At 53.2% G+C, this 53,368-nt stretch carries 53 protein-coding genes; 1 reads left to right on the top strand and 52 read right to left on the bottom strand.

What is annotated here, in order from left to right:
- Positions 1 to 221: 221 nt before the first annotated feature.
- The 45 genes from ACI3UA_RS07350 to ACI3UA_RS07130 all read right to left on the bottom strand — a co-directional run bounded on the left by ACI3UA_RS07350 (position 222) and on the right by ACI3UA_RS07130 (position 46,240).
- Positions 222 to 704, bottom strand: a complete 483-nt coding sequence (locus ACI3UA_RS07350; RefSeq protein WP_439724165.1) for a regulatory protein RecX — start codon at positions 702 to 704, stop codon at positions 222 to 224.
- Positions 697 to 1,743 (bottom strand): recombinase RecA, encoded by a 1,047-nt coding sequence (gene recA / locus ACI3UA_RS07345; protein ID WP_439724164.1) that lies wholly within the window; start codon positions 1,741 to 1,743, stop codon positions 697 to 699. Before recA ends, ACI3UA_RS07350 begins: the two co-directional genes overlap by 8 nt.
- A gap of 210 nt (positions 1,744 to 1,953) precedes the next feature.
- Positions 1,954 to 5,142 (bottom strand): efflux RND transporter permease subunit, encoded by a 3,189-nt coding sequence (locus tag ACI3UA_RS07340; RefSeq protein ID WP_439724163.1) that lies wholly within the window; start codon positions 5,140 to 5,142, stop codon positions 1,954 to 1,956.
- 12 nt (positions 5,143 to 5,154) lie between these two features.
- Positions 5,155 to 6,327: an efflux RND transporter periplasmic adaptor subunit gene (locus ACI3UA_RS07335; protein WP_439724162.1), complete on the bottom strand. Its 1,173-nt coding sequence runs from the start codon at positions 6,325 to 6,327 to the stop codon at positions 5,155 to 5,157.
- 164 nt (positions 6,328 to 6,491) lie between these two features.
- Complete coding sequence (locus tag ACI3UA_RS07330) at positions 6,492 to 7,301, bottom strand: MBL fold metallo-hydrolase (RefSeq protein ID WP_439724161.1); 810 nt, start codon at positions 7,299 to 7,301, stop codon at positions 6,492 to 6,494.
- Positions 7,302 to 7,372: 71 nt separating this feature from the next.
- Positions 7,373 to 8,119, bottom strand: a complete 747-nt coding sequence (gene rnc, locus ACI3UA_RS07325) for a ribonuclease III (protein ID WP_439724160.1) — start codon at positions 8,117 to 8,119, stop codon at positions 7,373 to 7,375.
- 46 nt (positions 8,120 to 8,165) lie between these two features.
- Positions 8,166 to 9,410: a beta-ketoacyl-ACP synthase II gene (gene fabF, locus ACI3UA_RS07320; protein WP_439724159.1), complete on the bottom strand. Its 1,245-nt coding sequence runs from the start codon at positions 9,408 to 9,410 to the stop codon at positions 8,166 to 8,168.
- 20 nt (positions 9,411 to 9,430) lie between these two features.
- A complete protein-coding gene (locus ACI3UA_RS07315; protein ID WP_439724158.1) occupies positions 9,431 to 10,372 on the bottom strand; it encodes an NAD(P)H-dependent flavin oxidoreductase in 942 nt (313 codons plus the stop codon).
- Positions 10,373 to 10,462: 90 nt separating this feature from the next.
- Complete coding sequence (locus tag ACI3UA_RS07310; RefSeq protein WP_154404964.1) at positions 10,463 to 10,693, bottom strand: acyl carrier protein; 231 nt, start codon at positions 10,691 to 10,693, stop codon at positions 10,463 to 10,465.
- Between the two features lie 40 nt (positions 10,694 to 10,733).
- Positions 10,734 to 11,477 (bottom strand): 3-oxoacyl-[acyl-carrier-protein] reductase, encoded by a 744-nt coding sequence (gene fabG / locus ACI3UA_RS07305; protein WP_439724157.1) that lies wholly within the window; start codon positions 11,475 to 11,477, stop codon positions 10,734 to 10,736.
- A gap of 1 nt (position 11,478) precedes the next feature.
- Positions 11,479 to 12,420 carry an ACP S-malonyltransferase gene (fabD, locus tag ACI3UA_RS07300; protein ID WP_439724156.1) on the bottom strand — a complete coding sequence of 314 codons (942 nt, stop codon included), beginning with the start codon at positions 12,418 to 12,420 and terminating at the stop codon, positions 11,479 to 11,481.
- Positions 12,421 to 12,507: 87 nt separating this feature from the next.
- Positions 12,508 to 13,455, bottom strand: coding sequence for an enoyl-[acyl-carrier-protein] reductase FabK (gene fabK / locus ACI3UA_RS07295; protein WP_439724155.1), 948 nt, complete (start codon positions 13,453 to 13,455; stop codon positions 12,508 to 12,510).
- Position 13,456: 1 nt separating this feature from the next.
- Positions 13,457 to 14,461 carry a beta-ketoacyl-ACP synthase III gene (locus tag ACI3UA_RS07290; RefSeq protein WP_439724154.1) on the bottom strand — a complete coding sequence of 335 codons (1,005 nt, stop codon included), beginning with the start codon at positions 14,459 to 14,461 and terminating at the stop codon, positions 13,457 to 13,459.
- The gene (gene plsX / locus ACI3UA_RS07285) at positions 14,442 to 15,470 is read right to left on the bottom strand and encodes a phosphate acyltransferase PlsX (protein WP_439724153.1); all 1,029 of its coding nucleotides are present in this window, start codon (positions 15,468 to 15,470) and stop codon (positions 14,442 to 14,444) included. Before plsX ends, ACI3UA_RS07290 begins: the two co-directional genes overlap by 20 nt.
- Before the next feature lie 11 nt (positions 15,471 to 15,481).
- A complete protein-coding gene (gene fapR, locus ACI3UA_RS07280; RefSeq protein ID WP_439724152.1) occupies positions 15,482 to 16,045 on the bottom strand; it encodes a transcription factor FapR in 564 nt (187 codons plus the stop codon).
- A gap of 311 nt (positions 16,046 to 16,356) precedes the next feature.
- On the bottom strand, positions 16,357 to 16,536 hold the full coding sequence (gene rpmF, locus ACI3UA_RS07275) for a 50S ribosomal protein L32 (protein ID WP_154404952.1): 180 nt from the start codon (positions 16,534 to 16,536) through the stop codon (positions 16,357 to 16,359).
- Positions 16,537 to 16,559: 23 nt separating this feature from the next.
- Positions 16,560 to 17,093, bottom strand: a complete 534-nt coding sequence (locus ACI3UA_RS07270) for a YceD family protein (RefSeq protein WP_439724151.1) — start codon at positions 17,091 to 17,093, stop codon at positions 16,560 to 16,562.
- Positions 17,094 to 17,223: 130 nt separating this feature from the next.
- The gene (locus ACI3UA_RS07265; RefSeq protein WP_439724150.1) at positions 17,224 to 18,933 is read right to left on the bottom strand and encodes a proline--tRNA ligase; all 1,710 of its coding nucleotides are present in this window, start codon (positions 18,931 to 18,933) and stop codon (positions 17,224 to 17,226) included.
- A 2-nt stretch (positions 18,934 to 18,935) separates the two neighbouring features.
- Entirely contained in the window at positions 18,936 to 20,003 is a 1,068-nt protein-coding gene (gene ispG / locus ACI3UA_RS07260; RefSeq protein ID WP_439724149.1) for a flavodoxin-dependent (E)-4-hydroxy-3-methylbut-2-enyl-diphosphate synthase, read from the bottom strand.
- A gap of 11 nt (positions 20,004 to 20,014) precedes the next feature.
- A complete protein-coding gene (rseP, locus tag ACI3UA_RS07255) occupies positions 20,015 to 21,151 on the bottom strand; it encodes an RIP metalloprotease RseP (RefSeq protein WP_439724148.1) in 1,137 nt (378 codons plus the stop codon).
- Between the two features lie 4 nt (positions 21,152 to 21,155).
- On the bottom strand, positions 21,156 to 22,310 hold the full coding sequence (locus ACI3UA_RS07250; protein WP_439724147.1) for a 1-deoxy-D-xylulose-5-phosphate reductoisomerase: 1,155 nt from the start codon (positions 22,308 to 22,310) through the stop codon (positions 21,156 to 21,158).
- Between the two features lie 6 nt (positions 22,311 to 22,316).
- Positions 22,317 to 23,147 carry a phosphatidate cytidylyltransferase gene (locus ACI3UA_RS07245; RefSeq protein ID WP_439724146.1) on the bottom strand — a complete coding sequence of 277 codons (831 nt, stop codon included), beginning with the start codon at positions 23,145 to 23,147 and terminating at the stop codon, positions 22,317 to 22,319.
- Between the two features lie 40 nt (positions 23,148 to 23,187).
- The gene (locus tag ACI3UA_RS07240) at positions 23,188 to 23,973 is read right to left on the bottom strand and encodes an isoprenyl transferase (RefSeq protein WP_439724145.1); all 786 of its coding nucleotides are present in this window, start codon (positions 23,971 to 23,973) and stop codon (positions 23,188 to 23,190) included.
- 117 nt (positions 23,974 to 24,090) lie between these two features.
- Positions 24,091 to 24,261 (bottom strand): DUF362 domain-containing protein, encoded by a 171-nt coding sequence (locus ACI3UA_RS07235; protein WP_439724144.1) that lies wholly within the window; start codon positions 24,259 to 24,261, stop codon positions 24,091 to 24,093.
- Positions 24,242 to 24,487, bottom strand: a complete 246-nt coding sequence (locus tag ACI3UA_RS07230; RefSeq protein ID WP_439724143.1) for a PASTA domain-containing protein — start codon at positions 24,485 to 24,487, stop codon at positions 24,242 to 24,244. Before ACI3UA_RS07230 ends, ACI3UA_RS07235 begins: the two co-directional genes overlap by 20 nt.
- Positions 24,488 to 24,526: 39 nt before the next feature.
- Positions 24,527 to 25,087, bottom strand: a complete 561-nt coding sequence (gene frr, locus ACI3UA_RS07225) for a ribosome recycling factor (RefSeq protein ID WP_439724167.1) — start codon at positions 25,085 to 25,087, stop codon at positions 24,527 to 24,529.
- Positions 25,087 to 25,809 (bottom strand): UMP kinase, encoded by a 723-nt coding sequence (gene pyrH, locus ACI3UA_RS07220; RefSeq protein WP_439724142.1) that lies wholly within the window; start codon positions 25,807 to 25,809, stop codon positions 25,087 to 25,089. The genes frr and pyrH overlap by 1 nt, the downstream gene beginning before the upstream one ends.
- 108 nt (positions 25,810 to 25,917) lie before the next feature.
- On the bottom strand, positions 25,918 to 26,784 hold the full coding sequence (tsf, locus tag ACI3UA_RS07215) for a translation elongation factor Ts (protein WP_439724141.1): 867 nt from the start codon (positions 26,782 to 26,784) through the stop codon (positions 25,918 to 25,920).
- Between the two features lie 102 nt (positions 26,785 to 26,886).
- Positions 26,887 to 27,603, bottom strand: coding sequence for a 30S ribosomal protein S2 (gene rpsB / locus ACI3UA_RS07210; RefSeq protein WP_439724140.1), 717 nt, complete (start codon positions 27,601 to 27,603; stop codon positions 26,887 to 26,889).
- A gap of 172 nt (positions 27,604 to 27,775) precedes the next feature.
- Complete coding sequence (locus ACI3UA_RS07205; RefSeq protein ID WP_439724139.1) at positions 27,776 to 28,231, bottom strand: single-stranded DNA-binding protein; 456 nt, start codon at positions 28,229 to 28,231, stop codon at positions 27,776 to 27,778.
- Between the two features lie 183 nt (positions 28,232 to 28,414).
- Positions 28,415 to 29,488 (bottom strand): GGDEF domain-containing protein, encoded by a 1,074-nt coding sequence (locus tag ACI3UA_RS07200; protein ID WP_439724138.1) that lies wholly within the window; start codon positions 29,486 to 29,488, stop codon positions 28,415 to 28,417.
- Positions 29,489 to 29,661: 173 nt separating this feature from the next.
- Positions 29,662 to 31,467 (bottom strand): aspartate--tRNA ligase, encoded by a 1,806-nt coding sequence (gene aspS, locus ACI3UA_RS07195; RefSeq protein ID WP_439724137.1) that lies wholly within the window; start codon positions 31,465 to 31,467, stop codon positions 29,662 to 29,664.
- 106 nt (positions 31,468 to 31,573) lie between these two features.
- The gene (gene hisS, locus ACI3UA_RS07190; protein WP_439724136.1) at positions 31,574 to 32,827 is read right to left on the bottom strand and encodes a histidine--tRNA ligase; all 1,254 of its coding nucleotides are present in this window, start codon (positions 32,825 to 32,827) and stop codon (positions 31,574 to 31,576) included.
- 102 nt (positions 32,828 to 32,929) lie between these two features.
- The gene (gene hemZ / locus ACI3UA_RS07185) at positions 32,930 to 34,522 is read right to left on the bottom strand and encodes a coproporphyrinogen dehydrogenase HemZ (protein WP_439724135.1); all 1,593 of its coding nucleotides are present in this window, start codon (positions 34,520 to 34,522) and stop codon (positions 32,930 to 32,932) included.
- Positions 34,512 to 34,976, bottom strand: coding sequence for a Fur family transcriptional regulator (locus ACI3UA_RS07180; RefSeq protein ID WP_439724134.1), 465 nt, complete (start codon positions 34,974 to 34,976; stop codon positions 34,512 to 34,514). The genes hemZ and ACI3UA_RS07180 overlap by 11 nt, the downstream gene beginning before the upstream one ends.
- A gap of 117 nt (positions 34,977 to 35,093) precedes the next feature.
- Positions 35,094 to 35,726, bottom strand: coding sequence for an MBL fold metallo-hydrolase (locus ACI3UA_RS07175; RefSeq protein ID WP_439724133.1), 633 nt, complete (start codon positions 35,724 to 35,726; stop codon positions 35,094 to 35,096).
- 72 nt (positions 35,727 to 35,798) lie between these two features.
- Positions 35,799 to 38,096 carry a RelA/SpoT family protein gene (locus ACI3UA_RS07170; RefSeq protein WP_439724132.1) on the bottom strand — a complete coding sequence of 766 codons (2,298 nt, stop codon included), beginning with the start codon at positions 38,094 to 38,096 and terminating at the stop codon, positions 35,799 to 35,801.
- A 54-nt stretch (positions 38,097 to 38,150) separates the two neighbouring features.
- Complete coding sequence (gene recJ, locus ACI3UA_RS07165; protein ID WP_439724131.1) at positions 38,151 to 40,130, bottom strand: single-stranded-DNA-specific exonuclease RecJ; 1,980 nt, start codon at positions 40,128 to 40,130, stop codon at positions 38,151 to 38,153.
- A gap of 222 nt (positions 40,131 to 40,352) precedes the next feature.
- The gene (locus ACI3UA_RS07160; protein WP_154406550.1) at positions 40,353 to 40,853 is read right to left on the bottom strand and encodes a cob(I)yrinic acid a,c-diamide adenosyltransferase; all 501 of its coding nucleotides are present in this window, start codon (positions 40,851 to 40,853) and stop codon (positions 40,353 to 40,355) included.
- Between the two features lie 18 nt (positions 40,854 to 40,871).
- Entirely contained in the window at positions 40,872 to 41,288 is a 417-nt protein-coding gene (ndk, locus tag ACI3UA_RS07155; protein ID WP_439724130.1) for a nucleoside-diphosphate kinase, read from the bottom strand.
- A gap of 106 nt (positions 41,289 to 41,394) precedes the next feature.
- Entirely contained in the window at positions 41,395 to 41,916 is a 522-nt protein-coding gene (locus ACI3UA_RS07150) for a gamma carbonic anhydrase family protein (protein WP_439724129.1), read from the bottom strand.
- Positions 41,917 to 42,073: 157 nt separating this feature from the next.
- Positions 42,074 to 43,333: an HD domain-containing protein gene (locus tag ACI3UA_RS07145; RefSeq protein ID WP_439724128.1), complete on the bottom strand. Its 1,260-nt coding sequence runs from the start codon at positions 43,331 to 43,333 to the stop codon at positions 42,074 to 42,076.
- Between the two features lie 178 nt (positions 43,334 to 43,511).
- Entirely contained in the window at positions 43,512 to 44,426 is a 915-nt protein-coding gene (gene thrB, locus ACI3UA_RS07140) for a homoserine kinase (RefSeq protein ID WP_439724127.1), read from the bottom strand.
- 16 nt (positions 44,427 to 44,442) lie between these two features.
- A complete protein-coding gene (locus ACI3UA_RS07135) occupies positions 44,443 to 45,732 on the bottom strand; it encodes a homoserine dehydrogenase (protein ID WP_439724126.1) in 1,290 nt (429 codons plus the stop codon).
- A 52-nt stretch (positions 45,733 to 45,784) separates the two neighbouring features.
- The gene (locus ACI3UA_RS07130) at positions 45,785 to 46,240 is read right to left on the bottom strand and encodes an ACT domain-containing protein (protein WP_439724125.1); all 456 of its coding nucleotides are present in this window, start codon (positions 46,238 to 46,240) and stop codon (positions 45,785 to 45,787) included.
- 153 nt (positions 46,241 to 46,393) lie between these two features.
- On the opposite strand from ACI3UA_RS07130, the gene ACI3UA_RS07125 reads away from it, so the two are divergent.
- Entirely contained in the window at positions 46,394 to 47,260 is an 867-nt protein-coding gene (locus ACI3UA_RS07125; RefSeq protein WP_439724124.1) for a shikimate dehydrogenase, read from the top strand.
- 131 nt (positions 47,261 to 47,391) lie between these two features.
- On the opposite strand, the gene ACI3UA_RS07120 is transcribed toward ACI3UA_RS07125, so the two are convergent.
- From ACI3UA_RS07120 to ylqF, 7 genes are all read right to left on the bottom strand, one after another.
- Positions 47,392 to 47,661 (bottom strand): YdbC family protein, encoded by a 270-nt coding sequence (locus tag ACI3UA_RS07120; protein ID WP_439724123.1) that lies wholly within the window; start codon positions 47,659 to 47,661, stop codon positions 47,392 to 47,394.
- Between the two features lie 154 nt (positions 47,662 to 47,815).
- Entirely contained in the window at positions 47,816 to 48,376 is a 561-nt protein-coding gene (locus ACI3UA_RS07115; protein ID WP_439724122.1) for a UbiX family flavin prenyltransferase, read from the bottom strand.
- 21 nt (positions 48,377 to 48,397) lie between these two features.
- Entirely contained in the window at positions 48,398 to 48,757 is a 360-nt protein-coding gene (locus tag ACI3UA_RS07110; RefSeq protein WP_439724121.1) for a YraN family protein, read from the bottom strand.
- A gap of 5 nt (positions 48,758 to 48,762) precedes the next feature.
- Positions 48,763 to 49,092, bottom strand: coding sequence for an EscU/YscU/HrcU family type III secretion system export apparatus switch protein (locus ACI3UA_RS07105; protein ID WP_439724166.1), 330 nt, complete (start codon positions 49,090 to 49,092; stop codon positions 48,763 to 48,765).
- 15 nt (positions 49,093 to 49,107) lie between these two features.
- Positions 49,108 to 51,210: a hypothetical protein gene (locus tag ACI3UA_RS07100; protein ID WP_439724120.1), complete on the bottom strand. Its 2,103-nt coding sequence runs from the start codon at positions 51,208 to 51,210 to the stop codon at positions 49,108 to 49,110.
- A gap of 26 nt (positions 51,211 to 51,236) precedes the next feature.
- Positions 51,237 to 52,019 (bottom strand): ribonuclease HII, encoded by a 783-nt coding sequence (locus ACI3UA_RS07095; RefSeq protein WP_439724119.1) that lies wholly within the window; start codon positions 52,017 to 52,019, stop codon positions 51,237 to 51,239.
- 38 nt (positions 52,020 to 52,057) lie between these two features.
- Entirely contained in the window at positions 52,058 to 52,987 is a 930-nt protein-coding gene (gene ylqF, locus ACI3UA_RS07090) for a ribosome biogenesis GTPase YlqF (protein ID WP_439724118.1), read from the bottom strand.
- Positions 52,988 to 53,368: the final 381 nt, after the last annotated feature.

The following is a 53,368-nucleotide window of genomic DNA, read 5'->3' as shown; positions in this document are numbered from 1 at the left end:
ACAATAATCATTTCATTTGTCACTATTTATGCTCCTCCTCAATCCACACAAATCACTCATGGGTTATCTATTTGCACAAAGCACTCACAGGTTGCCTGCTTGCACAAACCACTCACAGAAAATTACCAACAGGCTATATACTTGCACAAATCATGTCACGCAGTGCTTTCCTGCTCACCCAAAGCAAGCACAAGCAAAGCCTGAAATACCAACCCATTATATCATACATCCTCATCCCATTCCAGCCGCAAATCCTCTACGGCATTTTGCGCCGTATCGTAGGCAAAGCCCTTCATGCAAAGGTGCTGGAACATCTTCCCGGGCTCCGCGCCCACCTTGAACCTGCGCCGCAAGACCTTGATGGCAGACGCATACTCACGCTCACCCGTATCATCAGGAATACATCCCCTTATCATATCGCGGTCATATCCCTGCTGCTGCAGCTTTGCCACAATCTGCCTTACGCTGTAACTGCTGTCATTGTATAGAAAATCAAAGCGCCTGCGACAGCCGTCCTCCTCCTGAATAAACCTTTTGGATTGCAGCCAGTCAACGGTTTCGGTCACTTCTTCCTCACTGTAGCCCTTCCGGAAGAGCTTTTCTGACAGCCTGCGGATGCTCTGGTCACTGCGGGCCAGAAGCTCCACCGCCTTTGCCCGGCAGGAAGGCTGTGCCCCGGCAGAAGGCTTTGAGGGCCTACTCATCAGCAACCTTGCCCTTCTTGGCAGGAGAAGTCAGGCGCTGGATAACATCAGTGCTTTTCAGCATTTCATACAGCTTCGTTTCAATCTCCTCCATCAGCTCAGGCTGACTGCGGAGAATCTCCTTGACCGTGTCCTTGCCCTGTCCTAAGCGGTTGCCATTGTAGGAATACCAGGAGCCGCTCTTGTTCAGAATATCCAGATCCGCCGCAATGTCTATCACACTGCTTTCCTTGGATACACCCTCGCCATACATGATATCAAATTCAGCCACCTTGAAAGGAGGAGCTACCTTGTTCTTTACCACCTTGACCTTTGTGCGGTTGCCGAGGATGGTCGTCCCCTGCTTCACAACATCAAACTTTCTTACATCAAGGCGCACAGAAGAATAGAACTTCAAGGCACGGCCGCCGGTGGTAGTTTCCGGATTTCCGTACATGGTTCCCACCTTCTCACGAATCTGGTTGATGAAAATGGCCGTGGTCTGGGACTTGCTGATAATACCCGTCAGCTTGCGCATGGCCTGGCTCATGAGCCGCGCCAAAAGGCCAACATGGGCATCACCCATATCCCCCTCAATCTCCGCACGCGGCACCAGAGCCGCCACAGAGTCCACCACAATAATATCAATAGCACCGCTCCGTACCAGCGCTTCTACAATCTCCAGCGCCTGCTCACCGGTATCCGGCTGTGAAATCAGCAGATTGTCGATATCCACGCCCAGATTCTTGGCATAGACAGGATCCAGCGCATGCTCCGCATCTATAAATGCCGCCACGCCCCCCTGCCGCTGTGCCTCGGCAATCATGTGCAGGGTAACAGTGGTCTTACCGGAGGACTCAGGACCGTATATCTCAATGATGCGCCCTCTCGGTATGCCGCCTACGCCAAGCGCAATATCCAGCGGCAGAATGCCTGTAGAAATAACCTCCACATTCATGTTGGCCGCCGCATCGCCAAGACGCATAATCGCCCCCTTGCCGTAGTCCTTTTCAATCTGTTTCATGGCATTTTTTAAAGATTCTTCTTTTTCCTGATCCATATCTCAAATCTCCTTATCGACAGTAAATTTCTTTTTCTATTATAACAAACAAGGGTTTTTTACGCAATAGAAAAATCGAATATTTTTCACTTTTTGTTCTGTATTAATTATATATCTAAATATAGAATTAATATTAATGCACAGACAGAAAAAGACAGGACAGCCATGCGCCGCCCTGTCAAAATAAGATTCACGCTATTAACTTTGAAATTACATGTAATCAGTAGAGGTCTTCTTCTTTTCTGTCTTTCTGATGCCCAAAGTCTTGGAAATATACTCCGTCATGACATAGAAAGCAGGAATAATGAAGATGGCAATACCGGTTGCAAAGAGCATACCGCCTACTACTGCCACGCCCATACCGTTACGGGCCGCCGCACCGGCACCTGTTGCCATAGCCAGCGGCAGACAGCCGATGATAAAGGCGAAGGAGGTCATGAGAATAGGACGCAGACGCAAGCCTGCCGCCTCAATTGCCGCTTTCAGAGGGTTCATGCCGGCATCTACACGTATCTTGGCAAACTCCACAATCAGTATGGCGTTCTTGGCCGCCAGACCGATGATCATGATAACGCCAATCTGCATGTATACGCTGTTCTGCAATCCGGCATTCGGCGTACCGTCCAGAGCCTGTACGATTGACAGGAAATACTCGGAGAACAATGCACCAAAGATACCTACAGGCACGGACAAGAGAACCGCAAACGGCACGCTCCAGCTCTCATAGAGAGCTGCAAGGCACAGGAATACAAACACAAATGCCAGCGCCAGCACCTGACCGGTAGAGCTGCTGGTCTTCTGCTCCTCGCGGGCCTGACCGGACCACTCAATACCGAAGCCGTCCGGAGCTGTCTCCCTGACGATTTCCTCAATGGCAGCCATCGCCTCACCGGAGGAATAGCCGCTTCCGGCATTACCCTGAATACTGATGGAACGGGCTGCATTAAAGCGGCTGACGTTGCTGACACCTGTAGTCTCACGCGGCTTCAGCAAGGAATCCAGCGGCACATTGGCACCTGTATTACTGCGCACATACATAAAGCGCATATTTTCCACATTGCTACGGAAGGTTCCATCCGCCTGCACAACTACCTTGTAGGTACGGCCGAACTCGTTGAAGTCATTGACCTGATTACCGCCGTAGAATACCTGCATGGCAGTGAACACATCAGAAATGCTGACGCCCATAGCCTTGACCTTTTCCCTGTCAATGTCATACTCATAAACCGGGGAATTGATGGAATAGGTGGAGCGCACGCCCTGCAGCTCAGGACGCTGGTTAGCCGCGGCCAGAATCTTCTTGGTAATCTGGTCCAGCTCCTCGTCAGTATGGCCGGACAAATCCTGCAGCTCCATCTGCCAGCCGCCGACAGTACCAAGGCCTGGCAAAGCCGGCATGTTGAAGGCAATAACCCGCGCCTCCGGTGCAACCACAGCACCTACGCCGAAGGTCTTCATAACGATGGCGTCAATCTGGGTTTCCGCAGTCGTTCTATCAGCCCAAGGCTTCAGCCCTACGAACATGGCACCTGCACTGGACTTGCCGCTGAATGCCATGATGTCAAAGCCAGGAATACCCATAACGCCATCAATGCCATCCACCTGCAGCATGGCAGGTATCAGCTTGTTGATAACCTTCTCCGTCTGGTTCAGGGAAGCACCCTCCGGCAGATTTACTGCCACCGCATAATAGCCCTGATCCTCATTCGGCACGAAGGTGGACGGCACAATCTTGTACAAAAGCCCCGTCAGGCCGCAGACAATCACAATAAATACCAGGGCAACCTTGATGTGGCCGATAAACCAGCCAACCACACCCTGATAGCCAAGACGCATCCTGTTAAATGCCTCGTTGAACTTAGCAAAGAAACGGCCAAGTACCCCATCGCTCTCATTTTTCTCATGAGGCTTCAGGATAGTGGCGCAGAGGGCAGGCGTCAGGGTCAGCGCCACGAAAGCCGACAATGCCATAGAAATAGCGATTGTCAGGGCAAACTGACGATACAGAACGCCCATCATGCCGCCCAGGAAGGCCACCGGCACAAATACCGCCGCCAGCACGAAGGCAATAGCCACAACAGGCCCCTGCACCTCGTCCATGGCGCGCTCGGTGGCGTCCACAGGATTAAGCCCCTTCTCCATGTGGGCCTCAACATTCTCGATAACGACTATCGCATCATCTACTACCAGACCGATTGCCAGTACCATGGCAAACAGGGTCAGTGTATTGATGGAGAAGCCCAGGAACGTAAAGGCAATAAACGTACCAATCAGGGATACCGGCACTGCCAGCAGAGGAATGAGAGTTGCCCGCCAATTCTGCAGGAAGACAAATACAACCAGCACAACCAGCGCCAGCGCCTCAATGAAGGTATGCACAACCTCATTGATGGAAGCACCGATAAACTTGGTACTGTCCACAATCTCCTTGATTTCCAAATCCGGCGGGAAGTCCTTCTTGGCATTCTCCAGAATTTTCTTTACCTCTGCCACAGTAGTCATGGCGTTGGCATCACTGGTGAGCTGGATACCAAAGCCCACTGCATCCATGCTGTTGTAGTTAGGCACGAAGTTATAATCCTCAGCACCTGTCTCTACGCGGGCTATATCCTTGATGCGCACATACTGGCCGTCAGTAGTCGCCTTCAGGATGATGTTGCCAAATTCCTCGGCACTGGTCAGACGTCCCTCAATCTTGCCGGTTGCCTGCTTTTCCTGATTGTCGGCCACAGGCGCGGCACCTACCGTACCTGCCGGTGCCTGCACATTCTGCTCATTGATAGCTGCCATGATGTCAGCAGCCGTAATATTCATTTCTGCCATCTTGGCAGGATTTACCCAGATACGCATGGCATGGTCAGCACCAAATACCATTACGTCACCTACGCCGTCTACGCGCTTAATCTGGTCCAGCAGATAAATATCCGCATAGTTCTTCATCCACGGACGGTCATAGGTCTTATTCGGGGAATACATCGCCATCATCAAAGCCATATCGTTGGATGACTTGCTGGTGGTTACACCCATGCTCTTTACGGAATCAGGCAGGCTGGCATTGGCAATAGCTACATTGTTCTGTACCTTTACCGCATCCATATCGCCATCAGTGCCCAGATTGAACACTACGCTCAGGCTGTACCTGCCGCTGTCAGAGGCGGTGGAGGACATGTAGTCCATGCCCTGGGTACCGTTTACCTGCTGCTCTATAACCTGCGCCACCGTATCATTTACAGTTTTCGCATTGGCACCTACATAGGTGGTGCTGACGGAAATCGTCGGCGGCGAAATCTGCGGATACTGTGCAATCGGCAGCTGAAAAGCTGCCAGCACGCCGATAATGACAATCAGAAGGGAAATCACGATTGCAAATATCGGTCTATGTATAAAAAACTTAGCCAAGTGGACGCCCCCTTATAAATTGCTCGTAGTGAGGGAGAAGCCCATATCCTCCGGCTTTACCTCGGTGATAGCCAGCTCCATGCCCTCGGTCAGGGAAGTCAGACCTTCTACAATCACCTGCTCGTTGCCGGTCAGGCCTTTTTCAACAATGCAATAGCTGCCAACCTTGGTGCCCAGCTCAATATTCTGTGCCTTGGATTTGCCATCCTCGCCTACAATCATCACGAAGGACTTGCCCAGAAGCTGCTGAACGGCACGCTCAGGCACCAGCTTGGCCCCCTTCAGCGTATCACCTGTCAGCTTGGCGCGGGCGAACATGCCCGGAACCAGAATACCGTCAGGATTTTCAAACTGCGCCTTGATAATCAGGGAACCGGAATTATCCTGCATAGCGCGGTCAACCTCTACGATACTGCCCTCCACAGGATAAACGGAACCATCACTCAGGGAAATCTGCACGGTCTTGCTAGGCAGAGCCTGGCCAGGAACCACGGAAGCCCCCACGTACTTCAGATACTCACCCTCGCTGATACTGAACTGAACAAAAATCGGATTGCTGGAACCGATGGTCACCAGCGTAGTATTGCCTGCGGCAGCATAGGTGCCGATAGCAACATCATCAACAGCCAGCTTGCCGCTCATAGGCGCGTACACCACAGTATCATCCAGATTCTGCTGTGCCTGCTGAACGAGAGCCGCCATGGCGTTTACATTGGCCTGATAGGCCGCCACCTGGGCGCGCTGGGTAGTAACTACCTGCTCGGAAACAGCCGCTGCTGCCAGAAGCTGCTCATTGCGCTGCAAATCAATCAGGGCATTGTTGTAGGTTGCCTGCGCCTGTGCCAGATTGGCCTGCGCCTGCAGCAGGGCAGCCTGATAATTGCGGTCATCAATCTTGTACAGTGCCTGACCGGCAGACACATACTGACCGCCCTTGATGTACTTTGCCGTAACATTGCCGGATACCCGTGCCTGAACCTTTACCTCGTCCTTACCCTTGACGGAGCCTGCATACTCCAGGGTCAGAGGCGTATCCTGCACCAGCACATTCATAGCCTTTACCTGTACGCCGCCGGACGTCCGCTGAGCCTTCTGTCCGTCACTGCTCACGAACATCACACCGGCAACTATAGCGATAACAGCAATCACTGCTGCTACTGCCAGCTTTCCTTTTTTAGATAACAACTCTACCTACCTCCTAAAATTCCCATACAAAATCAAAGCATGCTAAAATGTAAACTATACTGCTATATGATACATTTGCTATAAGAAATTGTCAATATAAACAGACATTACCCCGAGCATGCTACAGTATAAACCTTTATTATGAAAAATATCTAAAAACAGTATTATATGGCGATTATTTCCAAATCATCAGGCACAAATACATTTCCCGCAAAATAGCTCCTGCACTCTGCCGTATACTTCTCCTTGCGGTCAGCAATGGTCTTGTCCTCCGTATGGTAGAGCACCACATTCCTTGCCCCCAGCTGCTGTGCCAGCTCCCCGGCCTCCTTGGCCGTGCTGTGATGCTTCTCATAAGGCTTGAACACATCCCTGTCATCGTACCGGCAGAAGGCCTCCGACAGCAGCCAGTCCGCTCCCTCGGCATACTGGCGGCACTTTGGATTGTACGGCTCGTCTCCCAGGCAGGTCAGCACCTGTCCATCATCCCTGAAAACAAGACGGTAGCCGAACTGCTTTGCCTTGGTAGAAAAAATATCAAAAGCCGTCAGGGTCATCTGCGGCAGCTCCACGTTTTCCCCATCCTTCACCTCATGAATGAGAATGTCTTTCCCCACGTTGGCCAGGTCCTTCTTTTTCAGCATCATGCCGCACATCTTTTCCAGCATATCCCTGACTACGTCATGGCAGTAAATGTGCAGCTGCCCCTGATACTTGCCTGCATTTAGCATGGAGGCGATTTTCCTTATTATCCATATCACGCCCAAAACATGATCTGTATGCCCATGGGTCACAAACATATGATGCAGCTTCTGATAGTCAGCCCCTGCCAGCTCCATCTGCCGCAATATGCCGTTGCCGCCGCCGGCATCAGTCATAAAAATCTCCCCGTCCGGCAGCTCAAGCAAAAAGCAGGTGTTGAAAATCTTCGTCACCATGGCATTGCCGGTTCCCAGCATAATCAGTTTTTTCATGCAACTCATCTCCCGTATTCTCTCTTTTAAACTTACCAGCTACATGACAATTATAACAAAAAAAGAGGCACTCATGCCTCTTTTTTGTCACGATTATTCAAAATCTCTAAAGCTCGGCGGGCTGCCTGTTGCTCAGCCGCCTTTTTACTTGGACCCTTACCTGTTCCTAAAACTTCGTCATTAAGCTTCACAGCAAACTCAAACACCTTGGCATGGTCGGGGCCTGTCGCGCTAATAAGCTCGTAGCCGACATGGCTGTCCGCCCTGCGCTGTACCAGCTCCTGCAGCATGGTCTTGTAGTCCCTTACCCTGGTACTGCCATCCTCAACCCTGCGCAGATGCTCCTCCAGCTGCCTGATGACATAGCTCTGGGCCTTTTCCCAGCCCTGATCCATGTAAATGGCACCGATAACGGACTCAAAGGCATCCTCCAGAATGGAGGAACGCCTGCGCCCGCCTGATGTCTGCTCTCCATGTCCTAACAACAGGTAATCTCCCAAATGCAGCTCCGCGGCCCGGCTGGAAAGACTAGCCTCACAGACCACCGCTGCCCTGGCTTTTGTCAGATCACCCTCAGGAAGTCCAGGAAAATGATTGAAGAGATAGGTGCTGATAGCAAGCTCCAGCACCGCATCTCCCAAGAATTCCAAGCGCTCATTATGCTCTACCTTCACCCGAGACTCGTTGGCGTAGGAGGTATGCGTCAATGCCTGATGCAGCCAGCCGATATGGCGGAAGTTCACGCCCAGCCTCCTGGACAGTTCCTCCAGCCTGCGGCGGCGCTCAGCCGTAACACGATCATTTACACGATCACTCATAACAAAACACTTCAACTCTAATTCATTTCCTATCTGTTCAATTGTCTTACTTAACGTACTTCTTCAGCACAAGGCAGGCATTGTGGCCGCCAAAACCGAAGTTGTTGGAAATAGCCGCACGGACAGTCTTCGCCTTTGCCTTGTTCGGCACATAATCAAGGTCCAGACCCTCCTCAACGTTCTCATAGTTGATGGTAGGCGGCAGCATATCGTTCTCCACGGCCAGGGCAGTGGCGATAGCCTCAACGCCACCGGCAGCACCCAGCAGATGGCCGGTCATGGACTTGATGGAGCTTACGGAAACATTCTTTGCTTCCTCGCCCCAGACGGTCTTGATGGCCTCGGTCTCGCCACGGTCATTCATCTGGGTAGAAGTGCCATGGGCGTTCACATAATCCACCTCGGCAGGAGTAAGACCTGCATCCTTCAGGGCCAGCGCCATGCACTTTGCCTGCAGCTCACCATGCGGAGCCGGGCTGGTAATGTGGTACGCATCGGAGTTAGCACCATAGCCTACAACCTCGGCGTAGATATGGGCGCCGCGCTTCTCGGCATGCTCCAGGGTCTCCAGCACGACAATGCCGGCACCCTCGCCCATAACAAAACCGCTGCGGGTTGCATCAAACGGACGGGAAGCCTTCTGCGGATTGTCGTTGCTGTCGCTGCACAGTGCCTTCATAGCACAGAAGCCGGCCACAGCAGCAGGGGAAATGCTGGCCTCTGTACCGCCGGCCAGCATAACATCAGCATCACCGCGCTGCAGCACGCGGAAAGCATCGCCGATGTTGTTGGTACCTGTAGCACAGGCAGTAACGGCGCAGTTGCTCGGTCCCTTCAAGCCAAAGGCAATGGATACATGGCCGGCAGCCATGTTGCCGATCATCATCGGGATGAAGAACGGGCTGATACGGGAAGGACCCTTGTCAAAGAGCTTCTCGTACTGGCCGTGCATGGTCTCAATGCCGCCAATGCCGCTGCCTACATAGGTGCCAATCCTCTCACAATCCTCATTCTCCAGATCCAGTCCGGCATCCTCGATAGCCATCTTTGCGGCAGCCATGGCAAACTGGGCATAGCGGTCAATGCGCTTTGACTCCTTCTTGTCCATGTAATCAGCCGGATCAAAATCCTTTACCTCGCCGGCAACCTGTGCCTTGTACTCAGTTGCATCAAAGCGGCTAATCTTATCAATACCATTCTTGCCGGACAGCATAGCGTCCCAGAACGCTTCCTTGCCGATACCTACAGGGCTTACAACGCCCATACCGGTAATAACAACACGATTAGACAAAAATAACACCTCACAATACTTTAGATAGCAGCAACCTCTGCTTTAATCTGCTGGAATATCTCCTCAACAGTCAAAATTTTCTCGATAGTAGGCAGGTACTCGCCGGTAAATACCAGGCCCGTTTCCACGTCACCCTGCTGTGCACGGCTCAGTGCACGGATAATACAGAAATTATGCTTGCATGCCTTCAGGCAGTTATCACATTTGTTTGGCGGCACAGGACCCTCCATGATGCGCTCTGCCCACGGATTGCGGACAGCACGCCCCGGCAGTCCCACCGGACTGTGGATAACCACCACATCCTCCGGCTTTGCCTTCAAATAAAATTCTTTCAGGGCAGGGGCGCTGTTTGCCTCTGCACTGGCGGCGAAACGTGAGCCCATCTGAACCCCGCTTACGCCCATGTTTATTAAATCAGCAATGTCCTGGCCATGCAGTACGCCGCCTGCCGCAATAACAGGGATGTCAACAGCGGCCACGATATCCGGAATGATGTCCCTGATGGACTGGTCAGTTCCCAGATGACCGCCTGCTTCCTTGCCTTCTACGACAATAGCGGCCGCGCCAAGACGCTGAGAAATTTTCGCTAATTTTACAGATGATACAATCGGAACCACCGGAGTACCGGATTCCTTGCCCAACGCAAAGATGTCACGGGAAAAGCCTGCACCTGCAACCACCAGGTCAATACCCTCATCAATAGCAGTGTTTACCATCTCCGCAAATTTCTTTGCCGCAAACATGATATTGATGCCAATAATGCCCTTGGAAAATGCTCTGGCCATCCTGATTTCATAACGCAGCTCCTCCGGAGACATGCCGGAAGCCGCAATCAGGCCGATGCCGCCCTGATTTGCCACAGCTGCTGCCAAAGCACCGGTAGACAAGCGAATAGCCATGCCACCCTGCACAATTGGAACCTTCGCAACTTTAGTACCAATCTTCAGTTCAGGAAGCTTCAAATCTACTCCTCCATTCATAGGCCCGCCTTACCCCTGTCAGAAAATCCCGCGAAATGGCTTCACGGGACTTTCCTAAAGGTAAGACACTAATTATTTGTTCTGGTCAATGTAGGAAACAACGTCCTGAACGGTCTTAATCTTCTCTGCAGCCTCATCAGGAATCTCGATGCCGAACTCCTCCTCAAAGGCCATGATGAGCTCTACGATATCCAGGGAGTCAGCACCCAGGTCATCGATAAAAGTGGACTCGATGGAAACCTCGTCAGCCTCAACACCCAACTGATCAACTACGATATCTCTTACTTTCTCAAAAGTAGACATGTATGTTTCACCTCCTCTTACGGTTCTCTATATATCCATGTTACATGACCATGCCACCATCAACGTTGATGACCTGACCGGTAACATAAGATGCACTATCAGAAACAAGGAACAGCACTGCATTGGCAACATCATCAGGCTGGCCGGCCCTGCCCATAGGGATGCCGGTCATCATAGCCTCCTTGACCTTGTCGGACAATACAGCCGTCATATCGGTTTCAATAAAGCCCGGCGCTACCATGTTTACGGTAATCCCGCGGCTGGCCAGCTCCTTGGCCATGGACTTGGAAAAGCCCAGAAGCCCTGCTTTGGCTGCAGCATAATTCGCCTGACTGATATTGCCGGTCAGACCAACTACAGAAGTCATATTTACAATACGCCCAAAACGCTTCTTCATCATAGGCTTGGTAACAGCCTTTGTACAGTAATACGCACTCTTGAGATTGGTGTTGATAACAGCATCCCAATCCTCTTCCTTCATACGCATCAGCAGGTTGTCCCTGGTAATGCCGGCATTGTTCACGAGAATATCAACACCGCCGAAGGTTTCCACCACGGTCTTTACCATCTCATCAACAGCCTCGCCGTCAGAAACATCGGCCTTGACGATAATGGCCCTGCCCCCTGCCGCCTCAATCATGGACTTTACTTCCTCGGCAGCAGCGGTATTGCCTGCGTAGTTAATGGCAACAGCGGCACCCTCCTGGGCAAGTCTCAGGGCGATCGCCCTGCCAATGCCGCGGGACGCACCTGTCACCAGTGCAGTTTTACCCTCTAAAAGCATATTAACGAACCTCCTTGAAATAGTCAAGAGATTTTTCTAAAGATTCTACATCCTCTACGTTTAAGCTCTTAATCGTCTTGTCAATCCTGCGGTTGAAGCCGCACAGGGTCTTGCCAGGGCCTGCCTCCAGCAGGGTATCGGCACCGAACTCCTTCATCGTTGCCACGCAGTCCTCCCACAGTACAGGGCTGGCCGCCTGTGCCACCAGGCTTGCCTTGATGTCCTCGGCTTTAGTCAGCACCTTGGCATTGACGTTTGCCACGACAGGAATTTTGGCATCGGACAGGGTAACCTTGTCCAGCTCCACAGCCAGCTTCTCTGCCGCCGGCTTCATCAGGGTGCTGTGGAAAGGCGCGCTTACCGGCAGGATAACAGCCTTCTTGGCACCTGCCGCCTTCAGTTCCTCTACAGCCAGCTCCACGCCTCGGGTAGCACCTGCGATAACGATCTGCCCAGGGCAGTTGAAGTTTACCGCCTGTACAGGGCTCTCAGCGGAAACGGACTGGCATATCTCTACAATCTTGTCCCGGTCAACGCCGATAATGGCCGCCATGCCGCCCTCGCCTACAGGTACAGCCTCCTGCATATACGCACCGCGCTTATGTACCAGCGCAACAGCATCCTGGAATTTCAGCACGCCCGCCGCAACGAGGGCAGAATACTCACCCAGGCTATGGCCGCCGGTAATCTCCGGCTGTACGCCATTTTCCTTCAAAATCTCGTTGGCAATGCAGCTGATGGTCAGGATAGCCGGCTGGGTATTGGCTGTCAGCTTTAAGTCCTCCTCAGGCCCCTCAAAGCACATCTTCATGATGGAATAGCCAAGAGCCTCATCGGCCTCCTTGAACATTTTCTTTGCAACATCGTAGTTGTCAAAAAAATCCTTGCCCATACCAACCTTCTGCGCACCCTGCCCCGGGAATACAAAAGCTAATTTACTCATTTTTACCTCTTTCTTTTAAAACACAATCTCTATGCCCCCGCAGCCGTAGCCGCAGGCAGCCCTTCCATAAATTGCTTAAAATACAGATTATTTCAGAGTATTATGAACACGCTCGCCAGCAGCGGCAATACCGCCTACCAGCTCTTCGATAATAGTAGCAACAGGTTTGATTTCGTGGAACATGCCGCAGATCTGGCCGATCATGACGGAGCCGTTCTCCACATCGCCCTTATGGGTTGCCATGTTCAGCCTGCCTGCACCAAACTTCTCCAGTTCCTCCACAGAGGCCTGATTTGTCTCAAGCTCTGCATATTCACGGGTCATCTTGTTGGCCAGGACGCGAACAGGGTGGCCGGTAGAGCGGCCCGTAACGACAGTGGAGCGATCCTTAGCCTTCAATACGAGATTCTTGTAGTTCGGATGGGCAATGCACTCCTCGGAAACCACGAAGCGGGACCCCATCTGCACGCCGGAAGCGCCCAATGCAAAGGCCGCCAGAATGCCGCGGGAATCACCGATACCGCCTGCAGCAATAACAGGAACATCCACAGCATCCACCACCTGTGGCACCAGTGCCATGGTGGTAATATCACCGATATGGCCGCCGGACTCGGTGCCCTCGGCAATAACGGCGTCAACGCCGGAGCGCACCAGGCGCTTTGCCAGTGCTACGGAAGCCACCACAGGAATAACCTTGGAGCCGACCTCCTTCAATGCCGGCAGATACTCGGCAGGATTGCCCGCACCGGTGGTAACAACCGGCACGCGTTCCTCAACAACCACCTGCATTACCTCTTTTACAAAAGGAGACATCAGCATGATGTTCACGCCAAACGGCTTGTCAGTCCAACGCTTTGCCTTCTGAATCTCCGCACGGAGCAGATCAGGCGGCATATGCCCGGCGCCAATAATGCCAAGACCACCTGCGTTGGATACGGCGGAGGCCAGCTCGGCCGTGCCAATCCATGCCATACCACCCTGGAAAATTGGATACTTGATATTCAATAATTTACAAATTGGATTTTCCTCAAACATGTTAATCCTCCTTAGACCATCTGATAATGCAGGACGCCCATGTAAGGCCCGCACCGAAGCCAGACAGTGCTATGATATCTCCCTTTTTAAACCGCTTGTCGGCAGATGCCTCAGCCAAGGCAATCGGAATGCATGCCGCAGACATATTGCCATACTTCTGGATGTTGACAATTACCTTGTCCATCGGCATGGACAGGCGCTTCGCGGCAGACTCTATGATACGGATATTGGCCTGATGCGGCACCAGCCAGTCAATCTCCTCCTGGGACATGCCAATCCTATCCAGGGAATTCTTGACAGTCTTGCCCATTGCCTTGACGGCAAACTTGAACACTTCCTTGCCGTTCATGTGGATGAGATTCAGACGCTGGTCTATGGATTCCTTGCTGACAGGCATCAGGCTGCCGCTGGAAGGAATCTGTATCGCATCGCCGCCGGAACCATCACTGCCAAGGTCAAAGCTGAGTATCCCATAACCATCCTCAACCTGTCCCAGCACAGCCGCACCGGCACCGTCACCAAACAACACGCATGTATTGCGATCTTCCCAGTTGATGTACTTGGAAAGAGTTTCTGCACCAATTACCAGTGCCTTCTTGTAGACACCGGTTTCAATAAACTGGGCCGCTACGCTGGCCGCGTAGGCAAACCCGGAGCAGGCCGCAGACAAATCAAAGGCCGCAGCATGCTTTGCCCCCAGACGATTTTGAAGCATACAGGCAGTAGAAGGAATAATCCTGTCAGACGTCAGGGTAGCAACGATAATCAGATCCAGCTCCTCAGCGGATGTACCGGCGTCAGCCAGTGCATTCTCAGCAGCCTTCATGGCCAGGTCGGACATAGGAACCCCGTCCTCAGCGATACGGCGCTCCCTGATACCTGTTCTTTCAACAATCCACTCATCGCTGGTATCAACTATTTTCTCCAAATCAGCATTGGTCATTATCTTTTCCGGAACGTAGTAGCCAGTTCCGAGAATACCTGCACTATATAGTTTCGCTGTCATTCGCTAGCAACTCCTCCTCTGCAATACTATCACGGATATGACCCGTAACATCATTCTTCACACACTCTATGGCTACGCCAATAGCACTGCAAATTGCTTTAGCGTTGGAAGAACCATGGCATATAATACAGCAGCCATTCACGCCCAAAAGGGGCGCACCGCCATATTCGGAAACATCCAGCCTCTTGCCCAGCTTCTTCAGGGCCGGCATAACCAGCACCGCACCGAGCTTGGCCAGAACGCCTCCGTTCTCAATTGCATCCTTAATCAGCTGGAACAGGGTAACAGCCAATCCTTCTGCAAATTTTAACACAATATTGCCTACAAATCCATCACAAATTACAACATCGGCTTTGCCCCCGGGAATGTCACGGCCTTCGATATTGCCTATGAAATTCACATCCCTGGCCTGCTTCAGCATGGGATAAGTGGCCTGAACCTTTTTATTGCCCTTGGTTTCCTCTTCGCCGATATTCAGAAGTCCTACCTTCGGATTATCTATGCCGTAGACGTATTTGCTGAAAATGGACCCCATCATGGCCATCTCAGTCAGGTCCCTCGGCTTGGAATCCACAATAGCGCCGGAATCCAGCAGCAGGGCAATGCCGTGGGTGGTAGGCAGCGGCGTGGCAATCGAAGGGCGGTCAATTCCCTTAATCATCTTCAGGAACATCTTGGCAGCCACGGTTGCCGCCCCGGTACTGCCGGCTGACAGCACTCCGTCGCACTCGCCGCTCTTTACCAGCTTCGTGGCGACCACCAGGCTGGCATCCTTCTTATGGCGTATAGCCTCGACAGGATGCTCCCCCATCTCAATAGCCTCCCCGGCGTGATGAACAATCAGGTGGGGATTTTTGGCCATGCCGGTCTTGGCCAGCTCGGCCTCTATTTTTTCCTCATCGCCTACCAGAACTATATCGCACTCATACTTACGGACAGCCTCTACCGCACCCAGCACAATCTGCGCAGGTGCGTAATCGCCCCCCATCGCATCAACTGCAATCCTCACAAAAAAGCCTCCTAATTAACTTCTGCCAAAGATACCATGATAAACTTCGCCCGAAAGACTTCCTGTTTCTCATTCCTGGTCTTGACCCAGACGAAAAACTTATTGCTTCTCTGCTTGATGACTTCTGCCTTCGCTATCAGCATCTCGCCCACCTTCACGGGCACCTTGTACTTGATGTTCGCCACGCCGGTCACGGCCAGCGGCGCATCAATCAGGGCCAGCGCCAGCGAGTTGGCCTGGGAAAAAATAAAATGACCCTTGGCGATCTTGTTTCTGGCAAAAACCATGTCCTCGGTAATCTTCAGCAGCGATATCCCAGAATGACCTCTCTCCAAATCAATAACATCACCCACAACCTCTGTCTTTTCCAGTGTTGTTATGTTATCCTGAGCTTTCTCTGCTACCTGACGTATGCGCTCCCGCACCTCAGGAATGCCCAGCTCCATCCGGTCCAGGCGGATGGTCTGGATGCTGACCTCAAAAAGTCCGGCCAGCTCCTCATCCGTCAGGAAGGGCTTTTCCTTTACCTGGCGCAGGAGGATTTCGTGTCTTTCCTTTTTTTTCAATCTTGCCATCTCTATCACCTGTACATAAAAACAAGGCACAGTGCGGTGAAATCACCTACACTAAAATGCCTATTCCTGAAAAATTAGTACCAGCTCATATAACTTGATTGCAATTATACATTGTTATATACAAAAAGGCAAGCAGAATTTATAAAAATTTACTGGAATTTGCAGATATTACAAAAGCTCCCCTGTCAGTATAATAAATTTTAAGCATTTAGTACAGCATTTTTTCCTGGAAAGCTATATGAACAAAGTAAAATGAGCAGAATTTCAATCCTCCAAAGGATGAAGGAACGAAACTCTGCTCATATTACTCATTATTCAGCTGCGGAAATTACTTCCTTGCCATCATAGTAACCACACTCTGTGCAAACATGATGAGGCAACTTTGGCTCATGGCACTGAGGGCACTCAACATAGCCAGGAACCTCCAACTTCCAGTTAGCGCGACGGGAATCACGACGGGCCTTGGACATCTTACGCTTAGGTACTGCCATTTCAGGATACACCTCCTTAGAAATTATTCGATACTCGAATTATTTTTCTTCAATAATTGCTGCAATGCCGCAAGTCTTGGGTCAATAACAGTACGGTCACAGCCACAATCGCCATGATTGAGGTTTGCGCCGCATTTCAGGCACAGACCGCGACAATCAGCGTTGCATATATTATTTAACGGCTGGTCGGAGAGAAGCACGTCCCTGATGACAGGGGCCAGCTCTATCACATCACCGTCAAAATAATTCACTATCCTCGCTCTTTCACCGCCAGATACAGGCTCACTGCCCCGCTGAAATTCCTCGCAGAAGTCATGCACCTGCTGCTGGGAGGATGGCTCCAGGCAGCGGTCACAGACAAATGCCCTGGTACAGCTTATCTGACCGGTAAAACGATAACAGCGACCGGTATTGACATACACGCCCCTGACAACAATATCCCCCTCAAAGGAATAGGTATCGGCAATGGCGTCTATCTCCCCGGCACTGACAGTAAATTCAAAAGGAATCTCCTCACCGGGACGATCGCTTAATTCAGATACATTGATTTTCATCATAGAAACGTCAACCTCAATAATTATAGCTACAGAAAAATGCTTTGTCAAGTAAAAGTTCTTGACAGCCTGTTTTTTTCATGCAAACAATATTTCTATAGCGCCATGACAATATCAGGTCAGGCACGCTAAATCACAGCCCGGCCAGAAGCTCCATAGCCTTCTGTACGGCATCAGCCCTGCCGGCAGTTACAGTTTCGCCGCTGCGGCGGATTTTCAGCTCCACCACATCCTCTGCCACAGCCTTCGGGCCTACGGTAATGCGCAGCGGATAGCCAATCAGGTCAGCATCCTTGAACTTGACACCGGCACGGTCCTTGCGGTCGTCCAGAAGCACGTCCACGCCTGCCTTTTTCAGCTGGCCATAAATGGACTCCGCCAGCTGCAGCTGCTCGTCGTTCTTGGCATTGACAGGCACCACAACCACCTCGAAAGGCGCTATGGCCTTCGGCCAGATAATGCCGTTCTCGTCATTGTTCTGCTCCACGGCAGCCGCCATGGTGCGCCCTACGCCGATGCCGTAGCAGCCCATCACCATCGGCTGTTCGCGGCCGTTCTCATCCAGGAAGGTTGCTCCCAGGGCCTTGGAATACTTGGTGCCAAGGGTAAATACCTGGCCTGCCTCAATGCCGCGCGTCATCTTGATGGTGCCGCCGCAGCGAGGGCAGAGATCCCCTTCCTTCACCATGCGGATATCAGCCACAGTTACATCCTTGAAATCACGCTGTGGATTTACGTTAATGTAGTGCATATCCTTTTCATTGGCACCGGCACAGGCATTGTACATTGCCATAACGGTCTGGTCAACGATAATTCTGGTGCCTTCCTTGATGCCGATAGGGCTCATGAAGCCAGGACAGCCACCGGCCGCCTCAATCACTGCCTCATCAGCCATCCTGAGCTCGATAGCGCCTTCAATCAGGTTGATGACCTTCACATCGTTCACTTCATGATCGCCGCGGACAAAGGCCAGCACCAGCTCATCCGTATCCGTCTGGAAGGCAACCGCCTTGATGCACTTCTCCAACGGCAAATTCAGGTATTCGGCCACCAGCTCTATGGTATTGGAATCAGGAGTTGCCACCTTCTCCAGCGGCTTCACCTCTTCCTCTGCCGCCCTGATAACGTTCAGCTCCGCCTTCTCATCGCTGGCCGCATAGTCACAGCTGGTACAGTAAGCTATGTTGGATTCACCGGCAGCCGCCAGAACGGTGAACTCATGGGAATGGCCGCCGCCGATGGCGCCATTATCCGCCTCCACCGGACGGAAATCCAGCCCCATGCGGGTGTAAATGCGGGTATAGGCATCATACATCTTCTGATAGGAAAGATTCATGCCTTCCTCATCCTTGTCAAAGGAATACAAATCCTTCATGATGAACTCGCGGCCGCGCATCAGGCCGAAGCGGGGACGGATTTCATCACGATACTTATTCTGAATCTGATACAGCATCAGCGGCAGCTGCTTGTAGGAGCGTACCTCGTCGCGCACCAGGGTAGTCACCATTTCCTCATGGGTAGGCCCCAGGCAGAACTGGCGGCCATGGCGGTCACAAACCCGGAACATCTCATCACCATACACACTCCAGCGCCCGCTTTCCTGCCAGATTTCCGCAGGCTGTACAATCGGCATGGAAATCTCCTGACCGCCTGCCTCGTCCATTTCCTCGCGGATAATCTGCTCAATCTTTTTGATGGTGCGCCATGCCAGAGGCAGATAGGTATACAGTCCGCCTGCCGCCTTCCTTATCATGCCGGCACGCAGCATGAGCTGATGGCTCCTGACCTCCGCCTCGGCCGGAGTTTCCCGTAATGTTGGTGCATAAAGATTAGTAGTACGCAATTTTATTTTTCCTCCTCCAGAATGGATTCTATTTCCTTGAACAGTTCATCTACCAGCTCTGTTTCCGCTACCTTGCGGATTATTTCGCCCTTGCGGAAAACCAGCCCTTCGCCCTTGCCGCCTGCGATGCCCACATCAGCACCGCGTGCCTCGCCGGGGCCGTTTACCACACAGCCCATGACAGCAACGGAAATCGGCTGCTTTATATCTGCCAGGCGCGCTTCCACCTGCTCGGCAATGCCCGCCAAATCGATGCAGGTCCTGCCGCAGGTCGGACAGGAAATCAGGGTGGGGCCATATTCCCTCATGCCCAGCGATTTCAATATCTCGTTGGCTACCTTTACCTCCACTACCGGGTCCCCGGTCAGGGAAATGCGGAAGGTATCGCCAATTCCCTGAGCCAGCAGGGCGCCGATGCCCACAGCGGACTTTATCATGCCCGTGCGCGCCGTGCCTGCCTCGGTAATGCCCAGATGCAACGGATAGTCCACCTTCTCCGACATGAGCCTGTAAGCCGCCAAAGTCAACGGAACATCATGGGCCTTCAGGGAAATTTTTAAATCGTAAAACTCCTGCGCTTCCAGAATCCGCACATGCTGCAGGGCTGATTCCACCAGAGCCTCTGCCGTCACGCCGCCGTATCTTGCCAGCAGTACCTTGTCCAGCGAACCGGCATTGACGCCGATGCGGATAGGAATCCCGCGTTCCTTCGCTGACCTGACCACCGCACGGACATTTTCCTCGCCGCCAATATTGCCGGGATTGAGCCGCAGGGCTGAAATTCCCTGCCGTATGGCTTCCAGTGCCAGCCGGTAATCAAAGTGAATATCAGCTACCAGCGGCACACTGACCTTCCTGATAATATTGCCCAGATTCAGCGCCGCGTCCATATCCGGCACAGCCAGGCGCACTATATCGCAGCCAGCGGCCTGCAGGGCATTAACCTGCGCCACCGTTGCCTCCGTGTCAGTGGTCTTCGTGTTGGTCATGGACTGCACAGAAACAGGCGCACCATCCCCGATAGCCACATCGCCAATATATATCCTGCGCGTTTTTTTCCGTTCTATCATGTACCCAAACCTCACTTCATCAGGTCGTTAAATGTAGTAAATATCATCAGCGATACCAGCAGGGTAACTCCCACAGCCTGAATGTAATACATCACCTTCGGCCCCAGCGGCTTGCCCCGCAGGCCCTCCAGAATCAGCATCACAAAATGGCCGCCGTCAAGGGCAGGCACAGGCAGGAGATTAATCAGCCCCAGATTCAGGCTCAGGAATGCCGCAAAATTCAGCAGCGGCAGGATGCCCTGATGTGCCACCTCACCGGCCATCTGGGCCACCCCCACAGGGCCTGACAGCTCTGCGGCACCAGTTCCCTGTACCAGCTGCGCCAATGCTCCCAGCATGGCGGCCAGCACAAAGCCCACCTTCTTCACGGCCAGCTCCGCCGCCTCAAAAAAGCCCGGCTGATATATTTCCGCACTGCTGGTTATGCCGATAATCGCCCGCTTGGTATTTGGCTCCTGCTCAGGAATCAGGGTTGTCGACCTCACCTCGCCGTCACGCTGATAGGTCAGCTTGAACGGCTTGCCGTCCGCCCCCTGAATATAACGTGAAATATCCTCCCAGTGGCTGACCTCCCTGCCATCGATGGTCAGAATCCTGTCCTTGCTTTGAAGTCCTGCCAAGGCTGCAGGGCGATCAGCCACCACGGAGCCCACCACCGGCTCCGGCGACGGTGTCGCCACGCCGGAAAAATAGAAAATCCCCCAGAAGATAAACAGCGGCAGGACAAAATTCATGAAGGAGCCTGCCAGAATCATCATCATTCTGGCCCAGATAGGACGACGGAAGTACGCCCTTTCGCCAGCCCCTTCCTCGTCAGGTACCATGATGGTATCAGACCTGCCTGCCGACGGCACATAGCGTTTCCAGCCGCCCTGCTGACTGCCGTCCTCATCCTTCTCAGCATCCTGATTGCCCATGCGCTCAACAATTTCATAGTCCATACCGGCAATCCTGTTAAAGCCGCCCAGCGGCACGGCACGAATTGCATAAAGGGTCTCACCATATTTGCGGCTCCACAGCTTCGGGCCAAAACCAATAGCAAACTCATCCACGCGCATGCCGGTGAGCTTGGCAACCGTAAAATGCCCCAGCTCATGCACCAGCACCAGAAGTCCGAAAACAAAAATAGCCGCCACAAGTGTCGTCATAAAGTCACCTCATCTTTCCCAGCCCGGCACGGGTAAACTCCCTTGCCCACCGGTCAGCTGCCAGAAGCTGTTCCAGATCTGGCTGATATACAATCTCTCCGGCCTCCATGGCCCGTTCTATCAATGCATAAATATCCAGAAAGCCTGCCTGCCCCTGCAAGAACGCCTCCACAGCCACCTCGTTGGCGGCATTCATGATACAAGGCATGGTTCCCCCCGTGCGGCCGGCCTCAAAGGCCAGCTTCAAGCCGCGGAAGGTATCCATATCAGGCTTCTCAAAGGTGAGCTTCGCCAGCTCATAAAAATCCACCCGCGGGAAGCCGGAGGCCACCCTGTCAGGGTAGGTAAGGGCATACTGTATCGGCAGGCGCATATCCGTACAGCCCAGCTGGGCCATAACAGTGCCATCATGGTACTGCACCATGGAATGAACAATGCTCTGCGGATGCACCACCACCTGAATGCGGTCATAGTCCACATCATAAAGCCAGCGGGCCTCTATTACCTCCAGCCCCTTATTGACGAGGGAGGCCGAGTCCACCGTAATCTTCTGACCCATATTCCAGGTAGGATGTGCCAGCACATCCCCCTTGGTCACATCGGTCAGCTCTGATGCCTTCCTGCCCCGGAAGGGACCGCCGGAAGCCGTCAGAATCAGCTTTTCCACCGCAGAGGCATCCTGACCCTGCAGGCACTGGAACAGGGCGCAGTGCTCGCTGTCCACAGGCAGTATAGCGCGTCCCAGCTTCTTCGCCTTGGCCATAACCAGTTCACCGGCAACCACCAGCGTTTCCTTGTTGGCCAGGGCAATATCCTTGCCGGCCTCCAAGGCGGCCATGGTAGGCTCCAGACCGGCAAAGCCCATCAGTGAGGTCACCACTACGTCCCCCGCAGGGTAAGCAGCCGCATCTATCACCGCCCGGCGTCCCCCGGCCAGCTCGGCTCCGCCCTTGTAGCGTTCCCGCAGTCTCCCGTATGCCGCCTCATCTGACAGCACCGCCAGCTCCGGCTGAAACTCCTCTATCTGCTTTTCCAGAAGCTCATCACTGCGGTTCGCCACCAGTACGGACACATGGAACAAATCAGGATGCTCACGCACCACGTCCAGCGTCTGGGTACCGATAGAGCCCGTAGACCCCAAAATAATCAAATTCTTCATCAACTGTTACCTCAAAGCCACAAACTGCACAAAATAATAAACAAACGGCACCGTGTAAATAACGCTGTCAAACCTGTCCCAGATGCCGCCATGCCCCGGAATCACATGGCCTGAATCCTTGATGCCCGTATAGCGCTTCATAACGGATTCCACCAGATCCCCCAGCGTAGCAATAATGCAGATGCACAGTCCCAAAACAGCCATCGTGCGCACATCAAAGCCGAAAAAAACGCCCAGCCCTGCCACGGAGGCCGTAGTGCCAATCAGTCCGCCGATAAAGCCCTCGACTGTCTTGCCGGGGCTGATGGACGGGCAGAGCTTGTGCCGCCCCAGGAAGGAACCGGCAAAATAAGCGAAGGTATCACTGGCCCAGGTGCCAATCAGTGCTGTCCAGATAAGGACACAGCCCGGCTCCAGCACTCCCAGGCTGGTTGCCACCGGCTCCATGCCATGCGCCATCACCCTCAGCCCTATCAGATGGGCAAAGGACAGGCCCAGATAAAGCACGCCTGCTATCGATACTGCCGCCGATGGAACACTAAAGGAGCCATGCAGGAGAACCGTCATCAGAAACAGCGCCAGTGCCGCACCCATGGACAGCATCACCAGAAGCCCGGCATCCAGTCCCCCATAGGCCCCGTAGCACATGGCGGCTACAAAAATACCGCCCACGAGCAGAGCCGGGCGATATCCCTTCTTATCAAACGCATTGCAATACTCAAACCAGGCGCCCAGCGCCAGCAGCAGGCCGCAGACGGCAAACAGCGTGCCGCCTGTCTGGATAACAAAGGCGGCCAGCCCAATCCCTGCAATGCCGGTAATTATTCTAACTAACATTCAGATTACCTCTCATCACGCAAACTACACAATTACACTGCTACTTGGCCGACAGTCCGCCAAAGCGCCTCTCACGATGCGCATACTCGTACAGCGCCCTGCCAAGCTCTTCCGGCGTAAAATCCGGCCAGTTGGTATCCGTAAACCAGAATTCCGCATAGGCGGCCTGCCACAGCAGAAAATTACTGAGGCGCATGTCCCCGCTGGTGCGGATCATCAGATCCACAGGCGGCAGACCGTAGGTGTCCAGCTGCTGCTCCAGCCGCTCCGCCGTAATTTCCTCCGGCTTCACCATGCCTCTGGCAGACTGGGCGGCCAGCTCCTGCACAGCACGTACCAGCTCATCCTGTCCGCCATAATTCACGGCGACAGTGAAGCGCAGGCCGGTATTTTCCCTCGTCCTGTGCCGCGCATCCGCTATCTGCTTCTGCAGTCCCCGGGACAATTCCCAGGTACGGCCGATAAAATCAATTTTTACATTATCCTCATCCATCTCATCAATCTCTTTGGCGAGATATTCCGAGAACAGATTCATCAAGAAATCAACCTCGGCATGAGGCCGTTTCCAATTTTCAGTAGAAAATGCATATACCGTCAGCGCTTTCAGCCCCAAATCCGTACATGCCTTAACAATTCTCTTCAATGTCTTCACTCCGGCCTTGTGACCGGCAGTGCGAATCAGCCCCTGGCCAGTAGCCCATCTGCCATTGCCATCCATTATAATAGCCACATGCTGTGGCAGCTGATCCTCAGTCAATTCCTCAAGATAAGATTTATCTGAAGCATCATCATTTTTTTGCATACCGGAAAACAGCTTTTTCCACACGATGATAACCTCCTGTATTAAGAAAATAAGCCCCTCCAAAGAAAACTTAGAGGGGCATGTGGTTCTCTCCGATACAGCCAGCTGCATAGTGCAGGCACCAGCCGCACCAAAAATTCATCAAGGAGCTACAATAGCACCTACCGGGCAACCTGCTGCGCAAGCACCACACTCTACGCAGGTCTCCTCGTTGATCTCATAATGAGAATCACCCTCGCTGATAGCCTCTACAGGGCAAGTACCTGCACAGGAACCGCAAGAAATACACTCATCACCAATCTTGTAAGCCATTACCAGACACCTCCTTCAGCAGCCGAGCTGCCAGTGTAATCTCCAAAACACCGTCATCAGACAGCCTCTGCCTGACGACGTAATACCCATTATCCTCCAGCGAAAAAAAGCTCCTGGTCGGATAAGTGATAACTGAATTATACCTTATATGTGCCTCATTTAGCAAGTTTTTAGCCAAATCCCACGGCATGCCGGCCACATCAGGCACCAAACCTTCCCCAATCATAGCAAAGTCCTTTTCAGCCCTGTTACACTGCGGCGGCAATCAAACCTCCATGATTTCCTTTTCCTTGGCATCCTTCAAGGTATCAACAGTCTTGATGTACTTGTCAACCAGCTTCTGAACGGACTCCTGTCCCTTCTTGGATTCGTCCTCGGTAATCTCCTTTGCCTTTTCCAGCTTCTTGATAGCATCGTTGCCATCCCGGCGGATATTGCGGATAGCAACCTTTGCCTCCTCCGCCTTCTTGCCAACGGTCTTAACCAGCTCCTGACGGCGCTCCTGGGTAAGCTGCGGGATGGACAGGCGGATGGCAGTACCATCGGAATTCGGGGACAGGCCAAGATCAGACTTCATGATAGCCTTCTCGATATCGTGCATCAGGCCCTTCTCCCAAGGCGTAATCATAATCATGCGCGGCTCCGGCACGGACACCTTTGCCACCTGATTAACAGGGGTAGGCGTGCCATAATAATCAACCATCACCTTGTCCAGAAGGGACGGGGTGGCACGGCCGGCACGCAGGGAGCCGAACTCCCTCTTCAGGGCCGCAATAGACTTTTCCAGACGTTCTTCATTATTAGCAATAATTTCCTTAACCAAAATCAATTACCTCCTACGGTAGTGCCGATAACCTCACCGACAGCTGCCCGGTAAATATTTTCATAATCTTCAATGTTAAACACAACCAATGGAATATCATTATCCATGCACAGGCTGGTTGCCGTGCTGTCCATGATAGCCAGACGGCGGGCCAGTATTTCAGAATAGCTCAGCTCGTCAAACTTCTTTGCATCAGGATTTTTGTTAGGATCAGAATCATAAATGCCGTCCGTTCCCTTTTTGCCCATGAGGATAACATCAGCCTTAATCTCCGCCGCCCTGAGAGCAGCAGTGGTATCCGTGGAAAAATAAGGATTGCCGGTGCCGGCGCCAAAAATCACCACCCGGCCCTTTTCCATGTGCCGGATAGCCTTGCCGCGGATGTACGGCTCTGCCACCTGACGCATCTCGATGGCGGTCTGCACGCGGGACGGCACACCTGCCTGCTGCAGGCCGTCCTGCATGGCCAGCGCATTCATGCAGGTAGCCAGCATGCCCATATAGTCAGCCTGCGCCCTGTCCATCCCCTTGGCACTGCCGGAAAGGCCGCGCCAGATATTGCCGCCGCCCACGACGATGGCCACATCAATGCCTTCCTCATGCACACGCTTAATCTGCTTGGCTATCGTTTCTACCACAGCAGGATTAATGCCAAAGCCCTGGTCACCCGCCAGGGACTCACCACTAAGTTTCAGAACAACGCGCTTGTATTTAGCTGCTCCCACTCAAATCCCTCCTAGTTATCGGAAATATCATACGCCTCTAATTATACGCTTTTAAAAAGAAGAGAACAATAGCTTGTCCTCTTCTTTATGAAAAACATGTAAAATTTCTTACTTAATCTGAGCTGCAACCTCTGCTGCGAAGTCCTCGTTCTTCTTCTCCAGGCCCTCGCCCATCTCGAAGCGTGCAAAACGACGAACCTCTACGCCGCCCAGGATATCCTTAATGGTCTTGTCGGAATCCTTAACGAACTCCTGCTCAACCAGGCATACTTCCTTGTAATACTTGTTGATACGGCCGTCAACCATCTTCTCAACAATCTTCTCAGGCTTGCCTTCCTCAAGAGCCTGCTTGCGGAGAACCTCGCGCTCATGAGCCAGAGCGTCTGCATCCACATCATCACGGCCGATGCACTGAGGCTTTGCTGCAGCAATCTGCATAGCAACGTCCTTGCCCAGCTCATCCTCACCGCCGGACAGCTCAACGATAACGCCGATCTTGCCGCCCATGTGGATGTAGGTAGCCAGCTTGCCGCCCTCGGTGGTATAAACCTCAAAACGACGGAGGGACAGCTTCTCGCCGATGGAAGCAACAGCCTCGGTCATAACGTCAGCAACAGTCTTGCCATCCAGCTCGGAAGCATTCAGGACATCCATATCAGCAGGCTTGGTAGCAACGATGTGCTCGGCAATCTTCTTTACCAGTGCCTGGAAATTCTCGTTCTTGGCAACGAAGTCAGTCTCGGAATTAACCTCTACAATGCAGGCAGTGCTGCCGTTGGAAGCTGCTGCAACAACACCCTCGGAAGCGATACGGCCGGCCTTCTTGGCAGCCTTGGCAATACCCTTCTCACGGAGATAATCAATAGCCTTGTCCTTGTCGCCCTCGCACTCAACCAGAGCCTTCTTGCAGTCCATCATGCCTGCGCCGGTAATCTCGCGCAGTTCCTTAACCAATGCAGCAGTAATCTGTGCCATTATATGTTTCCTCCTCAATATATGCGATATTTCTAATAAAAAAGGGCAAAGGGATAAAAATTCTCCCTTTACCCCAATTAATTCTTATGTTGAGAAATAGAATTACTCAGCGTCCTCGGCAGGAGCCTCTGCAGCCTCGCCCTGACGGCCCTCGATGATTGCGTCAGCAATCTTGCCGGTCAGCAGGCGTACAGCGCGGATAGCATCATCGTTGCCAGGGATTGGATAATCAATCTCGTCCGGATCACAGTTGGTATCGATGATAGCAACGATAGGAATGTTCAGCTTGTGAGCCTCGGCAACAGCGATGCGCTCCTTGCGAGGGTCAACGATGAACAGAGCACCTGGGAGCTTGTCCATGTCCTTGATGCCGCCGAGATACTTCTCCAGCTTCTCCATCTCATGCTTCAGGCCCTGAACCTCTTTCTTGGTCAGAACCTCAAAAGTACCGTCAGCTTCCATAGCCTCCAGCTCCTTCAGGCGGTTTACGCGCTTCTGGATGGTCTGGAAGTTGGTGAGCATGCCGCCCAGCCAACGCTCATTTACGAAGTACATGTCTGCCTTCAGAGCCTCGTCCTTGATAGCCTCCTGAGCCTGCTTCTTGGTACCGACGAACAGAACGGTCTTGCCTTCCTCTGCCACGCTGCGTACGAAGTTGTAAGCCTCCTCGGCCTTCTTTACGGTCTTCTGCAGGTCAATGATATAGATACCATTGCGCTCGGTGAAGATGTACTTTGCCATCTTCGGGTTCCATCTCCTGGTCTGATGTCCGAAATGAACACCGGCCTCCAATAACTGTTTCATAGAAACAACTGCCATAGTGGTGCACCTCCTGTTTTTCTTTCCTCCGCCGGCCTCATCCTTTGTTAAACCCCATGGGCACAGTACAAATATCAGCCAGCGTGCGTTTTTCTAATTACACCGCTTGCTACTATACCATATTTCTTATGGTTACGCAAGTTTTTTCTCATCCAAATTCACATTATGCCCATTAAAATGGAATATCCCCATCCACAGGCTGTCCAAAGCCTTCGCTGGTGCCAAACGGCGAACCACCTGCCGCTGCCCCGCTGCCACCTGCAGGCGCGCCAAAGCCGCTGCCTCCGTCAAAGCCGCCGGAAGCCGGGGCATTGCCGGCATCATTCCTGCTGCCGCAGAACTCGAAGTTATCCACGATAACCTCTGTCACATACCGCTTGTTGCCGTTCTTGTCATCATAGCTGCGCACCTGCATACGCCCCTCTACCAGCACCTCACGGCCCTTGAACAGATATCTGGCAAAGGTTTCCGCCTGCGGCCCCCAGATTACCAGCGGAATAAAATCCGCCGGCTGATCCTTGCCCCAGCGATCCACCGCAATGGTAGCCTGAGCCACAGATTTTCCGCTCGGCGTAGTACGCAAATCTACATCACGGGCCAGACGCCCCTTTAAAATAACCTTGTTCATGCTCTTTAATCCCCCAATCAGACAAGCTCCGCCCGCATTCCCGCAGGAAGCAGCCGCGCCCTTTCACTAAAAATTCTGTACCTATCATACCAAAAAATTACTGCAAAGGCCAGCCTTTTTAATAAAAAATCGAAAAAATATTCGTTATATAATTATATCTATATATAATGCGGCCTGACTGCCTTAAAACTCACTTCTGCCATTTTTGTTGATGTACATCTGCTGGTCAGCCTGCCGTACCACACTGCCTACAGACAAGCCGCCGTCGTATACCGCATGCCCCATGGACACGGACGGCATCACCGGCTCCTTCTGCCTGTATATCTCAAGCTGCCTGTCCAGCTCCTGGCGCAGCTGCCCGAAATCCACCTTTTTCAGATAGCCTTTCCGCAGAATCAGGCAAAACTCGTCACCGCCCAGGCGATAGATGTATCCCAGCCGGCCGCAGGTCCTGCGCAGGCAGCTTGCCACATACTGCAGCACCACATCGCCTTTTTCATGGCCATAGGTATCATTTATGTATTTGAACTTATTTACATCAAACATGATTATAGCCGTCGGATAATCAATCTTCTTCAGGTGATTGGTATAGCAGCGCCTGTTCAGCAGCCTTGTCAGGGCATCAGTCTGAATCCCGATATCCAGAAAGTAGACGTAAAACATGGTGGCGGCTATAGCTACTGCCAGAAAGGTCGTATAGCACTCGCCAGCAAACTCATTCTCCCCCACTCCGACGGTAAGGGAAATAATGCTCATTAACAGCATCCAGCCGTTGCGGTTCTGATATACCCAGCTGCACCTGTACACCTCCCGGTACATGACAAAGATGCCCAGCGTATAAAAGGATACATACACCCTGAACCAGTCCCCCCGCACAAAATAGTTGGCACTGTCTATGTAAAAAATCCACTCCGTAAAGCCGGTAGTACACTGCAGAATTGCATTGAAGGCAAAAAGCGGCACCAAAAAACGATTGCGGTTAATAGCGCCCAGAACTCCCAGCATAAACAGCACTACCACAGGTGCCAGCGAATATTCAAGGCTGACTATCAGCCCGTGCAGCCACACCGGGCACACCTGGGAACCGTTCAGGACACCCCTGCCCCAATCCAGCAGGGCGCAAATCAGAATTGTAGAAAAACCGCGCAAAAAAGCCACCCTCATGTGCTCGTCCACGGATTCCGACATATATGTCTGCACCAGCATGGTCAGCATGAACATACAGGTTATGCTCAATACAGAAGTAGGAACCTCCATACAATCATCCCTTTGAACAAAATAATCACTTGTGATTATACCATAAGTCCCACTAATAATACTAGTACCTAAAACAAAAATACCCTGCCAGAATACAAACTTCTGACAGGGTATTATTTCACAACCGAAAATCAATGGCCGAAAATCAGGAACAGATGCCTGCCATCGGCAGATTACTCCTTATCTTCCTTGACCTTCTTCTTTACATGGGTGCGGATAGAAAGCTCCTTCAGCTGCTTCTCGTCAACCTCGGAAGGTGCCTGGGACATGACGTCGGACGCACTTTGGGTCTTAGGGAAAGCAATAACGTCGCGGATGGACTTTCTCTTTGCCATCAGCATAATCAGGCGGTCAAGGCCGAAGGCCAGTCCGCCATGAGGCGGTGCACCGTACTTGAAGGCATCCAGCATAAAGCCGAACTTGCTGTGGGCGGCCTCGGCAGTCAGGCCAATAGCCTCGAATACCTTCTCCTGAATATCGTTCTGATAGATACGCAGGGAACCGCCGCCAATCTCCACGCCGTTGAGAACCATATCATAGGCAATGGCCTTGACACGGCCCGGATCAGAGGTAAGGTACTGGACATCCTCGTCACGCGGTGCGGTGAACGGATGGTGCATAGCCTTCCAGCGCTTGTCCTCTTCGCTGTACTCGAACATCGGGAAGTCAACAACCCACAGGAAGCTGAGCTTGTCAGGGTCAATCAGGCCGCGGCGGCGTGCCATCTCAAGGCGCAGCTCGCCCAGAGCCTGAGCCACAACCAGCGGCTTGTCAGCAATAACCAGCAGCAAATCGCCAATCTTGGCGCCGGTAGCCTGCCTGATGTTCTCAAAGGTTTCATCAGAATAGAACTTCTTGAACGGAGACTTGATGCCTTCCTCGGTATACTGAATCCACGCCAGTCCCTTGGCACCGTAGCCCTGAACATACTGCACAAGGCCGTCCAGCTCGCGGCGCGGAATATTGGCATAGCCCTCGACATTGATGACCTTTACCTGCCCGCCATTTTCCAGCACGGACTTGAACACCTTGAAGTCAGAGCCCTGTACATGCTCGGAAATATCCATCAGCTCCATGCCAAAGCGCAGGTCAGGCTTGTCAGAGCCGTAGCGCTCCATAGCCTCATCCCAGGTCATGCGCAGGAACTTCTCAGGGATTTTCCTGTCCAGAGCCTTGTCAAAAATCTCACCCATCATGCCTTCCATCATGGTCAGGATGGTCTCCTGATCAATGAAGGACATCTCGATGTCCAGCTGGGTAAACTCAGGCTGACGGTCAGCGCGCAAATCCTCATCGCGGAAGCAGCGCACAATCTGGAAATACTTCTCCAGACCGGACAGCATCAGAATCTGCTTGTAAATCTGCGGAGACTGCGGCAGGGCATAGAACTCGCCCGGATTGAGGCGGCTAGGCACCAGAAAGTCACGGGCCCCCTCCGGGGTGGACTTGCAGAGCATCGGCGTCTCAATCTCCAAAAAGCCGTTCCTGTCGAAGTAATCGCGCATAATCTTGGTTACGCGATGGCGCAGCATGAGATTCTTCTGCATCTCAGGACGGCGCAGATCAAGATAGCGATACTTCAGGCGCAGCATCTCATCCACCTCGATGCCATCCTGAATGTAGAATGGCGGCGTCTTTGCCTTGTTGAGAATGCGCAGCTCTTCCACTACAACCTCAATCATGCCGGTAGCCATGTTAGGATTCACGGTTTCCTCGGAACGGGCACGCACGCCGCCGCGGACAGCCACCACAAACTCGTTGCGGATGGTCTCGGCCTTGTGGAATGCCTCCTCGCCGATAGCCGCCTCGTCGATAACCACCTGCACCAGACCGGAACGGTCACGCAAATCAACAAAAATCAGTCCGCCGTGGTCGCGGCGGCGGGAAACCCAGCCGCAAAGAACAACCTCACTGCCTACATGGTCAGCACGCAGCTCACCGCAGTGATGGGAACGCTTCAAACCTTCTAAAGTATCCATCTAAAACTTTCACCTCATAAAATCTAATTATCATCTAATCGAATATTTTTTTCGCAACTGTCATTATAACAAACTCACCAAAAGCTGACAATGATTTTGCCAAATGTTATGCCTTAATTTTCCCAATCACCCCGGAAATGGCCACCTTTTCCTGCTGGCTGTCGGACATGCTGCGGAGCATAACCACGCCCTCGGCAATCTCATCATCACCGAGGATGAGGGCATAGCGCGCCCCCAGCTTGTTGGCCTGCTTCATCTGCGCCTTCATGCTGCGGCCGGCAAAATCCATGGCCGCAGACAGGCCGGCACTGCGCAGCTGGTTCAAGAGCTTGAACCCTTCGGACTGGGCGGCCTCACCCAGCGCCACCACATAGGCATCCACACTGCGGCTCTTCTCCGGCAGCAGGTTCTGGCTCTCAAGGGCCAGAAGCAGGCGCTCAAGGCCGGTAGCAAAACCCACGGCAGGGGTAGGGCTTCCGCCCATTTCCTCAATCAGCCCGTCATAGCGGCCGCCGCCTGCCACGGCACTCTGGGCCCCCAGCGGCGGATACTTGATTTCAAAGGCAGTCTTGGTGTAGTAGTCCAGCCCCCGCACCAGACGAGGGTCATGCTGGAAGCTGATGCCGGCATTAGTAAGATATTCCTGCAATTTGGCAAAATGTCCGCTGCACTCCTCGCACAGGCAGTCGGTAATCTTCGGTGCATCCGCCATGTACGGCTTGTCACTGTCCTTCTTGCAGTCCAGAATGCGCAGCGGGCTGCGGTCAAAACGGCTGCGGCAATCCTCGCACAAATCATCCAGCTTATCCCGGAAGAAGTCCTGCAGCATGGTGCGATACCTGCTTCGGCAATTCGGACAGCCCACAGAATTGATGGACAGCTCCAAATCCTTCAGCCCCAGTCCCTCCAAAAGGCTCATGGCCAGCAGGATTACCTCTGCATCAACCGCAGGATTGGCCTCTCCCAGCGCCTCCACGCCAAACTGATGGAACTCACGCATGCGCCCCGCCTGGGGACGGTCATAGCGGAACATGGAGCCGATATAAAACAGCTTCACCAGATTGGACTCCGCATAGAGCTTGTTCTGCAGATAGGCACGGACAGCCGAGGCCGTATTCTCCGGGCGCAGGGTAATGCTCCTGTCCCCCCTGTCGGTAAAGGTGTACATTTCCTTGTCCACCACATCGGTTCCCTCGCCGATGCCACGCTGAAAAAGCTCCGTATGCTCAAAAATCGGGGTCCTGATTTCGCTGTAGCCAAAGCGGCGGCACAGCTCACGGATTTCACCCTCCACATAATTCCAATCGCCTACTGTATCCGGCAGTATATCCTTAGTACCACGAGGTGCATTTGTCAACATTCCTCTTTATCCTCCTGTCATCTCATAATTCCCATATATCTGTATCTAACACACGCCTTAAGCACCCATAGCGGCAGATATGGCTTTTTCCATGCCTGCAGCCTATGTCTGCGGCCTGCCGTAGATTTCCTCCAGCAGTGCCCTGCGCTTTTCGATGTATATATCAATGTCCCGCTCATAGGTGGCCAAATCCTTGGCATTAAAGACGGATTTCAGCCTGTTTTCCCGAAAATCCACCACCTTGCTGGTAGCGGCACCGCCAATGCCCAGAATGGTCTGCTGTTCCTCCATAATCTGGATATTGTACATGCTCTCCGCGCCTTCGCGGCTGCAGCCCACGTTTTCCATCTGGCCGCTCATATAGCCCTGACGATAGAGATAATAGGGCTTCAAGCCTGCCCTGGTCACATAGTCCATGGCCACCGCAAACATCTCGCGGCAGGTATCATCGTCCGGCAGCTCATAATCCGCCAGATTCATCTTCAGCCTTGAGCCGCGCTTGAGCGCCAGTGAATGAAGGGTAATATCATCAGGCGCCAGTGCTATAATCTGCTCCATGGTGCTTCTGACATCCTCCACCTTTTCCCCCGGCAGGCCGATAATCAAATCCATGTTGATTTCCGGAATTCCCGCCCGGCGGAGGTTATGAAACATTTCCGACACGGCCTCCACCGTATGATTTCTGCCGATGCGCTTCAAGGTGCGCTGCTGCATGGTCTGGGGATTGCAGCTGACACGGGTGACGCCGCATTCCTGCATGACGGCAAGCTTTGCCCCGGACATGCTGTCAGGCCGCCCGGCCTCCACCGTAAACTCCACCGTATGCTCACAACAGAAGCTGTCCCTCACCAGATGAAGCATTTCGGCAAAATAATCGTCCGGCAGGCTGGTGGGCGTGCCGCCCCCCACATAAACGGACTGCACCTTGAAGCCATAGCCCTGCACCAGCTCCCTGACTGCCAGCAAATCCTTGCGAAAGGCAACCATAAACCGCTCTATGCCCTTCTGCCCCGGCAGGATATTGGCGGGAAAGGAGCAGTACAGGCATCTGGTCAGGCAGAAGGGTATGCCCACGTAGATGCTGATGGTCTTTTTGTCCGTCCGCGCCAAAAAAGGCCGCTGGCGGATGGCCATATCCGTAATGGTCACGGATTTCTCATCACTGGCGGCATAATCCTCCTTCAGCCTCGCCACCACCTGATCACGGCTCAGTCCGTCGTTCAAAAGGCGGTGAACAATCTTCGTGGGCCGAACCCCGTGCAGAATGCCCCAGGGCGCCTCCGGAAAGCCGAATTCCTGCCGCAGCAGGTGGTACAGGTTCAACTTTATCAGGCGGTGCTTCCCGGCCTCAAAACGCTCACTGCCCCTGCCTGTACCGGTTCGCTCCATGCTGCGGCGGCTGCCGTCAGCGGCAGTATAATGCACAACAGTCCGCACCACCGGCAGTTCTCCCGGACGCTCCGTCATGGGCGAGGAAGTTTCCCCCGGCACGCCCTCCGTAAAATTCTCTATTTTCAGCTCCAGCAGGTCATAAGCATCGTTATTTATCAGCTCCGCCTGCTTTTCCGGGCTCTTTCTGTAGGGGAGCTTTTCCACCGGCACCGGCAGCTCCATCTTAAAGAGGTTCAGCACCTCCCGTACCACCTTGCAGACTACCTGATGCTGGCTGTTGAGAAAAAAATCCTTAATTCGCAATTTCGTTCCGGCACTCCTCACACAGTCCAAAGAACTTCACCTGATGGTCAGTTACCTTGAAGCCGCATTTTCTCATAATATCCGCTTCCAGGTCATCCAGCATATCCTCGGAGAACTCGATTACCTTCTTGCATCTCGTGCATATCATGTGATGATGCTGATGGGAATTAGGCTCCGTCAGGTTCAGCTCATAACGCGAGCAGCCATCGCCGAACTCAATCTTCTGCAGGATGCCTATTTCCTTGTTGCACAAAAGCTCCAATGCCCTGTACACAGTGGCAAGCCCTATATCGGCAGATTTCTGCTTCAGGGTATCGTGAACTTCCTCTGCGCTGAGGTGTACTCCGGGATTATTCACAAAAACCTCCAGCACTACTTTTCGCTGATGCGTGAGCTTATATGGGCTATTTTGCAGTTTCTGCTTTAAGTCGTCCAAAGAGTATGTAGCTGACATAACGGCAGCCTCCTTTATCCGTAAAATTCAAATACAATATATTATATCAGAGATACATACAAAAAGCAAAAAAATAAGCCGCGGGACTTTAGAATAAAAGCCGCGGCATTATTAATTTTATCCCTGCTGCAAATACGGATTGCAACGGCGCTCCCTGCCCATGCGGGTGGCAGGGCCGTGTCCCGGATACACCTTGGTTTCATCAGCCACCTGCGCCAGAGCCACGTTCACGGAATGCAGGATTTCGTGATAATCTCCCCCCGGCAGGTCGGTGCGCCCCACACTGCTGGCAAACAAGGTGTCACCGCTAAAGAGGCAGCCGCCGCCATAAAGGCAGATACCGCCCTTGGTATGGCCCGGCGTATGGATAACCTTCAAACTTGATTTGCCGAAATTAATCACATCCCCGTCCTTCAGCAAAATCTCCGCCGGCTTCTTCCTGCCCACAAACACGCTGTACACAGCCATTTCCTCCTCGCTGGCAGTCAGCATGGGCGCATCCTCGCCGTGGATTGCCAGCTGAACTCCCAGGGCATCCCGCAGCACATCCACTGCGCCGATGTGATCCCAATGGCCGTGGGTATTCACCAAAAGCTTCACATCAATGCCATTATCCTTGACATAGGCAAGAATTTCCTGCCCGTTGTCACCGGCATCAATAATAATGCCCTCACCGGTTTCCTCATCCTTCAGCACATAACAGTTTTCCTCAATCGGCCCCACTACCAGGGTATCTACACTAAAGCTCATTTCACACCTCACATGTTTTATCCCGCACGGCCTATACAGCCATGTCAATCATTTCCGGCCGCTTTGCCGCCCTCACACCTGCCTGCCATGCTTCGTATTATTATTATCCACAGTGCTTGCCATGGCGCGGCTTACGCTGAACACATCCTTCAGCCTGCGGATTTTGCCCATGACCAGTGACACCTGCGCCGCATTGTGCACCTCAAGGCTCATGATGATCGTCGAAGTCTTGTTGCCCTTGTTGGCCTTGGCATTCACGGCGGACACATTTATCTTCATTTCCGCAGGCACCGACAGGACGCTGGTCAGCACACCGGAAGCATCGTTGCAGATAATCTCAATCTCCACCGTATAATCCTTGTCCAGTCCGATATCCCAGTTGACGTCAATCACCCGGGTGGTGTCCCCGTCGTCGGACAGCACATTCGGGCAGTCCGCCCGGTGGACGGAAACCCCGCGTCCCTTGGTGATATAGCCCACAATCGGGTCCCCCGGAATCGGGTTGCAGCACCTGGCCAGACGCACCAGCATACCGGACTCGCCCTCCACCAGAATACCGTGGCTGGCCTTGTTCTTGCGGGAATTGTTGTGCTGCTGCTTGATGGTTTCCAGCATCTCGCTGACATCCGGCGGCGTTGCCGCCTTGATGGCCTTCTTGTGATGCTCAATCAGCTTGGCAATGACGCCGTTGACTGCCACGCCGCCATAGCCTACCGCCGCCAGCATATCCTCGTCATTATTGATGTTGAATCTCAGGCAGACGGAGTTCAGCCATTCATCCCGCAGCAAATCCTTCGGCTCATAGCCCAGCCTTTTCGCTTCCTTCTCAAGAAGCTCCCTGCCCCGGATGACATTTTCCTCCCGCTTCACCTTCTTGAACCAGGAGCGGATTTTTGCCCTGGTATCAGAGGAAGCCACAATATTCAGCCAGTCACGGCTAGGGCCGTTATTCGCCTTGTTGGTGATGATGGCCACCTGATCGCCGTTTTTCAGCTTGTATTCCAGCGGCACGATCTTGCCGTTGACCTTGGCGCCCACGCAGTGATGTCCCACCTCCGTATGGATACGGTAGGCAAAATCAATCGGCACGGAGCCCTTCGGCAAATCAATCACATCGCCATTAGGGGTAAATACGAATACCTCATCGGAAAAAATATCCATCTTCAAGGCTTCCAGATATTCGGTCGGGTCATTCACCTCGTGCTGCAGGTTCATCATCTGGCGGAGCCAGGAAATCTTTTTCTCATAATCGTTGCCGGCACCTACGCTGCGCCCTGCTTCCTTGTACTTCCAATGTGCCGCCACGCCGTATTCCGACACCTTGTGCATGGCAAAGGTGCGAATCTGGATTTCCAGCGGGTAGCCTCTGGTCATGACCGTGGTGTGCAGGGACTGATAGCCGTTGGACTTCGGCATGGCGATATAATCCTTGAACCGCCCCGGAATAGGCTTCCACATGGCATGGATAACCCCCAGCACCGCATAGCAGTCCTTTACATTGTGCACCAGCACCCGCACTGCCGACAGGTCATAAATCTCGCTGATGTCCTTGTTATCACGCTTCATCTTGCGGTAAATGCTGTAAAAATGCTTCGCCCTGCCGCTGATTTCCGCCTTGATACGGCTCCTGATGAGCTTGGTGTGTATCTGCAGGATGGCGTCCTCGATAAACCGCTGGCGCTCCTGCCGCTTCTGCTTGACCTTTTCCACCAGGTCATAGTAAAACTCCGGCTCCAGATATCTGAGGCACAAATCCTCCAGCTCCCACTTGATGTTGGAAATACCCAGGCGGTTGGCGAGAGGCGCATACACCTCAATGGTTTCCTTGGCAATGCGCTTCTGCTTTTCCTCCTTGACGAATTTCAGGGTGCGCATATTGTGCAGGCGGTCAGCCAGCTTAATCATGATTACCCTGATGTCCTTCGCCATAGCCAGGAACAGCTTGCGGTAGTTCTCCGACTGCTGTTCCTCACGGGACTGATACTTGATTTTGCCCAGCTTGGTAACGCCGTCAATCAGCATTGCCACCTCGGAGCCGAAAATATCCTCCATCTGTGCCTGTGAATAGGTGGTATCCTCAACCACATCATGAAGAATTGCCGCTGTGATGGTGGTGCTGTCAATCTGCAGCTCTGTAAGAATTTTTGCCACGCACAAAGGATGAATAATATAATCCTCACCGGAGGCGCGCTTCTGCCCGCCATGGGCCGCATTGGCAAGCTCGTAGGCCTTGCGCACCAGCTCCACATCGGCGTGGGGCTGATATTTCAGCACCGCATTGATCACCTCATCAATGGATACCTCGGCCGTTGCGCTTGCCACCTCCGGTATGTAAATATTGACATCGTTCTGTCCCTTTTTCTCCAACATAAAAACCACCACCAACTATTTTCTACTGCTTTCAGAAAACATTATAGCACATTTTCAGCTATTTAACCTTCTAAAAGTAGGGGAATCATGCAAATCCATTTTCTGTGCCGCGCGGTTCAGCTCCAGATAGCCATCCGGCGTCCCTGTCAGAAGCCCCAGCTCCAAAAGCACCTCCACCGCGTCAGCCACATTCTGTTCTTCCGCACTGCAGCCTTCCAGCCTGGCCTGCATGGCCAGCCAGCTGAGGTCGGCTGACAGCCTGTGTCCGCCATCCAGCCTGCCGCGAAGGAAAATATAAATCTTTTTCATGAACTCCCTGTCCACACTTGTTTCCTGCTGCCGCGGCACCGGCTCATCCAGTGAGCGCACCATGCACTGCAGATTTCTCACATCACGCCATTCGTTGATGCCGGCGGAATAAACCATATCAAAGCCGCCCCTGGCCACACGCTCCAGCTCCTCCGGCATGTTGAAGCCTATGGCATCCACGAACCTGCCCCTGTCAGAAATGGTAAATTTCAAATGCCTGGCATCTGCCCCTTTCAGCTCCGGGTTGATGCAGCTAAGGCCCCGGCAGGCAAACAGGGGCGATTCATTTTTCATGCCGCAGGGCTCCAAAAGGGCCAGCTCCTCCACCATTTCCATAGTCATTTCTGCCGGTGAAATCTCCATATCAATATCATAGCGGGGAATATACTGGGCCGCTGTCATCTGGCGCCTTGCTTCCGCCTCCAGCATATCCCGGAGCATATCGATATTTTCCTCCCTGACCGTCAGGCCGGCCGCCATTTCATGTCCGCCAAACTGCACCAGGGCCGGCTGGCAGGCAGTAAGCGCCTTGAAGAGATTAAAGCCGGGAATACTGCGGCAGGAGCCCTTGCCCACACCGTCCTTGACACTGATGACCACCGTCGGCAGGTAGTATTTCTCCTGCAGGGATGAGGCCACCAGCCCCAGAACGCCGTGGTGCCACTCCCTGCCCGCCACCACGATAACCCTCGCATTGCCGATGTCCATGGACTGCAGCTGCGCCTCCGCCATGGCCTGAATTTCTTCTTTCAGCTCCTTGCGGGTATTGTTCAGCTCATTCAGCTGCTGTGCCATTTCCCTGGCCATGTCCTCATTCTCGGACAGCAGCAGCTCCACGCTGAGGCGGGCGCTTTTCAGCCTGCCTGCCACATTGATGCGCGGCGCCAGCACAAAGCCGATGCTCATGCTGTCAATCTCGCGGTTGCCCAGCCCCGTCGCTTCAATCAGGGCACGTATCCCCACAAAGGACGAATCCTTCATGCGCTTCAAGCCCTCGGAAACAATCTTTCTGTTCTCGTCCACCAGCGGCACTGCGTCTGCCACCGTGCCCAGTGCCACAATCTCCAGCCCCGGATTTTCCGCCGGTGCCTTTTTCATGCTCTGCCACAGGGCCTGGCACAGCTTGAAGGCAATGCCCACCCCGGCCAGCTCCGCGCAGGGATACTCTGAATCCTGCCGATGGGCATCTATCACCGCCACCGCCGGCGGCAGCTCATCCCCCGGCAGGTGATGGTCAGTCACCACAAAATCCATGCAGTCCTGCATACTGCGCAGCTCCTCCACGGACTTGATGCCGCAGTCAACGGTAATCACCAGGCTGGTTCCCTGGCTGTGCATGCGCTTCAACGCATCCAGATTGACGCCATACCCTTCCGTAAAGCGGTCAGGAATGTAATAATCCGCCCAGCCCCCCAGCTGCTGCAGCGTCCTCAGCAGCACGGTGGTAGCCGTAATGCCGTCGGCGTCATAATCCCCGTACACCACAATCTGCTCCCTGGCCTCGATGGCCGCCCTGATGCGCTTTACAGCCTTGTCCATGTCCGGCAGCAGGTAGGGGTCGTAATACTCCCTGTCCTCCGGATGCAAAAATTCCCTGGCCGCCGCCGCATCATCAATTCCCCTGTTCAGCAGGATTCCCGCCAGAAGCGGCGATACTCCCAGCTCGGCCGCCAGCACGGCCGCTTTCTTCTTGTCCTTTTGTCTGATGTTCCAAATTTTTCGCATATAAATCTTCTTCCTAAAAATCAGCATGCCTGATGCCCGCGCCACATACGGGCGCTACCGCATACAGTTAAATTCTTTCTAAGAAAATATATTCGTTATATATTGCAAAAATCCTGCCTGTCACACAAAAAAAGCGCATATTGAAGAAAAATTTTTCAACACACGCTTCTTTGCAGCTATTCACCTGTAATAATCATGCCCGGCTGGCACCCCGTCCGGAAGCTATCTGTCTTCCTCCAGGCGCATCAGCATAAAGCAGAAGTCGGAAATACGGTTCAGCAGGATCCTGTCCTGATCCGGCACAATTTCATTTTTTGCCAAATCCCACATAACACGCTCGGCACGCCTTGCCACTGTTCTTGCCAGGTCAAGGCAGGCACCGCCCTTAGTTTCGCCAGGGATGAGGAAACCGTGGAGAGGCTCCATCTGCTCCTCCATCTTGTCCATCATATCCTCAAGGTACACAACATGGTCATGGGTAATCAACGGCTCGTAGTCATTCAGGCTGGCCAGGTCGGTCATCAGAAGCCCGTTCAGCTTCTGCAGGCGCAGGCACAGATCCTTTACCTTTTCGTTTTCACAAAAGGCCCTTGCCATGCCCAGGGCAGAACCAAACTCGTCCAATGCACCATAGGCCTTGACCCTCCACGAATTTTTAGCAATTCTCTGACCGGTACTCAGGTCGGTCATACCGCTGTCGCCTCTAGCAGTGTACAGGCTCATCTTCATTCCCCCTCAAATTTAATCATAAATCTCGGCGGCATTAAAGAAAATAGAAATCTCCCGTGCGGCATTCTCCGGCGAATCAGAGGCATGCACCGCGTTGCGGCTGCCGCTGGCGGCGTACAGCCTGCGGATCGTCCCTTCCTCCGCCTCGGCAGGATTTGTCTTGCCGTTGATGGCGCGCACATTGGCAATAGCACCCTCGCCCTCCAGTACCATGGCGACAATCGGGCCGGAAGTCATAAAGCCCATCAAATCATCATAATAAGGACGTCCGATATGCTCCTCATAATGCCTGGAAGCCAGCTTTTCATCCATCTGCAGCATCTTCATTGCCAAAATCTTCAAGCCCTTTTCCTCGTAGATTTTAACGATGTCGCCGATGTGTTTACCCCTCACGGCATCCGGCTTTATAAGCACCAAAGTTTTTTCCATTTTCTCAATACCTCTCTTGTTACTTGTCTCTACTGGTATAATTCTACACCTCAGGCAAAAATCCTGCTTTTCAGAAAAAATTCATCTAACAAATTTCTGCCGAAAATTACTTGTTCCCCATGATTTCCGCATAAACCTGTCCCAGCTTGTAGTAATTCTCAGTGGATGCCTTCAGGGCCTCCAGCTCATCATCCCGCAGGGCGCGCACCAGCTTGGCAGGGTTGCCGTATACCAGCGAGCCGGCCGGAATCTTCTTGTGCTGTGGGATAAAGGAATTGGCTCCTATAACGCAGTTGTCGCCTATCTCGGAGTAACCAATCAGCACGCTGCCCATGCCTATCAGGCAGTTGCTTCCCACCTTGCTGCAATGCACCACCGCATTGTGACCGATAGTCACATGATCGCCAATCTCCGTAGGTGCGTCACTCATGGTATGAATCGTGGCGTTATCCTGTATATTGGTATGCTCACCGATAATAACCTTGTTCACATCGCCGCGAACCACAGCCCCGAACCACACATTGGTGCCCGAGCCCATCTTCACATCACCCACTACAGAAGCACTAGGCGCAATAAAAACATCATCAGCTAAATCAGGATTGATATCCTTGTACGGATAAATTGCCATAAAAATCACCTTCCTGGAACACCTGCGGCTGACGTGATGAATATGCTTAACACTGCGGTGACAGCAAAGGACAAATCATCCTGCCAGCCCACTTACATTTCTTTTGTATTATTATAACAGAAAACCCTCTAATTTGCTATAGTTTAATTAGTTTTGTTTATGGCATTATATTTTCCAGTATTTGCCTGCACGCTTCCAGCTGCTGTCTTTTCACCCAGTCGCCGATTTTTCTGCCGGTCAGGTTCCGGGGCGCATCGGAGCCAGATATCCTGCCCATGGCGGCGATGATTTCCTCCGCATGCTCAAGATAAGGCGGCAGACCCCTGTTGTCCGCGCCGATAATGATTTTTGTGTCACCGACGGGCAGCTCCGCCTCCACCGCCTTCATCATCAGGAGCAGCTCGCAGATTTTCGGCGGCTTGGAAAGGCGGGGCGCCCGCATGTGCTGGCTGATGATGAACCTCGCCGCCTTCAGCCACACCGACGGCAGGGTTACGCGGCGATTCCAGCCGGCCAGCACTTCCAGTCCCTTTGCCTCATGGCCGTAGTGATGGGGCAGCATTTCCACAGGCGTTGCCCCCTTGCCCAGGTCGTGGCAGAGAGCCGCAAAGCGTGCCGTAACATTCTTCGTCTGCCCGGCCACCTGGTCCACAATCAGCATGACATGCTCAAAGGCATCCCCCTCCGGATGATAGGCCTCCGGCTGTGTCTTGCCTATGAGGGCATGGATTTCCGGGAAGGTATCCTCCAGCAGGCCTGCACTGTGCAGCAGGCGGAAAAACAAGGATGGCCTGTCCGTTGCCAGCGCCTTCTTCAGCTCGCCCAGAATCCGCTCCCCCGGCTCTTCCCTGAGCTCCCTGCGGCACTTGTCCATGGCCGATATCAGCTCCGGCGCAGGCCTATAGCCCAGCTTTGCCGCAAACCGCGCCGCCCGGAGAGCCCGCACCGGATCCTCACCGAAGCGCTCCGAAACAGGCCGCAGCACACCGGCCTCAATATCAGCCCGCCCTCCGTATAAATCCACAATTCTGCCGCTGTGCAAGTCCATGGCAATGCTGTTCACCGTCAGATCCCGCCGATACAAATCCTCTTCAATGGTGATAAACCTGTCCGCCTCTGCCGAAAATCCCCGATAGCCACTGCCTGACTTGCTTTCCCTGCGGGCCATCGCCACCTCGCATTGCCTGCTTCCCCTGCCGTCAGCGGCGTCAATAGGCAGCAAAAAAACAGGAAAGGACCTGCCAATGAGAATGCCCTCCGGAAATATCCTCCGGAACCGCTCCACATCAAGGCCCGTCACCACATAGTCCTTGTCCTCCGGCTTTTCTCCCCGCAGAAAATCCCTCACCCAGCCGCCAACCACAAAGGCATTTCCGCCGGCTTCTTTCACCCTTGCCACAAATTCCGCTTCCAGCATAACCACATCTCCTGACAATACCTGCAGCATCCCCGCAATCACCGCATAATATCAATAATCTGCACAGGCTGAACGGGCTTTACAGCTTGCACAGTACCACACAACGCTTTAATAACGCACAAAAACAGGCTGACTTTATTATACAGCATATAATAAAATCAGCCAAACAATACAAATTTTAAATAACTGTTGCCCCGGTACCGTCAATGTCAAAGACATGGTACTCGGACTTCACATTGTTTCTGGCAAAAGCATCACGCATCGCCATGCCCACGGCCTCGGCATTCTCCACCGTGAAGGCAATCAGGCACGGGCCGGCGCCGCTCATGCTGGCACCCAGCGCACCTGCCGCCCTGGCGGCCTTGAACACATCATACATGCCGGGAATCAGCTTGGCACGATATGGCTGATGCAGGGCATCATCAAACACACTGCGCAGGAAGCTCTTGTTGCCCTTGCAGAGCGCCGCCGTCAGCATGGCCGCCCGGCCGATGTTGAACACAGCATCCTTCATAGGCACCTCGGCAGGCAGAACCGCCCTTGCCGCCTTGGTAGGCAGGAAGAAATCCGGCACCGTCACCACCAGCTTCAACGGCAGCTTTGGCAGCAGCGAAAAGCACTCCGGCTTGCCATTCCTGACAATGCTGATGGTAAAGCCGCCAAAGATGGCCGGCGCCACATTGTCAGGATGCCCCTCTATCTCCGTCGCCATCTGCAAAAGGTCACGGTTGGTAAAGGGATTGCCCAGGCACTCGTTGGCCGCCTTCAATCCGCCCACAATAGCCGTAGCACTGCTGCCAAGCCCCCTTGACAGCGGCACGCCATTATTCATCCTGATAATGGCTCCCTTATACTCCTGCTCCTTGCCGGCCCTTGCCAGCAGCTTCTGAATGGACCGCCACACGATGTTCCTGTCATCAACAGGAATATTGCCGGCGCCATCACCTGTAATCTCTATGTCAAGCCGTTCCTCACGCAGAAGGGTCAGCTCCAGCTCGTTATAAATGGTACACGCCACGCCCAGACAGTCAAAACCGGGGCCGCAGTTGGCTGAGGTTCCGGGAACCCTGACCTTTACACTTTTTAATTCCATCGGAAAGCCTCCTAGCTCAGTTCTCCTCCACGCGGATAATGCTCCGGATGCTGTCAACAACCTTCAGCTCTTTCAGCACATCAGCCGCCTTCTGCAGATTCCTGTGCTGTACCACATGGGTAACAGCCACAATCTCGGCATGGGCGCCCACCTTGCGCGTCTGGATAACGGACTTCAGGCTGACACCGCTCTCACCAAAGGCCGTAGCGATAGACCCCAGCACACCCGGCTCATCATCCACATGCAGGCGCACATAGTAGGAGGATTCCGTCTCCTCAATAGGACAGAACTCGCGGCTGTTATAGCAGGTACAGCCAATCACGGAATGTACGTGGCTGACAATATTCCTTGCCTCACCGATAATGTCCGCCACCACGGCAGAAGCGGTCGGCAGGGAACCGGCCCCACGGCCGTAGAACATGGCATCACCGATGGCATTGCCACGGAGGAAAATCGCATTGAACACATCCTTGACAGAGGCCAGCGGATGACTGCTAGGCAGGAATACAGGATGAACCCGGACGTTGACGCCCTTCTCGCCATAATCCTTCGCCACAGCCAGGAGCTTGATGACATAGCCCAGCTCGTTGGCATAGTTGATATCAGCCGGTTCAATATGGGTAATTCCTTCCACGGAAACCTGATCCAGATTGATGCGGGTATTAAAGCCGATGGATGCCAGAATAACCGCCTTGCGGGCCGCATCCCAGCCCTCCACGTCAGCGGCAGGATTGGCCTCGGCATAACCCATGGCCTGGGCTTCCTTCAGGATGCTGGCATAATCCGAGCCATCCTCTGCCATCTTCGTCAGCATGTAGTTGGTCGTGCCGTTGACAATACCCATAATCTCGCTGATGCGGTTGCCGGTCAGGCACTCCTTCAAAGGGGTAATAATCGGGATACCGCCCCCCACGCTGGCCTCAAACTTGAAATCAACACCCTTGGCCTCCGCCATATCAAAGAGGTCGTGACCGAACTGTGCCACCACATCCTTGTTGGCTGTAACCACATGCTTGCCGTTTTCCATAGCTTTCAGCATGTACTCACGGGCAGGGTGCTGGCCGCCAAGCAGCTCCACCACAATATCAATCTCCGGGTCATTCAGGATATCATCCGCATTATCAGTCAGCTGGATTCCCTCCAGATACTCGCGCTTTTTGGTCAGATCCCTGACCAGCACCTTCTTTATGGCAATCCGCCCGCCAACCTTCTTGCTGATATCATCAGCATTTTCCTTCAGAACCCTGACAACTCCGGTACCTACAGTGCCGGAACCCAAAAGGCCTATACTAATTTCCTTGGACATAAAACAAAAAATTCTCCTTCTAAGTCAAATCACCGGGAAAAAACGCGCCGCATCAGGCCTGAGCCTGTCCCAGTACCTCCATGCGCTTCACGCCGTCAACCATGCGCAGCTTGTCCAGAAGCGCCTCCAGATCAACCGACATGTTGGCAGTTTCAATGGATACGGTAGCGTTGGCAACCCCCTGCAGAGGTATGCCCTGATTGATGGTCAGCACACTGCCGGAATCCCCGGAAATGGTGTTCAGCACGCTGGACAATACGCCCCGCTTATGCTCCAGCAGAAAAGTGAGTGTCACAATCTTGTTCTGGCTGGCCTCATAAAAAGGAAATACGTAATCCTTGTACTTGTAATAAGCGCTGCGGCTCAGCTCCATGCGCTCCACCGCCTCGTTGATGGTGCGGGCATCGCCGCGCTTCAGCATTTCCTTTACCCGGATGGTTTTCTTTATAGCTTCTGGCAGAATTTCCTCACGCACGAGAAAATAACCGTTTTTTTCTGATTTACTCATTTTTGCTTCCCTCCGTACACCCTAAAAAGATGTTTTTCTACATACAAGGGATATTATAGCACGATAAATGTAAACTTGACAATAGTACCAGTAGACATTTGTAAAAATTTTTTAGTATAATAGATAAAAAACACCAAGGAGCTGAAACTGATTATGTTTACTGGAAAAACCATCAACATGGGCGTAATAGGCAATCCCATTGCCCACTCCCTTTCCCCTGCCATGCAGAATGCGGGCATTCAGGCCGCAGGGCTGGACTATGCCTATATCGCCATGCCGGTGCTGAACGAAAATCTGGAAGCGGCGGTGAAGGGGCTTAAGGCGCTGGGCTTTTGCGGCTTTAACGTCACAATCCCCCACAAGCAGGCCATCATGGAATACCTGGATGAAATACACGAGGATGCCAAAATCATCGGCGCCGTCAATGCCGTCAAAAACGAAAACGGCCATCTGACGGGCTACAACACCGACGTGACAGGCTTTATTGACGGCATGAAGCAGGAGGGCTTCTCTCCCTCCGGCAAAAATGCCATCCTGCTGGGTGCCGGCGGCGCCGCCCGGGCCATCATCTGGGGCCTTATCAAAGAAAGGGTCAGCACCCTCACCATCGGCGTACGGAACGTCGCCAAGGTTCAGCCTGTTGCGGAGTATTTCCGCCAATACATGCACATTGAGGTGCTGGACTGGCACTCTGACGAGTTTGCCGCAAAGCTGCCCCGGGCACAGCTCCTGATAAACTCCACCCCCCTGGGCATGACACCGGCTACAGATGCCATGCCGCCTGTGGACTGGGACAGGGTAAGCCCCGATGCCTTTGTCTATGACATCATCTACACCCCTGCCGAAACCCTCTTCCTCAAAACTGCCAGGGAGCATGGCTGCCGGACGCTCAACGGCGAGGCCATGCTGGTCGGGCAGGGCGCAGAGGCCTTCCGCCTCTGGACAGGCCTGCAGCTGCCACGGGAACCGATGGCGGCAGCGCTCCGATCGGCCCTCTGCCCGACTTCCGGAAAATCATAACTGCACAGAAACAGCGCATAGCGCACAGCAAAAATGACCGAAGACGCCAATCCCCTGCGCATCCTCGGTCATTTTATTGCACTTTTATTTTTATTTTCTCATGTCTGTCCTGAAGAATGCCGCCCTGCAGGCTATACCCCTGCCTGCAGATTGCGCTCAGGGCCAAGCTGCGTCAGAATCTCCCGCAACGACCCCAGTTCCTCCTTGTTGAAGGAAATCCCCTTGCCCATCCGTCTGTGGTCAGGCGACCATGAGCGCAGCTCATACCGCGGCTCACCGCCATTCCAGGCCACCAGGTTGATTTCCTTCGTCCAGCCATTTCTCGCTGTTGATATCACCCCCAATTTCTTTTTTATATCGTATACAAGACTATCTTCTGCTACCAGATTTACATAAGCCATTGCTCATCCCCCTGCTGAACATTTCTTAAAATTCGTAATTGTCGTGCACTTAATTACAAATTAAATATAGCATTGTTGCAGAAGGATGTAAATACTGTATTGCTTCACATATCAAGTTTTTTCAGAGAATATCACAAATCTTTTTAGGTTTTTTTCACATTATTCCCTGCCAGCGGGCGAACAAATTGTTCTTTACGCCCAGATTATCGCAAATTTTGCCGACCAGCATATTCACCAGATCCATAATTGTGTCAGGCCGATGGTAAAATCCCGGGCTCGCCGGAATAATCACGGCGCCCATCCGGCTCAGCTTCAGAAGATTCTCCAGATGCCCGGCATGCATCGGCGTTTCCCGCGGCACCACAATCAGCTTGCGCCCCTCCTTCAGCATGACATCCGCCGCACGGGTCAGCAGATTATCCGTGATGCCGCCGGCAAGACAGCCGCAGGTGTTCATGGAGCAGGGTGCTATTACCATGGCATCCGCCTGAAAAGAGCCGCTGGCAATGGCCGCTCCCACGTTATGCACATTGTATATCTTGTCCGCCACCAGAGCTATATCCTCCAATGTAGTATCACATTCGTACTGAATCACCCCGACGCCGCTGTCCGAAATCACCACATGAACCTGATGACCGGCGTTTTTCAGCACCTCTATGAGCTTCAGCCCGTAGATACTGCCGCTGGCACCGGTAATGCCCACTATAATCTTCATACCATACATCCTCTCTTCACATCAGGCTTCAAAAGCACCCCTGATGTGATTTACGCTCATCTGCCCTGCAGGAGTGCGCATCACTTCCAGCACATCAAAACGGAAGCGGCTGCCCTCCAGCCCTTTGCCGCGGATATACCAGCCGGCACTCCTGATAATCTTCTGCTGCTTGAAAGAATCCACTGCCGCACCGGGCCTGCCAAACCTGCCGGACCTCCTTGTCTTTACCTCGGCAAAAATCACCAGCTCACCGCATCTGGCAATAATATCAATCTCTCCCGCAGGACAGCGGTAGTTCTGCTCCACAATACTGCAGCCATGCGTCGCCAGATACTGCGCCGCCAGTGCCTCACCGCGCCTGCCAAGTTCCTTGCTGTCCACCAGTATTACAGTCCCTTCATCGGCGGCTCCTCCAGGATTTTTTCCCTGCGCCGCCTGTCAATCCTGTACACATAGGCCAGTATTTCTGCCACCGTAGTGTACAGCTCCGTTGGAATTTCCTTATCCAGCTCCAAAGCCATCAGCATATTGACCAGGGACTTGTTCTGATAGACAGGCACCTGTCCCTTTTTGGCCGCTTCCAGTATGTTTTCCGCCACATGACCCTTGCCTTTGGCTACCAGCTTTGGCGCCTTGTTTTTTTCCATGTCATACTTGATGGCAACGGCTTTCTTTTCGGCCTGCGGATCCTCCTCCGGCTCCTCCCTGGGCTTCATTCTATCCTTCAGCAATTACTTCACCGTCCCCACCCTCAAATCATTCAAATGAACCGATGTATCATACAGTGCCTTCCTGATGTCGGGCAGATACTCGCCAAAGGCCCGCACGGCCTCCTGATCCGAAAACTGAATCCGCAGATTGAGGTTGTTGCCCTCATAAAGCTGGCAGACTATGTCCACCGCCCCGATATTTTCCGTCAGCACACAGACGCGGAACCAGGTATCCTTCCTCGTCCTGCCCTGCTCATCTTCATGGGACGGCTCATCGTAGAGATTGATGTAGGCCGGATAGCTCTGCTCATTTTCCCCGATATACAGCGGCATGACAAAACTGATGGACTTCTGCCCATCCGCCCTGTAGCTGCCCTCGCTGCTGACTGCGCCCTTCATGGAGGAAATCACCGTCCTGATTTCCTTGCTGGCATTTTTCAGCTCCTTCGCCCGGATGCCCTTCAAGGTTCCCAGCTCCGCCAGCTGCAAGAAGGCCCACAGCTTCGGCAGTCCTTCCATGCCCTGCTGCTGGCCTGCCTGCTGGACAGCGGCAGGAATATTGCTCTGCACCATCCTCAGCAACAGGTTCAGCTGCTTTGCATCCTGCTGGCTCAGGGCCTCCTGACTGCCATTGACAAAATCCTGCAGAAGCTGCACATCCTTTGCTGTCATACTGCTGTCCTTCAGCAGAAGCTGTGCCATATCCTTGAAGGCCGCCACCGTCTGCTGGTTGTTGGCCAGCTGCAGCTGCGGCGCCTGCTGCTGACTGTGCTGGGGATTTTTCACCACACCGGTTTCCTGAGTATAGCCATAGCGGCTGAAAATCTGCCTGAAAAGAGGGTTGTTTTCCAGCTCGGCGGCCTGATGGGAGGTATTTCCCTGCAGTGCATTGGCATTAGGATTAGGATTTGCACCGGCATTGGCATTGGCACTGACTGACTGGCGGCCGCCATTTTCCTGCACGCCGCTCTCCCTGCCGGTCATCATCTGCCCGGCCTGCTTTGCCTGCCCATTTGCGCTGGCATCCGTATTGGCAGCCGTATTGCCATTGGCATTGACATTCGCAGCTCCACCGGCTCCGGCTGCCGCGCCCATACCTGCTCCGCCGGAGCCGGTACCTGTAGCACTGCCAGCATTACTGCCCCCTGCCAATGCATCCGCTGCCGTATTTACGTTAGCACCGCCATTCACGTTGACACTCACGCCCTGACCTGCACCTGAACCGATGCCTGTATTGATGTTTGTGGCAGCTGCGCCGGAATTTGCTGCCGGCATTCCGTTGCCGGCATTCAGCAGGCTGCCGCCTGCGGCACTTCCCGCCGCATTTCCTGCATTGCCACCTGCAACGTTAGTGCCTGATGATGAAGCGGCCGAACTATTACCGGCGGTCAAAGGACGCGGGAACAGCACATCTATCAGCTGCTTCAGGGCACCGGCCGCCCCGTCTTCCTGTACTGCCGCCTGCGGCGCCTGTCCTGCGGCCATCAGCTGACCTGACAGCTGCTGCAGAAGCCGCACAAAATCCCCCGGCATACCTTCCGTACTGCCGCTGTTCAAAAGCTGGAAAGCCAGCTTGTTCAGCTGCACCAGCTCCAAATTGCCACTATTGCCTGACAGAATTCCTTCACCCACCAGATTTCTGATATTGGCCATCATCACCTGCAGGGCATCAGTCAGCTCCCCTGCCATAACGCCGCCGCTATCCTGCATGCCTGCCAGCTGGCCGGAGGAAGCCGCATTGACCTCTGCCATGCTGCCAAGCTGCTGGAAAATCCGCCCCAGCGTGGTAAGCTGCTCTATCGAATACCGCTCGCTGGCCATAGCACTGCCCAGCCCCTCGCCCAGAGAGCTTTCCAGGGAAAACGCATTCCGCACCACATTGTTTATCATCTGCTGCAGCTGTTTCGGCAGTACAGCCTCCGTCCCCAGACGGCTGTTGGCAACCTTATCCAGCACTGCAGACATGTTATCCACAGAATTAGTAAATTTGACATCGGTCTGCTTGGCAAAGGCCGAGCTGGAACCGCCATCCTTATTTATTGCTATGCGGTCTGTTTTGGTTTCTGCAGTCCTGCCTGCAGGCTGTATAGAAGGACCTACCGCTGTATTTACATTTGTGGGCATGACGTACCTCCCCGAAAATAATCACATTATCTCTTTTCCATTATGGAACGGACAGGTTCAAAAGTCAGACGATGAATAGGGCATGGACCATACCTCCTGACAGCCTCCACATGCTCCGCCGTGCCATATCCCTTATGGCTGGCAAAGCCATACTGCGGATACTGCCTGTCATACTCATCCATCAGACGGTCACGGGCAACCTTGGCAATAATGGAGGCCGCCGCTATGGAGGCTGACCTGGCATCACCTTTAATCAGGGACAGCTGGGGCATAGGCAGCCTGTCCAGATGCACGGCATCTATCAGCACCATCTGCGGCTTCTGTGGCAGGCCATCTATTGCATCGTACATGCCCTGCATGGTAGCCTGCAGTATGTTAATCCGGTCAATCACGGCAGAATCCACAAAAACCTGCTTTACAGCCACGGCCTTTGCCATAATCTCATCGTACAGCTCATCCCGCACCCGGGCACTCAGCTTCTTTGAATCATTGAGGCGCGGCAGCATGAGCTTTTCCGGCAGTATCACAGCGGCTACAGAAACAGGGCCTGCCAGCGGCCCCCTGCCCGCCTCGTCCACACCGGCGACCAGCTCACAGCCTTTTTTTATTGCTTCCTGCTCGTACTGATACATGGACAGCAATCTCTGCCGCTCTTCTGCCAGCCTTGCCTGCTGACGCTCATACTTCTGCAGGAGCTTGCCTGCCGCAGCCCTTCCATCCTGTCGGCATGCCGCCAGCAAATCCTCCGTCACCTGCCCGGATTTGAAAAGCCGTTCCAACTCTTTTATCGTCAATTTGCTAATATCCATATACACTTACCCATAAATTCTTCACAGGATACAGCCCTTCAAGCCTGTCCTGCGTCAGCTTCCTGCCCTGCCTTTGTGCCATCCTCTTCCTCCGTCGGCGGCTTGTCAAGGCTGACAGTTCCCAGCTTGCCGCTTCTGAAATCAGCAAGCACTATGCGCTGTGCCTTCTCCGTATCAACGATGCCGCCCTTGACCAGACAGCCGCGCTTCCTGCCTATGAGCTCCAAAAGCTCGTGCGGCTCTGACGGCAGCTCCCCTGCCAGCTTGTACCTCTCCCGCAGCCTGTCAGGATACATTGCCGCCATCGTCTGCAGAAATACCCCTGTAATCAGCTCACGGTCGATAGCCTCATCATTGATGGCCCCCGTAAATGCCAGCTTCAGGCCGGCAGTCATATCCTCGAACTTCGGCCACAAAATACCCGGCGTATCCAGAAGCTCCAGACTGCCGCCCAGACGAATCCACTGCTTGGCGCGTGTCACACCCGGCTTATCGGCTGTTTTGGCCTTGTTGGAACCGGCCAGCCGGTTAATCAGCGAGGACTTGCCCACATTGGGAATGCCCAGAATCATGACCCTGGCCGCCCTGGCCTTTGCCCCCTTGCTGACCAGCTTATCCGTCATCGGCTTCGCCAGATTCTCCGTCATGGCTACCAGCTGCTTGATGCCGCGCCCCTGAGGTGCATCCACTGCCACGGCAGGAATTCCCTGCCTGCGGAAATAAGCCACCCATTCCTTCGTCACCCCGGCATCCGCCAGATCAGACTTATTCAGTGCCACCAGCCGCGGCTTTCCCGCAATAATCTCCTGCAGCATAGGATTGGCACTGCTGTATGGAATCCGCGCGTCCAAAAGCTCAATCACTACATCCACCAGCTTCAGGTTGTCTGTGATGATATCCCTGGCCTTCTTCATGTGACCAGGATACCACTGGATTTGGGGCATTGGTGTTTTAATCGTATTTTCCATTCGATATAGTCCTCATCAATCTTTTATAGTATTTCCACAAAACCGCATTTTTATTGGTCATGTGGTCAAATATCTAAACACAGTTTCTTAATACATCCTATATTGTCCTAAACCGTATTTTCCCGTATTTTCATAGAAAAATCCGCGTTTGCTGACAAAATGTTGACAAATGGTAGACAAGGAAGGTACAAGAAAACAAGTTCTGTAAAAATTATAACATACCAATCACCTGACAGCAAGCAAAATACCAGAAACACATATTTATAAATTTCAGTTTTTCGTAGTGCTTGATTGTTACTTCGAGCATATATTGAATATAGTTTGACATTTTGTGGACTCTGTTCAGACATTTAAAGGGACAGTCTGCGGCAGTACCCTCAG

The organism is Anaerovibrio sp., assembly GCF_051866355.1.
In the GTDB taxonomy this organism is placed as follows: domain Bacteria; phylum Bacillota; class Negativicutes; order Selenomonadales; family Selenomonadaceae; genus Anaerovibrio.
The sequence above is the reverse complement of the archived record's forward strand: the minus strand, read 5'-3'. Positions and strand labels throughout refer to the sequence as shown.

Excerpts from the sequence above, each read along its gene's own strand:
- ACI3UA_RS07350 (WP_439724165.1), bottom strand. The coding sequence starts at position 704 with ATGAGTAGGCCCTCAAAGCCTTCTGCCGGGGCACAGCCTTCCTGCCGG.
- recA (WP_439724164.1), bottom strand. The coding sequence starts at position 1,743 with ATGGATCAGGAAAAAGAAGAATCTTTAAAAAATGCCATGAAACAGATT.
- ACI3UA_RS07330 (WP_439724161.1), bottom strand. The coding sequence starts at position 7,301 with ATGAAAAAACTGATTATGCTGGGAACCGGCAATGCCATGGTGACGAAG.
- rnc (WP_439724160.1), bottom strand. The coding sequence starts at position 8,119 with ATGAGTGATCGTGTAAATGATCGTGTTACGGCTGAGCGCCGCCGCAGG.
- ACI3UA_RS07310 (WP_154404964.1), bottom strand. The coding sequence starts at position 10,693 with ATGTCTACTTTTGAGAAAGTAAGAGATATCGTAGTTGATCAGTTGGGT.
- fabG (WP_439724157.1), bottom strand. The coding sequence starts at position 11,477 with ATGCTTTTAGAGGGTAAAACTGCACTGGTGACAGGTGCGTCCCGCGGC.
- fabD (WP_439724156.1), bottom strand. The coding sequence starts at position 12,420 with ATGAGTAAATTAGCTTTTGTATTCCCGGGGCAGGGTGCGCAGAAGGTT.
- fabK (WP_439724155.1), bottom strand. The coding sequence starts at position 13,455 with ATGTTTGAGGAAAATCCAATTTGTAAATTATTGAATATCAAGTATCCA.
- ACI3UA_RS07290 (WP_439724154.1), bottom strand. The coding sequence starts at position 14,461 with ATGACAGCGAAACTATATAGTGCAGGTATTCTCGGAACTGGCTACTAC.
- fapR (WP_439724152.1), bottom strand. The coding sequence starts at position 16,045 with ATGGCAAGATTGAAAAAAAAGGAAAGACACGAAATCCTCCTGCGCCAG.
- rpmF (WP_154404952.1), bottom strand. The coding sequence starts at position 16,536 with ATGGCAGTACCTAAGCGTAAGATGTCCAAGGCCCGTCGTGATTCCCGT.
- ACI3UA_RS07270 (WP_439724151.1), bottom strand. The coding sequence starts at position 17,093 with ATGATGAAAATCAATGTATCTGAATTAAGCGATCGTCCCGGTGAGGAG.
- ispG (WP_439724149.1), bottom strand. The coding sequence starts at position 20,003 with ATGATAGAACGGAAAAAAACGCGCAGGATATATATTGGCGATGTGGCT.
- rseP (WP_439724148.1), bottom strand. The coding sequence starts at position 21,151 with ATGACGACACTTGTGGCGGCTATTTTTGTTTTCGGACTTCTGGTGCTG.
- ACI3UA_RS07250 (WP_439724147.1), bottom strand. The coding sequence starts at position 22,310 with ATGAAGAATTTGATTATTTTGGGGTCTACGGGCTCTATCGGTACCCAG.
- ACI3UA_RS07245 (WP_439724146.1), bottom strand. The coding sequence starts at position 23,147 with ATGTTAGTTAGAATAATTACCGGCATTGCAGGGATTGGGCTGGCCGCC.
- ACI3UA_RS07235 (WP_439724144.1), bottom strand. The coding sequence starts at position 24,261 with ATGGCTTACAAGATTGGTGATGAGTGTATTTCTTGCGGTTCCTGTGCA.
- ACI3UA_RS07230 (WP_439724143.1), bottom strand. The coding sequence starts at position 24,487 with ATGATTGGGGAAGGTTTGGTGCCTGATGTGGCCGGCATGCCGTGGGAT.
- tsf (WP_439724141.1), bottom strand. The coding sequence starts at position 26,784 with ATGGCACAGATTACTGCTGCATTGGTTAAGGAACTGCGCGAGATTACC.
- rpsB (WP_439724140.1), bottom strand. The coding sequence starts at position 27,603 with ATGGCAGTTGTTTCTATGAAACAGTTATTGGAGGCCGGTGTTCATTTC.
- ACI3UA_RS07205 (WP_439724139.1), bottom strand. The coding sequence starts at position 28,231 with ATGAACAAGGTTATTTTAAAGGGGCGTCTGGCCCGTGATGTAGATTTG.
- ACI3UA_RS07200 (WP_439724138.1), bottom strand. The coding sequence starts at position 29,488 with ATGGAGGTTCCTACTTCTGTATTGAGCATAACCTGTATGTTCATGCTG.
- aspS (WP_439724137.1), bottom strand. The coding sequence starts at position 31,467 with ATGGATACTTTAGAAGGTTTGAAGCGTTCCCATCACTGCGGTGAGCTG.
- hisS (WP_439724136.1), bottom strand. The coding sequence starts at position 32,827 with ATGTTGACAAATGCACCTCGTGGTACTAAGGATATACTGCCGGATACA.
- ACI3UA_RS07180 (WP_439724134.1), bottom strand. The coding sequence starts at position 34,976 with ATGTCAGCTACATACTCTTTGGACGACTTAAAGCAGAAACTGCAAAAT.
- ACI3UA_RS07175 (WP_439724133.1), bottom strand. The coding sequence starts at position 35,726 with ATGAGCTTTAGTGTAGATACCCTGGTAGTGGGGCCGATTGAGGAAAAC.
- ACI3UA_RS07170 (WP_439724132.1), bottom strand. The coding sequence starts at position 38,096 with ATGTTGGAGAAAAAGGGACAGAACGATGTCAATATTTACATACCGGAG.
- recJ (WP_439724131.1), bottom strand. The coding sequence starts at position 40,130 with ATGCGAAAAATTTGGAACATCAGACAAAAGGACAAGAAGAAAGCGGCC.
- ACI3UA_RS07160 (WP_154406550.1), bottom strand. The coding sequence starts at position 40,853 with ATGAGCCTGTACACTGCTAGAGGCGACAGCGGTATGACCGACCTGAGT.
- ndk (WP_439724130.1), bottom strand. The coding sequence starts at position 41,288 with ATGGAAAAAACTTTGGTGCTTATAAAGCCGGATGCCGTGAGGGGTAAA.
- ACI3UA_RS07150 (WP_439724129.1), bottom strand. The coding sequence starts at position 41,916 with ATGGCAATTTATCCGTACAAGGATATCAATCCTGATTTAGCTGATGAT.
- ACI3UA_RS07145 (WP_439724128.1), bottom strand. The coding sequence starts at position 43,333 with ATGCTGGAAGCGGAATTTGTGGCAAGGGTGAAAGAAGCCGGCGGAAAT.
- thrB (WP_439724127.1), bottom strand. The coding sequence starts at position 44,426 with ATGGAATTAAAAAGTGTAAAGGTCAGGGTTCCCGGAACCTCAGCCAAC.
- ACI3UA_RS07135 (WP_439724126.1), bottom strand. The coding sequence starts at position 45,732 with ATGTCCAAGGAAATTAGTATAGGCCTTTTGGGTTCCGGCACTGTAGGT.
- ACI3UA_RS07130 (WP_439724125.1), bottom strand. The coding sequence starts at position 46,240 with ATGAGTAAATCAGAAAAAAACGGTTATTTTCTCGTGCGTGAGGAAATT.
- ACI3UA_RS07125 (WP_439724124.1), top strand. The coding sequence starts at position 46,394 with ATGTTTACTGGAAAAACCATCAACATGGGCGTAATAGGCAATCCCATT.
- ACI3UA_RS07120 (WP_439724123.1), bottom strand. The coding sequence starts at position 47,661 with ATGGCTTATGTAAATCTGGTAGCAGAAGATAGTCTTGTATACGATATA.
- ACI3UA_RS07115 (WP_439724122.1), bottom strand. The coding sequence starts at position 48,376 with ATGAAGATTATAGTGGGCATTACCGGTGCCAGCGGCAGTATCTACGGG.
- ACI3UA_RS07105 (WP_439724166.1), bottom strand. The coding sequence starts at position 49,092 with ATGAAGCCCAGGGAGGAGCCGGAGGAGGATCCGCAGGCCGAAAAGAAA.
- ACI3UA_RS07100 (WP_439724120.1), bottom strand. The coding sequence starts at position 51,210 with ATGCCCACAAATGTAAATACAGCGGTAGGTCCTTCTATACAGCCTGCA.
- ACI3UA_RS07095 (WP_439724119.1), bottom strand. The coding sequence starts at position 52,019 with ATGGATATTAGCAAATTGACGATAAAAGAGTTGGAACGGCTTTTCAAA.
- ylqF (WP_439724118.1), bottom strand. The coding sequence starts at position 52,987 with ATGGAAAATACGATTAAAACACCAATGCCCCAAATCCAGTGGTATCCT.